Source organism: Leisingera sp. F5, from assembly GCF_001593695.1.
On record NZ_LUKH01000002.1, the window covers coordinates 1 to 56,721 of the forward strand.

Consider the following 56,721-nt stretch of genomic DNA (forward strand, 5'->3'; position numbering starts at 1 on the left):
ACATAGCTGAACAGCGACCCGCTCGCCTCGTCCGTCCCGCGCATCGCAACCTCCCGCCGCCGCTGCCGTGCTGAAGGTGAATCATGTTCTCGTAACCGCGTCGAGGGCCGACTTTTTCAGCAGCCTGCTAAGCCTGGGAGCGCAACTTCTCCCTCAAGCACGGAGTTACGCAAGATGGACCACTATCAAGATAATCCCTATGGCGCGGCGAGGTTTGCAACCTTTGAGGAGGTCTGTCACGCCGGGCTTTTGCGCCCCCACGGCGTTGAATTCGGCCTCGTGCGTGGCCGCCCGCTGTTCCACAACAACCGCGCCGGGGTCAAAGTGACAGGCGGCGCGGGCAGCGGGAAGACATCGCAGACGGCGATCCCGATGATCCTGGGCAGCCGTGGTGTGTTCGTGCTGCTGGATGTCAAAAACGGCGAGATTACCCGCGTGATTGAGCCCCACTGCGCCCTGTCCGGCATTCCGCTTTATACGCTTGATCCATACGGGGTGACGGGGTTCCCGCAGCTTCGCACTTCTTTGCTGTCCCACCTTAAATCCGGTTCGTCCACGCTGGTGCCGGACTCCCAGCGCTTCTGGCAGGCGATCCTGCCCGATAGCGGCGGTGACAGCCGTTTCTTCGATCAAGCCGGGCGGCGGTTTGGCGATGCCGTCACCCGCCATGATGTTGGCCTTAATGGCAGCACCTCGCTCCTGCGGCTCTTCGAGATTTTCTCGATGCTGCGGGCCGATTTCAGCGCATGGCGTGCCTGGGCTGATATTGCCAAAGATCACGGCACGCTCGATCTGATCGCCACCTTTGCTGAGATGGCCGAGATGTATGAGGCGTCCCCCAAGACCTTCGATTCCATCGTGGCCGGGGTGAGCAACGCTCTGGCTTTTATGACTGATCCTGCCATTCAGGCCACCTTCGTTGATGATACGGCGGCGGATTTTTCGCTGGAGGTGATTGCCGATCCAGGCACCGGGCCTGTCTTCGTTTCCCTGATCCTCCCGGAAGAGGTGCTTGAGCCGCTGGCACCGCTGGTACGGCAGTTCTTTTCCTCCGTGCGGACGATCAAGCAACGTCGGCCTGATGCGCCGCCTGTGAATCTGCTGATCGATGAAGCAGCCAGGCTCGGGCGCTTTGGCGAGCTGGCTGATTTCTTCGCCATCGGACGCGGCGCGGGGCTTACCCCCTGGGTTTTTTATCAGGATGACGGGCAGATTGTCCGTAATCTGGGGCCAACCGGAAAAGCCACTATCGAGGCCAATGCCGCGCTAATGCTCGATCTGGGCGGCGGCATCCGGGATTATGAGACCGCGCGCGCCCGCAGCAATGCGCTTGGCTACCAGACCATCACCGTTGATGATCCGCTGACGCAAATGCGCGGCCAAAGCGCAGCGCTGGAACTTAAGCGCAAGGTGCTGCTGGAAGGGGCTGATCCCTTCGAGGCCGCCTACAGGCTGCGCCAGCTTGATTACGAGGCGATGCACCGCACCAAAATGCGCAAGGCTCTGATGGAGCCGGAAGAGCTGCTGCGGCTGGATAGCGGGAAAATGCTTGTGCAGGCGCGCGGCTACCATCTGCGCCCCTTCATCGCGCAAAAACTGCCCTATTTCCGCCAGCGCCGCTTTGCTGGCCGTTACTTCCCCAATCCGAACGAGGAGCGGGATACGGGCTCCGTTGCCATCAAAACCTTCTGGGGCACGCGCCGCCGGAAGATCATTAAGGAGCCCGTGCCCTCCAGCCTGTCCCATCTGCCGCAATACGCAGGCGGACGCCCTCTGCGCTACGTCGCAGGCTTCAAACCAAAAACCTGATCCAGCAAACAAGGAGAACGCCATGAGCGATGATCAGAAGACCCGCCCCGTTGAAACCCTGCGTGACGGCAATATCAAGGCCTCCGTCTGGGAAAACACCCGCGACGGCAAGACCAGCCATAACGTGCAGTTCCGCCGTTCCTACCGGGGTGAGGACGGCCAATACCGCGACACGGACAGTTTTGCGGCAAACGACCTGCTGCGCCTGTCGCGGCTGGCGGAACACTCCTATGACGCGGTGAACCGCCTGCGCGAGCGCCAGCGCGAAAACCAGTCCCGTGACGGGCGGGAAAGCCGCCGCACGCGTAGCCGTGATCGTGACCGGGACCGGGATCGCTAGAATGGACAAGAAAAGCTTTAACCGCGCAGCGGGCGGTAGCGCCCGCCCGCAAGATCGGCGCAATGCGCAGCGCAAGGTGAACTCCGCGAGCATCCTCACCCGAAACCGCCTGGACAAACTGGCGCTGGCGGAGCTGAAGGAACCCGCACTGGAGCTGGATTTTGACATGGACGGCATCCGCGCCGCTTCCAACGCGCAGGCACGCGAAAAACACCGCGACATGATCGACAACTTGCGCTCACGGCTTCGCTCCAAATCCTCTGATGGACGGAAGGCGTTCCAGCGCTCAGCACGCTCTCAGCGCGGCGAACGCGAGAGGTAAACTTGCACAATGCAACCCATGGATGTTATTATGAAAATATACAAAAGGCGTACGTTCCGCGCTGAGCGATGGATAAACGCTAAGTGGCTCTCATCGGGGTCTGATCCGCCGATGTAAGAAGCCAGAGCGCGCGATCTCACCGGGGGTGAGGTGCGCTAGCAGATAAGCACCAGATCAAGACACGTCCTGGCCGCGCGGGTTCCCGCGTGAACCGATTGCTGCGGCCTGATGAAACGCTGAAAGGGAATTTCGATGGACGGAAACAGCGAGAATACCATCACCAAAGCCTTCAATGAGGCGATCTCGGCAAATGAAGGCAAGCGCAATGTCTTTATCGACTTGCACCAATTTGCGCATTGGCTGGACGACTCCGGCCTACCCGAGCCGCAAAAACACGTGGTTCTGGAGGAGTTCTGGAAGATCATTGTGGGCTTTGTCGACCTGGGGTTTGGCGTCCACCCGCTTCAAGAATGCTGTGGACAAGAGCCGGAAAACAACGCTGAGCCGGACAATCCGCCCAGCTAAGTGATACAGTGAGGCAAGAGGAAAGGAGCAGAATATGAAGGAGCCAATTCAAGAACCGATAAGTGCTACACACGCCGTCATTTATTGCCGCGTGTCTTCGACGCGGCAGAAAATCGAGGGGCATGGCCTTGAAAGCCAGGAGCACCGCTGCCGGAAATACGCCAAAGAAAGGGGCTACGAGGTAGAGGCTGTGTTCCCGGATGACATCACGGGCGGCGTGGACTTCATGAAACGTCCCGGCATGGTCGCGCTGCTGAGTTATCTCGAAGCCCAGCCCACCAAGAGCTATGTGGTAATTTTCGACGACCTTAAGAGGTTCGCCAGAAAAACCGCCTTTCACCTCAAACTCCGCGAAGAACTGGCGCGGCGTGGCGCGCGCGTTGAGTGCCTGAACTTCAAATTCGAAGACACGCCCGAAGGCCAGTTCATTGAAACCGTCATGGCAGCGCAGGGAGAATTGGAGCGGGAGCAAAATGCCCGTCAAACGCGCCAGAAGATGCAAGCGCGGCTGGAAAAGGGCTATTCCGTGTTCGCCGCTCCCATCGGCTACCGTTATGCCAAAGACAAGCTGCATGGCAAACTCCTTACCCGCAACGAACCCGTTGCCTCCATCGTTCAAGAAGCGCTGGAAGGTTTTGCTATGGGCAGGTTCCAAAGCCAGGCAGAGGTAAAGCGCTTTCTTGAATCCCAGCCCGCCTTTCCCAAGGATCTATCAGGCGGCCTTATCCGGCAATGGAAGGTCTCCAAAATGCTCCGGCGCGTAACCTATGCCGGGTATATCGAGGCACCGGATTGGGGTGTTTCGCTGCGCAAGGGCCACCATGAACCTCTGATCTCGTTCGAGACCTACACCCGTATTCAAGAACGGCTGAACGGCAGCACCAGGGCACCCGCCCGAAAAGACCTCAATGAAGATTTTCCCATGCGTGGATTTGTGCTGTGCAATGATTGCGGCGAGCCCATGACGGCGTGCTGGTCTAAGGGCAAGACCAAGAGATATCCCTACTACCTCTGCGATACGCGTGGGTGCGAGAGTTACCGCAAATCTGTCCGCCGGGCAGACATTGATGAGGGTTTTGAGGCATTCTTGAAGGCCTTGCAGCCCACCAAACAACTCTTTGGGCTCGTGCGCGATATGTTTATCGCAGCATGGGATATCCGCCTTGTAGAGGCGCAGAAGCAAAAATCCGAATTGGAAAAGCAACTGCGCGACATCACTAAGCAAACTGATGCGTTGCTGGATCGGATCGTCAACGCAGATAATTCCGCGCTGATTGAAGCTTACGAGCAGCGCCTCGACAAACTCGGGCGTGAACGGATTCTGCTGGAAGAAAAGGCCGGGAAAATCATCCCGCCCAAGGGACGCCTGGAAGAGTTTATCGAACTCTCGCTCGAATTCCTCTCAAACCCTTGGGATATATACAAAAATGGCTCATTGATCATCAAGAAGACGGTGCAAAGACTAGCCTTTGAGGAGCCTGTTCGATACTGCCGGAAACAAGGTTATCGAACACCAAAAAACACCTTGCCTTTCAAGGTGTTAGACGATTTCAACCATCAAAGATGTGATTTGGTGCGGGTGAAGGGACTCGAACCCCCACGCCTTGCGGCGCCAGAACCTAAATCTGGTGCGTCTACCAATTCCGCCACACCCGCACGCACACAAAGCACCGCTTTGCGTGCCGCGGTGATTATCAAAGGACGGCGGCGGATGCGAGCGGAAAACGCAGCCTCCGACACCCTGTGTAAAACAGCAACAATCCGTCCGCATAATTGCAACAATGAGCAGGCTTTCGCCGGAAAAGGCTGGGCCTGGAATCCGGTTCTGGCATAGATTCATAAAAAAGTCTGAGGCAGACAGAGCGAGTAACAACATGAAACCTTTTGGGAATGCGGCCTTGCGCGCGCAATTGGCGATGCGCGGCCAACTACAGCCCCGACGGCTGTATCAAGGCAACCAGAACATCAGCCTTTTGCGCGGCACCATCGTGCTGACCCGCGAGGGCGAGCGCGCAGCGGAAGAGGTCAAAGCAGGCGGCAGCCTGATTACCCGCACGCAAGGAATGGCCCAGGTGGAGGCCGTGCGCAGCCGCCGTGCAATGGTGCAAGCCGTGTGCATTTCAGCCGGCTCACTTGGTGACACCTGTGCAGACAGCGACCTGACCGTCCCCTGGGACCAGCGGATCCTGGTGCGCGACTGGCGCGCCAAGGCGATGTTCGGCCAGCCGCAGGCGGTGGTGCCGGCCTACGAGCTGGTGGATGGCGAATTCATCCGCGATCTGGGGGTGCAGATGATGGATCTGACGATCCTGGAGTTTTCCCGCCCGCATGTCATTTATGCAGGCGGTCTGGAACTGGCGGCCGCCGCCGCGCCGGAAGAAGACCTGCGCCCAGCGGCTTGAGCCGGGCTTTTACAGACCCAGCTTGCGGAACACTGCGGGGATCTGCTCCGGCAGGTCCTCGGCAATCAGGCCGGGGCCGAATTCCAGGGCGCATTCCACATGGATATAGGCAGCAGTTTCCGCCGCCTGCATCGGGGAGAACCCGCGCGCCATCAGACCGGTGATGAAGCCTGCCAGCACGTCACCCGACCCGGCGGTTGCCAGCCAAGGCGCGGAACGCTCGTAATGGGCGGAGTTCACAGAACAGCGCCCGTCTGGCGCGGCGATCACCGTATCCGGCCCTTTGAACAGCACGATACAGCCTGCGCGTTTGGCCGCTTCTCGGGTGGCATCGACCTTGGAATAGGCAGGCCCGGTGGCTGCGGGGGCGTTCAGTTTCTCCGCCAAGTCCGGAAACAGTCTGGCAAACTCGCCGCCATGCGGGGTGATCACACAGTTTTCGTGCAGGGCATCAAAGAGCGCCTCTGGTTTCAGCTCAAACCGGGTAAGTGCATCGGCATCCAGCACGGTGGGCCGCGTTTCCTTCAGCGCCGCAAACACCATCGTCTGGGTGTCCGCCCCGCGGCCCATGCCCGGGCCAAGGCAAATAGCGCTGAGCCGTTCGTCTTCCATCAGCTCAACCAGCCCATGCGCCCCGTCGATCTGCCGCAGCATGATGGCGGTGAGGTTGGCAGCATTTTCAAACATCGCCGAGCGCGGCGAGCCAACCGTGACCAGCCCCGCCCCGATCCGTAAAGCACCGCGGGCAGCAAGGCGGGCGGCGCCGGTTTTGCCTTGGCCGCCGGAGAGGATGAGGGCATGGCCGTTAGTGTATTTGTGGCCTGAATATTTCTTGTTCAGATTGCCTTTTCGACCGTCAAGCAACTCGACGCAGCCTTTGGGAAAAACTTGGGGCAAACCTAGCGGCACAACTTTAAGCTTCCCACAGCCCTTTGCCCCGCCGTAGCTTCCGCAATTCTGGCTCATATGGTGGCCAATTTTTGCACTGTGGAATGTAACGGTAAGATGGGTTGGGAGCGCGCCAAAATCTCGTCCGCTATCGCTGCAAATGCCGCTAGGAAAATCAATTGCAACGAAACGATCTTCGTCCGGTTCATGGCTATCCACAATCAGAGGGGTCGGCATAAAGCCATTCCAAGCTTCGTGCGTGTCATCAGGCATTTCCCGCGTCAGCCCCGTTCCGAACAAAGCGTCAATCACAAGAAACTGGCTTACTTCGTCTCCTTCGTATGCATCCCGTATACCTCGATCGTCCCATTCAGTGACGCTACCCAACTCCCGCCACCGGTCATAATTCACCTTCGCATCCGGCGGCAGCTTGTCCGGGTCTCCGTAGAGAAACACCTCCGCCTCCCAGCCGCGCTCCTTCAACAGCCGCGCCACCACAAACCCGTCGCCGCCGTTGTTGCCCGGCCCGCACAGAACCACTGCCCTTCGTTCTTCATCTTTTCCCAAATACTCCGGGGGTGCGGGGGCTGGCCCCCGCCTTTCAGCCAGCTCAGGCCACTCTTCAAAGATCGCTTCGACCACCCCCTGCCCGGCCCGCTCCATCAGCTCAAGCCCGGTCACTTCGCCGGATTCAATGGCGGCCTGTTCGATGGCCCGCATCTGGGCGGCAGTCAGCAGTTCGGTCATTTCGTCTTCTTTCCCGATTCAATTTTGCGCAATTTTTGGGCGCAGTGCTTAATTTTTAGGCGGCAGCAATCAAATCCTGGCCAGAATTGCCGCAGCTGCACAGCCGCGCATTGCTGCCTTCATTTAGAAGTGAAATGACACCCTCAACAAGCTTGCGAGGAGCCATTCCGATGAAAAAGATCGAAGCCATCATCAAGCCTTTTAAACTGGATGAGGTGAAGGAAGCGTTGCAGGACGTCGGCGTGCAGGGCCTTTCAGTGATTGAGGTCAAAGGCTTTGGCCGTCAGAAGGGCCACACCGAGCTGTACCGCGGTGCTGAATATGTGGTCGACTTCCTGCCCAAGGTGAAAGTCGAGGTTGTGCTGGACGACGATCAGGTCGACCAAGCGATCGAGGCCATCGTCGACGCCGCCAAGACCGACAAGATCGGCGACGGCAAAATCTTTGTCTCGCCCGTCGAGCAAGCCATTCGCATCCGCACCGGCGAGACCGGCCCGGACGCGTTGTAAGTCAACAGAAAATCTCAAAGACATCTCTAAAGAAGGACCAAGGGAATGAGCGTAGACGCAGTTCTCAAGACTCTCCGTGAAGACGACGTCGCCTATGTCGACATCCGTTTCACCGACGTGCGCGGCCGCCTGCAGCATGTGACCGTGGACGTGGACCTGGTTGACGAAGACTTCCTGGAAGAAGGCTTCATGTTCGACGGCTCCTCGATCGCCGGCTGGAAGTCGATTGAAAACTCCGACATGAAACTGATGGCTGACACCACGTCCGCCTATATTGATCCGTTTTATGCCGAGAAAACCCTCTGCCTCCATTGCTCGATTGTTGAGCCCGACACCGGCGAAGCCTATGAGCGCGACCCGCGCGGCACCGCCCAGAAGGCCGAAGCTTACCTGAAGTCCTCCGGCATCGGCGATGTGGCCTATATGGGTCCGGAAGCGGAATTTTTCCTGTTTGACGACGTGCGCTACTCCAACACCATCAACAAGGTGTCCTATGAAGTAGACGCAACCGACGGCTCCTGGAACACCGACGCCGAGTTTGAGATGGGCAACATGGGCCACCGCCCGGGCCTGAAGGGCGGCTATTTCCCGGTCAACCCGACCGACGAAGCGCAGGACCTGCGTTCGGAAATGCTGTCGACCATGAAGCGTCTGGGCATGAAGGTCGACAAGCACCACCACGAGGTGGCCTCTTGCCAGCACGAGCTGGGCCTGATCTTCGACTCGCTGACCAAACAGGCCGACGAGCTGCAGAAGTACAAATATGTGATCCACAACGTGGCACACGCCTACGGCAAATCGGCCACCTTCATGCCGAAACCGATCTATGGCGACAACGGCTCCGGCATGCACGTGAACATGTCGATCTGGAAAGACGGCAAGCCGCTGTTTGCAGGCGACAAATACGCTGACCTCAGCCAGGAAGCGCTGTATTTCATTGGCGGCATCCTGAAGCATTCCAAGACCCTGAATGCTTTCACCAACCCGTCCACCAACTCCTACAAGCGGCTGATCCCCGGCTTTGAAGCCCCGGTTCTGCGTGCCTATTCCGCCCGCAACCGGTCCGGCTGCGTGCGGATCCCGTGGACCGAAAGCCCGAAAGCCAAGCGCGTCGAGGCCCGTTTCCCCGATCCGGCGGCAAACCCCTACCTGTGCTTTGCCGCGCTGCTGATGGCCGGCCTGGACGGTATCCGCAACAAGATCGATCCCGGCGAAGCCATGGACAAGAACCTGTATGATCTGCCGGCCGAAGAGCTGGAAGGCATCCCGACCGTCTGCGGCTCTCTGCGTGAAGCGGTTGACGCGCTGGCCGCCGACCATGACTTCCTGCTGCAGGGCGACGTGTTCACCAAAGACCAGATCGACGGCTATATCGAGCTGAAGATGGAAGAGGTTCACAAGTACGAGCACACTCCGCATCCGGTCGAATTCGGCATGTACTACAGCTGCTAAGCTGCAGAGCCGTGAATTTGAAAGGGCGTCCCTTGGGGGCGCCCTTTTTTTCGTTCAAGGGGCGCCTTCGGCTGGCAGGTTTTCCTGTCTCCGGGTGCTTTTGGCGGCGATGCTGCTTTTTCTTGCTCTTGTTTTGCGGCTGCTGTATCCCGGCCCGCTCCCCGCCTGTGAAAGGAGCCTGTTCCATGACTGCCCCCAACACCCTTGGTATCGACTTTGGCACGTCCAATTCGGCGGCAGGGATTGCCGTGGCCGGTCGGCCCTGGCTGGTGGAAATGGAACCCGGCGAGCAGACTCTGCCCACTGCTGTGTTCTTTGACGAGGACAGCCGCAAAATGCGGATCGGCCATAGCGCCACGCGGGCGCTGATCAGCGGTGACGAAGGGCGTTTCATGCGCGCCTTGAAAAGCCTCCTGGGCACGCCGCTGCTGCATGAGGAACGGCGGCTGGGCGGCGAGCGGATCAGCTTTGGAACCCTCATCGCCCGCTTTCTGGCCGAGATGAAAAAGCGCGCCGAGACGGCAACGCACATGGAATTCACCCATGCGCTGTCCGGCCGGCCGGTTCGGTTTCATTCCAAGGATGAATCCCGCAATATCCAGGCTGAAAAAGATCTGCGCGCCTGTTACTTGCAGGCAGGCTTTCAGGATGTGCTGTTCATGTATGAGCCGGAAGCCGCCCTGCGGGCCGCCGCGCCGGCACCCGGCCGCGGGCTGATTGTCGATATCGGCGGCGGCACCTCGGACTTCACCGCCTTCGAACAGGACGTAAATGGCGCGACCCGCATTCTGGCCTCGCACGGGGTGCGGCTGGGCGGCACCGATTTTGACCGGCAGCTTAGCATCCATCACGTGATGCCGCTGCTGGGGCGCGGCAGCCAGATCCGCAACACTTTTGGCGGCGGCACCCTGCCCGCCCCTAACCGGCTGTTCAACGATCTGGCAACCTGGCAGATGATCCCGTTCCTCTACAGTCCGGAAAGCCGCCGGGCGGCAAAGGATCTGGCCGCCAATGCGGTTGAGCCGGACCGGCTGGCCCGGCTGGTTGACGTGCTGGAGGACGAACTGGGCCACGAGCTGGCCTTTGCCGTCGAGCGCGGCAAAATCCAGGCCAATACGGCTGGCGGCGCGGCAGCGATCGACCTGAAACTGCTGCAGCGAGGCCTGTCGGTGCCGCTGCCCGCCGCAGAGATGAACCGAACCCTGGCCGAGCAGACAGAAGCCATCGGCGCTTGCGCGGCTGAAACACTGGCCCAGGCCGGTCTTACCGCGGGTAATGTAGACAGAATCGTGCTGGTCGGCGGCTCTTCGCTGCTGGCGGCGGTTCAGGCGCGAATGCGGACGCTTTGCCCAAATGCCTGCGTTGAAACAGGAAATGCCATGACGGCGGTGGCGGACGGTCTTGCCTTGGCAGCCGGAACCGCCTTCACTTAGGTAGATGGGAACCATGCACGGCTTTTCCCGTTAGACACGGGCTGCCAGCACGTTAGGCTGAAGGCTACGAGTCACATTTTGAGAGTTCTTTCATGCGCCGCCTGCTGGCCTCTGCCCTGATTTCCGCCCTGTTTGCCTCCCCTGCCCTGGCCGCCACCTGCGGCAATACCTCTGCCGGGTTTGACGCATGGAAGCAGGACTTCCAGCACGAGGCCAAGCGCGCAGGCGTGCGTAAGGCGGGGCTGCAGGCGCTGGCCAATGCGCAGTATGCCCGCCGCACCATATCCGCCGATCGCAACCAGAAGAGCTTTAAGTACTCGCTGGAAAAATTCATGCAGGTCCGCGGTTCTGCCACCATCGTGGCGCAGGGCCGCAAGCGCAAGGCGCGCAACCCGGATTTCTATGCCGCGCTGGAGCGGAAATACGGCGTGCCCGCAGGTGTGCTGATCGCCATCCACGGGATGGAAACCGCGTTTGGCAATTACATGGGTGACAGCCAGGTGGTTTCGGCCATTGTGACGCTGACCTATGATTGCCGCCGTTCGGACTTCTTCCGTCCGCATGCGCTGGGGGCGCTGAAACTGGTGGATCAAGGCGCCATCACCCCGGCCACGCTGGGCGCCAAGCACGGCGAGCTGGGCCATACCCAGTTCCTGCCCGGCAATGCGCTGCAATACGGCGTGGACTGGGACAGCAACGGGCGGGTGGATTTCTACAACATGGGGGATGCGATGGCCTCCACTGCGAATTACCTGCGTCAAAAGGGCTGGAAACCCGGCAAGGGCTATCAGCAGGGCGAGCCGAACTACCGGGTTCTGAAGCAATGGAACGCGGCAACGGTCTATCAGCAATCTCTGGCGATTATGGGGCGCCAGATCGACCGCTGACCAGCGCCTTTTTCCAAAGTTCTGCTGATATCTGCGCCCGTTCCTGTGCGGGCTGCGAAAACCAGCAGCTGACCGCCCCAGGAACAGTGCAGGCGATTCCCGAATAATTGTAGGCTCTAGGGCATCAATGTGTCCGGCCTTCGCCACAGTTGAGCCGCATTCCAGCCAGCAGCGCTCACCTCTTTCGATAAAAATTGTTTAAAAGCAATATCTTCAACAACGCCGCATTTCCTGCACTTCTGTTCTGCGGTATTCATTCAGATCCTTAATTCCTGCCCCACTTTCAACTCCTTCAAATTTTAATCTTCTTCCATCGGCACCCTGAATGGAGGATCCGGACGATGGCAGAAAACATGCAGTATACAGGCAGGCTGGGCCTGGAGAGCCGCGGCACCGGAACTCTTTCGGCTGCGGTTGCCGCGGTTGTGGACACGCTTGAGGACTTCGGCCATCCAGCCGGGACGATCGCCGCCCGCGCCGAGAATACCGCCAGGCTGCAATGCGACCACTACCATGTGACAGTCCGGCTGCGCCGGGTGCCCTTGCGGCGCTCCAGCAAACTGACCAGCAGCATAATGCAGCCCTCGGCGCTTCTGGAATTGTCGCTGTCCCCGGTGTTCCCAGGCTATTGCGACCAGGAAATCTCGGAGTTGCTGCTGGCGGAAATGCTGCGGCGGCTGCTGCCGGCGGTTGATGCGACTTCTGTTGAATGGCTCGATACCGAAATCGCGCTGACTTGCGAACAGTTCCTTGGTGTTTTTGCCCCCGGTAACGGACAGCCGGAACACACGCATCTGCCTGTTGCTGCCACTGCAGAAGCCTCTGCAAACCTTTTTCAGCAAGCCGGGTCTGCCAAACCGCGCGGACGTGACCGTTTCACACCGGTTGAGCAAACCGCACCTCAGCTGGAAGCCCATTGCGACCGTGCTTTCCAAGCGGCCAATGCCGGCCTCAACAGCGAAACTGCCGCGGATACCGCCGGGCTGATCCACGCCCGCATCCGCAACCCGGCACCGGCACCGGCCGGCTTTGCGCGCATCAGCTGGGGCAGCCAGCTGCGGGCCACGGCCTTGGCCGCGGTCACTCTTGCCGGCACCCGCCGCCTGCGCTTCATCAGCCATCTGCTGCTGCTGACAGCCCTGTTCCTTTATCTGGAAAGCGCTGGCATGGTTCAGGCCGCGCGTCCGCTGCTGCCCTGACCTCAGGATTTGCCGCCGGGCGCTGCCGGCTGCTGAGGCATCACGTCCTTCCGTGCCCCAGGATAGTTGTAGATGGCGAACACAATCGCGCGGGTCTGCCACATGCCTGTTGCGCCTCTTTGTGTCACTGCCTTCGAAACCCGCACAGCTGAAACAGCACCGGATCCTGAAACCTAATCGCAAAGAAACGCCGCCATGGCCCCCGGCCTGCGCAACGGTATTCAGCTGCGGTGCTGCCGCATGGGTCAGAAACGACTGTAATACCCGTCGTTTTCTGCAGCGAATCCATCGGCAGACGGCGGCACATTGGACAGACCTGTGCAGCGACGGAGGCCACGCATGAACGAGCATTACCGCGACATCCGCAAGATCGACCCCACCCGCGGCGCCAATCTGGGCGACAACACACCGAACAACAACGACCGCGTCGAAATCGGCCCGACCCAGCTGGCTTTTGGTGAATGGGCCGAAGCCGGACTGCAGCTGCCCGATTTGCAGGCCATGCGCGAATTCCGCTGGGAGCGGCTGACCCGTTTCATCAACGACCGCGGCTATGCCGGTCTTCTGGTGTTTGACCCGCTGAACATCCGCTACGCCACTGATAGCACCAACATGCAGCTGTGGAACACGCACAACCCGTTCCGCGCGCTGCTGATCTGCGCTGACGGCTATATGGTGCTGTGGGACTACAAACAGTCGCCGTTCCTCAGCACCTTCAACCCGCTGGTGCGCGAGCAGCGTGCGGGCGCCGACCTGTTCTACTTCGACCGCGGCGACAAGGTGGATGTAGCGGCGGATGTGTTCTCCAACGAGGTGCGCAAACTGCTGGAGGAACACAGCGGCAGCAACAAGCGGCTGGCGGTGGACAAGATCATGCTGCACGGGCTGCGGGCGCTGGAAGCACAAGGCCTGGAGATCCTTCCTGGCGAAGAACTGACCGAGAAATGCCGCGCGGTGAAAGGACCGGACGAGATCCTGGCGATGCGCTGCGCCCATCACGCCTGCGAAACCGCTGTGGCGGAGATGGAAAAGTTTGCCCGCGAAAAAGTGCCCGGCGGCAATATCTCGGAAGACGACGTCTGGGCAGTGCTGCACGCGGAAAACATCCGCCGCGGCGGCGAGTGGATTGAAACCCGGCTGCTGGCCTCCGGCCCGCGCACCAACCCCTGGTTCCAGGAATGCGGCCCCCGCATCATCCAGAACAACGAGATGATCAGTTTCGACACCGATCTGGTCGGCTCCTACGGGATCTGCATCGATATCTCGCGCAGCTGGTGGATCGGCGATGAGAAACCGCGCGCCGACATGGTCTATGCTATGCAGCACGGGGTGGAACACATCCGCCGCAACATGGAGATGCTGAAGCCCGGCATGAACATTCAGGAGCTTTCCCGCGGCTGCCATGTGCTGGATCCGCAGTTCCAGAAACAGAAATACGGCTGCATGATGCATGGCGTCGGCCTCTGCGATGAATGGCCGCTGGTCGCCTATCCGGACCAGATGGTCGAGGGCGCCTTCGACTATGAGCTGGAGCCGGGCATGGTGCTCTGCGTCGAGGCGCTGGTTTCCCCCGAAGGCGGCGATTTCTCGATCAAGCTGGAAGACCAGGTGCTGATCACCGAGGACGGCTACGAGAACCTGACCAAATACCCGTTTGACAAGGCACTTATGGGCGAAGCCTGACGCGAACAGCCGGCCCCGCCTGTACAGGCGGGGCCGGGACACCCTGCGGCGCCGTCAGGCGCCTCCGCTTAAGAACAGCGCAAGCTTTTCATGCAGCACCAGCACACCGGGCGACTCCGTCACCTCCTCCAGCCGGCCCAGCGGCACCCAGGCCAGTGCATGGGATTCCCCGCTCACCGCTATATCCCCGGCCTCTGCCTGAAACAGATACCGCACGTCATAATGCAGATGCGCGCGGTCCTTCGCAGTTTGCGGGATTTCGTGAATATCCACATCAAACACCTGGCCGGACAACGGCTTAATCCGGGACAGCCCGCTTTCCTCATAAGCTTCTTTCAGCGCGACAAAAGGCACGTCGGCAATGCCGTCGCAATGGCCGCCCAACTGCAGCCAGCGGTCCAGCTTCCGGTGATGGGTAAGCAGAACGCATTTCATATCCGGTGACATCACAAACGCAGAAGCGGTCACATGGCCCGTTTCAGGATTGCGGCCGAAGGCCTGAGGCTCGCTTTCGCAAAACGCCCGCAAACGCCGCCACATATCCCGGTCACGGGCTGTCCGGGGTTTGTAACATCCAATGCCGTTCAGGCTCATTGCGCTCATCTGCCTTCACCTTCCCGTGACGTTGCGGGCTGCCGCCTTGTTCAGGGCCCATTGCGCGCTCAATCTATGCAGAACACCCAACAAAGGCCACGCCCATGCCCGCTGAACGCATCTCCTTTCCCGGCCATGCCGGAACACCCCTTGCCGCCCGCCTTGACCTGCCCGAGGGACCGGTGCTTGCAACGGCGCTGTTTGCCCATTGCTTTACCTGCTCCAAAGACATCCCGGCCGCGCGGCGGATTGCCGGACGGCTGGCGGCAATGGGGATCGCGGTGCTGCGGTTCGACTTTACCGGATTGGGGCATTCCGAGGGGGAGTTCGAAAACACCTCCTTCAGTTCCAATGTCGCGGATCTGATCATGGCGGCGCAATATTTGGCCTCGCGCGGCATGGCGCCCTCGTTGCTTATCGGCCATTCTCTGGGCGGCGCGGCGGTGCTGCGGGCGCGGGCAGGCATCCCGTCTGTCAAAGGCGTGGTGACACTGGGCGCGCCCTTCGATCCCGGCCATGTCTCGCACCATTTTGACGCGGCACTGCCGGAAATCGAGGCAAAGGGACGCGCTGAAGTCTGCCTGGGCGGACGGCCGTTTGTGATCGGCAAGGAGTTTGTCGATGATATCCATGCCGAAGCACTGGCGCCTGCAATTGCGGAACTGAAGGCGGCACTGCTGGTGCTGCACGCCCCGCGGGATGAAACAGTAAGCATCGAAAATGCCGCCTCAATCTTTACCGCAGCCAAACACCCCAAAAGCTTTATCACCCTGGATGATGCCGATCACCTGATCACCCGCGCAGCCGATGCGGAATATGCCGCCGAAGTGATTGCCGCCTGGGCCGGGCGCTATGTCAGAATGGCGCCGCCCGCGCCGCCGCCCGGAGCGCCCGAAGGCATCCTGCGGGTAACCGAGGCGGACCCGGAGGGTTTCTTGCAGGATGTGCAATCCGGCCCTTATCACCACACCTATGCAGATGAGCCGTTGGCCTATGGCGGCACCAACCGGGGCATGTCGCCTTACGGTTTCGTGGCGGCCGGGCTGGGCGCCTGCACATCGATGACGCTGCGCATGTATGCCCGCCGCAAGGGCTGGCCGTTGGAGGGGATCAGCGTCGATGTCAGCCATGACAAGGTGCACGCCCAGGACGCCCAGCCGACGGGACCTGCCAAAATCGACCAGTTCACCCGTGTGATCCACCTCTGCGGCCCTTTAAGCGGGGAACAGCGGGCCAAGCTGATGGAGATTGCAGACAGATGCCCAGTGCACCGGACATTGGAGAGCGGCGCCAAGGTGGTGACACATCTGGAGACCACACCCCAGGCGGCGACTGCGTAACGTTCACTAACCCGGGATCTCCCGCGCCCGGCCCTTGCAGGAAACCTGCAACGGCAGCGGCCTAGGGCCCGGCGCCGCGCCAAGGCGCGGCGCCGGGCCCAACTGCGGCAGGCCTTTGCCAGAAGGCCGCAGCGCAGGCGGGAGACCGCCATTGGAGTTAGTCAGAGTAACGGCCAATGGTGATGTCACCGCTTTCACCAACAAACCTAAAAGCCTCTCCATCGCTTTCCAGCACGAAGCAGGCCCATAGGTCCGACGGCGGCCATGTGGAGCAATATTTGCCGTCCCGCACACCCCAAGAGCCCCAGCTGTCATGACCGGCATTGTACAACGTCCGGCCTGATGCCCGGAACTCCTGCCAGGCACCGCTGCCGTAAGTCAGCTTGCGCCCCTCCAGCGCGGCCTGCACATCCTCTGCGTTCAACACCCGCCATTCTGCCGCCGATAGCGGCGAAACAGCCAATGATACCGCAATCATCAGGGCAATGTGCCTCATGTCCGTCTCCCAGCCTTGCCGTCTTGCCTTACCTGATCTAATAGGCCGGGCATCTGCTGCACAATCACATAAAGGTGCTTTCGCCCATGATCCCCCGCTATGCCCGCCCTGAAATGGTCGCCATCTGGTCGCCCGAGACCAAATTCAAGATCTGGTACGAAATCGAAGCCCACGCCTGCGAAGCCATGGCCAACCTGGGTGTGATCCCGCGCGAAAACGCTGACGCCGTTTGGAAAGCCAAAGACGTGGACTTCGACGTCGCCCGGATTGACGAGATTGAAGCCGTCACCAAACATGACGTCATCGCCTTCCTCACCCACCTGGCTGAGCATGTCGGCTCTGAAGAAGCCCGCTTTGTGCATCAGGGCATGACTTCGTCGGATGTGCTGGACACCTGCCTGAACGTGCAGCTGGTGCGTGCCGCCGACATTTTGCTGGACGGCATGGACAAGCTGCTGGCGGCGCTGAAGAAACGCGCGCTGGAACACAAGAACACCGTCCGCGTCGGCCGCAGCCACGGCATTCACGCCGAGCCCACCACTATGGGTCTGACCTTTGCCCGCTTCTATGCCGAGATGGACCGCAACAAGAACCGCCTGGAAAAGGCCCGCTGGGAAGTGGCGACCGGCGCGATCTCCGGCGCGGTCGGCACTTTTGCCAATGTCGACCCGGCGGTCGAGGACCACGTCTGCGAGCAGCTTGGCCTGCGGCCTGAGCCGATCTCCACCCAAGTGATCCCGCGCGACCGCCACGCGATGTTCTTTGCCACCCTCGGCGTTATCGCCTCGTCGATCGAAAACGTTGCCGTGGAAATCCGCCATATGCAGCGCACCGAGGTTCTGGAAGGTGCCGAATTCTTCTCGATGGGCCAGAAAGGCTCGTCGGCAATGCCGCATAAGAAGAACCCGGTTTTGACCGAAAACCTTACTGGTCTGGCGCGTCTGGTCCGCATGACCGTTGTGCCCGCGATGGAAAACGTGGCGCTGTGGCACGAGCGGGACATCTCGCATTCCTCCGTGGAACGCGGCATCGGCCCCGATGCGACGGTCACCCTGGACTTTGCCCTGCACCGTCTGGCGGGCGTCATCGACAAGATGCTGGTGTTCCCCGAGAACATGCTGGACAACATGAATAAATTCCCAGGGCTCGTGATGTCCCAACGGGTACTGCTGGCGCTGACCCAGGCCGGCGTCAACCGCGAAGACGCCTATGCCATGGTGCAGCGCAACGCGCTGAAGGTCTGGGAAGAGCGCGTTGACTTCCGCGAGCTGCTGCTGGCGGATGCAGACGTGGTTGCCGCCCTCGGCGAAGAGGCGATCAACGAGAAATTCGACATGGGCTATCACACCAAACATGTCGACACGATCTTCCGCCGGGTGTTCGGCGAGTAAGCCGGCCTGTTTTCCGGTGTTCAGCGCCCCGCCACCCGGCGGGGCGTTTTTTTGTTTGCAGTCCGTAAGTTTTCAAAAACGCATATTTGATATGAATAAATTGGCCGGCCCGCGGGTTGTAAGGGTACATTGATCACGAATTTATGCATCTGGAGATGACGACATGCGTTATTTTGCTCTCGCCGCTGCCTTGACCCTGCCAATGACGGCTTTTGCCGCAAGCGGCAACGACTGGAACCCGCCGAAACCCACCCAGACCACCAAGGAGTGCAAAGGCAAGCGGGTTTGGGACGACCAGAAGAAACGCTGCGTGCGGCCCAAGAAATCCTCGCTGAACCAGCAAGAGCTGCTGGGCGCCGTGCGCGAGCTGGCCTATGCCGGCCGTCAGGAGGACGCGCAGGCGGTGCTGGGTGCAATGGCGGACCAGCACGACTCGCTAGTGCTGACCTATTGGGGGTTCACCCACCGCAAACTGGGCAATTTGGACGTGGCGCAGGCCTATTATGATCAGGCATTGGCACGCGATCCGGATAACATCCTTGCCCGTTCGTATATGGGGCAAGGCCTTGTGGAACAGGGAAAATACGGCGCAGCCCTGGTACAGTGGAAAGAGATCAAGGCACGCGGCGGTGACGGCAGCTGGGCCGAAGCATCGCTGCGCAACGCCTTGGAAACAGGTGCATCCTACAGCTACTAGCTTCAGCCTTTCTTTACGGCTTGCGGCGTATCCTGGCCTCCATGATCAAGAAGAATCTTTGGTAGGGTGCGAGAATGCCTCAAGACAACATGCTGGCGCTTCCGATGGCTTCTGGCGGGCCGGATCTGGGCGGATTCGGTGCCCCGGCCCCTCTGGGCGCGGGGGGCGGCAGCGGGCTGAGCGGCAAAGCCAAGGCCGCCATCATCGTCCGGCTGCTGCTGAATGAAGGCGCGGAAATCCCGTTGGAGGAGCTGCCGGACGACCTGCAGCTGGAGCTGACCCAGCAGATGGGCAAGATGAGCATTGTCGATCGCGACACGCTGAACGCGGTCGCGGGCGAATTTGCCGATCTGCTGGACAATATCGGCCTGCATTTCCCCAATGGCCTGGCCGGTGCGCTGAATGCCATGCAAGGCAAGATCAGCCGCCACACCCACAGCCGCCTGCGCAAAGAAGCCGGTGTGCGCCAGTTCGGCGATCCCTGGGAGCGCTTGAAACAGCTGCCGCCCGAAGATCTGGCCGGGTTGGCCGAGGCGGAAAGCACCGAAGTGGCTGCGGTTCTGCTGTCCAAGCTGGACACCGCCAAGGCGGCGCAAATGCTGGTGCATCTGCCTGGCCCGATTGCCCGCCGCATCACCTATGCTGTCAGCCACACTGCCAATGTGACGCCCGACACCGTGGACCGGATCGGCCTGTCGCTTGCCGCCCAGGTCGAAGCCCGGCCCGATCTTGCCTTTGATGAGACCCCGGGCCAGCGTCTTGGCGGTATTCTGACCGAGGCGGCAGCGGCCAAACGCGACGAGGTGCTGACGGCGCTGGATGAAGAAGATGAGGATTTTGCCACCAAGGTGCGCAAGGCGATCTTCACCTATGCGCTGATCGGCGAACGGATGCAGGCAATCGACGTGCCCAAGCTGATGCGGGTACTGTCGCAGCCGGATCTGGTCACGGCAATGGCCTTTGCCACCGACGAGGAAGACGTTGCGACCAACGAATTCCTGCTCAAGAACATGTCCAGCCGGATGGCCGACAACATCCGCGAAGAAGTGGGCGAGCGCGGCAAGGTCAAGCGCAGCGATGGCGAGGCGGCGTTCAGCATGATCATCTCGGCCATGCGCGATTTGGTAGCAACAGGCGAGATCGATCTGAAATCCGACGAGGATGAGGAGGACGGCGGCTAAGATCCGCCGCGTATTCCGGTGCGGCAGGCGCGCAGACCATTCTGCCCGCGCCTGCGGGCGGCTTGTACCTGCCGGTCCGGCTGCGTATGATGCGGGCTTCCGGGCGCATTCCCGCGCCGCAGCCATCCAGACGCCATGCCCGTAGATCCTTCCGAGCTCTCCACCTGGAGCCATGTCAAATATTTTGGCAGCAACCTGTTTCTGCGCGGGCTGCTGGTCGGCACCCGGCTGATCCCCTATAGGCTAAGGGTGCCGATGATGGGGCGGCTGGTGACCGCCATGGGCCGGCTGGCAGGGTTCGACAAACGGGTGCGCAATAACCTGGATCTTGTCAGCCCCGAGCTGTCAGAAATTGATCCCGGCGCGCTTTACCGGGATGTCAGCGACAATGCGGGCCGGATGATAGCCGAAATCTATGCCGGCGCCCCTTTTCACGACCGCGCCAAGGCAGCACCCATTACCGGCCCCGGCCTGAAAGCGCTGGAAGAGGCCCGCGCGGCAAGACGCCCGGTCTTGCTGGCGACGGCGCATTTCGGCAACTACGACGCTGCCCGCGCGGCGCTGTTTGCCCGTGGTTTCGAGATGGGTGCGCTTTACCGCCGTATGGCCAACCCTTATTTCAACGACCATTACGTGGCGGCCATCAAGGGCAACGGCGAGCCCCTGTTCGAGCAGGGAAAGCGCGGCATGGTCGAGCTGGTCCGGCACCTGAAAAAGGGAGGCATCGCCGCCATCGTCACCGACCTGCACGCTCAGGGCGGCGAATTGATCGACTTCTTCGGCAAGCCTGCGGTCACCTCCACCGTGCCGGCCGAACTGGCACTGAAATTCGGCGCTGCTGTCATCCCTGTTTACGCGGTGCGCCAGGACAACGGTCTGGATTTCGAGATTGTGATGAGTGCGGAAATTCCGCATTCAGATCCGCTCACCATGACAAAAGCGTTGAGCGCAGATCTGGAAGTCATCGTGCGCAAGCACACCGGCCAATGGTTCTGGATCCACCGCCGCTGGAAACCCTATGTGCCGCTGCCCAAACCCGGCAAGAAGGCACAACCCGAGGCAGGCTGATTCAGGCAGCTATTCGGCACGGGCCGCAGCAATGATACGGCCGAATGGCGCCTCTTGCACCAGTATCGCCGCGGGCTGGTTTCCCGGCACCGGAACTGACAGTTCCAAATCCCCCGCCCCGTCCCATTCCGCAGCGATTTGCCAGTCTTCCACCACATTGGCATAACTCAAGGTCTTACCGGCCAGTTCACCGCGGGTGATTTTGACGGATCTCTCGGGCGTGTAGCGCACCAGCTGCACCAGCAGCCGCGCGTCCCCCATCTGCACCCGCGGCTGCAGCCGGATCACCAGATCCCCGCCGCTCCGCTCAACCGACAGCGTGACCGGGCGCGGCTGGGACTGATGTTTGCCGATGGCATCAGTCACTTTCATAGCATCGGCGCCGACCACATCATCCTGACCCATGATGATCATCTGCGGCGTATAGATCATCCTGCGGCCGCCCGCATGCGCATAGCCCTTTTGACGCTTGGTATGGGACGGTTTGGCGAATTGATCCTTCCAGCCGATGTAATCCCAGTAGTCCACGTGCAGTGCCAGCGGCAGCACATCCTCGCGCGCAGCCAGCTTATGCAGCAATGCGTCGGCCGGCGGGCAGGATGAACACCCTTGCGATGTATAAAGCTCTACCACCACAGGTTCCGCAGCGGATTGGCCGTAAACCGGCAGGGCCAGGCCCCAAGCTGCAATGATCGACGCCAGAAGTTTCATGAATCGCCCGCTTCGTTTGTTAGGCTTCTGGTCTAAAGATGTGCCTGCAAATACGCCAATCAATCATTTTTGAGCCGGGTTTGAACGAGGAGGCGGCGTCGGACCGCAAAAAATGTGTACTATTGCATACAAAAACGCCCCCTGCGGCGATTGGGCTATTGAATGCTTAATCTTCCTCATGCATTTAGCAGGCAGCGAATTCCCCGATTTCAAATCCTTGAGGGAGGCCAAACATGCCTATCACCGTCGGACAGGACAATGCCAAAGCGCGCAAAACGCTCAGCGTCAATGGCAAGTCGATCTCTTACTACTCCATTCCCGCAGCCACCGAAGCCGGTTTTGGCGATTTTTCCAAGCTGCCCGCCGCGCTGAAGGTGGTGCTGGAAAACATGCTGCGGTTTGAGGATGGCGGCTTTTCCGTCTCCACCGATGACATCAAGGCCTTTGCCGAATGGGGCGCCCAGGGCGGCAAAAACCCGCGCGAGATCGCCTATCGCCCGGCCCGTGTGCTGATGCAGGATTTCACCGGCGTTCCCGCCGTTGTGGATCTGGCCGCCATGCGCGACGGTATCGTCGGCCTGAAAGGTTCGGCTGCCAAAATCAACCCGCTGGTCCCTGTTGACCTGGTCATCGACCACTCTGTCATGATCGACGAATTCGGCAACCCGCGTGCGTTCCAGATGAACGTCGACCGCGAGTATGAGCGCAACATGGAACGCTACCAGTTCCTGAAGTGGGGCCAGAACGCCTTTGACAACTTCCGCGTTGTGCCGCCCGGCACCGGCATCTGCCACCAGGTGAACCTGGAATACCTGTCTCAGACCGTCTGGACCGACACCGACCAGAGCGGCGAGGAAGTCGCGTATCCGGATACCCTGGTCGGCACCGACTCCCACACCACCATGGTCAACGGCGCCGCGGTGCTGGGTTGGGGCGTTGGCGGCATCGAAGCCGAAGCCGCAATGCTGGGCCAGCCGATTTCGATGCTGATCCCCGAAGTCATCGGCTTTGAACTGACCGGCCAGATGGTCGAAGGCACCACCGGCACCGACCTGGTTCTGAAAGTGGTGGAAATGCTGCGCGCCAAGGGCGTGGTGGGCAAGTTCGTCGAATTCTACGGCACCGGCCTGGACCGGCTGCCGCTGGCAGACCGGGCAACCATCGCCAACATGGCGCCTGAGTACGGCGCCACCTGCGGTTTCTTCCCGATCGACAATGAGACCCTGCGTTACCTGAAAAACACCGGCCGTGACGAGGACCGCATCGCCCTGGTCGAAGCCTACGCCAAGGAAAACGGTTTCTGGCGCGGCGCAGATTATGCGCCGATCTACACCGACACCCTGAGCCTGGACATGGGTACTATCGTGCCTGCCATTTCCGGCCCGAAACGCCCGCAGGACTACACTCCGCTGGATCAGGCCTCCACAGCCTTTATGGATGTTGTCAGCGAATACCGCGGTATCGACACCGAGGCAGGCGCCGAAAAGATGGCCGCAGAAGGCCCGGCCCCCGTCGCTGCTGCCGATCCGCGCAAATCACAGCAAGTCGAGGGCGAAGATTATGCCCTGCGCGACGGCTCGGTTGTGATCGCGTCGATCACCTCCTGCACCAACACTTCGAACCCCTATGTGATGATCGGGGCTGGCCTGGTCGCGCGCAAAGCTGCGGCTCTGGGCCTCAACCGCAAGCCCTGGGTCAAGACCTCGCTGGCACCGGGTTCGCAGGTTGTGTCCGCCTATCTGGAGGCCGCCGGCCTGCAGGAGGACCTGGACAAGATCGGCTTCCACCTGGTTGGCTATGGCTGCACCACCTGTATCGGCAACTCCGGTCCCATCCAAACAGAGCTGTCCGACGCCATCGCCAAGGGCGATCTGGTGGCCACTTCTGTGCTGTCGGGCAACCGCAACTTTGAAGGCCGCATCAGCCCGGATGTGCGCGCCAACTACCTGGCCTCGCCGCCGCTGGTTGTGGCTTATGCGCTGGCAGGCGACATGAACATCGACCTGACCAACGACCCGCTGGGCCAGGACAACGACGGCAATGACGTCTACCTGAAAGACATCTGGCCTTCGACCCAGGAAGTTGCTGAGTTGGTTGAGCAGACCGTCACCCGCGAGGCGTTCCAGTCGAAATACGCCGACGTCTTCAAGGGCGACGAGAAATGGCAGGCGGTCGAGACCACCGATGCGGAAACCTATGACTGGCCGTCCGCGTCGACCTATATCCAGAACCCGCCCTACTTCCAGGGCATGGGTACCGAGCCGGGCACCATCTCGAACATCGAAGACGCCAAGGTTCTGGCGGTTCTGGGCGACATGGTCACCACCGACCACATCTCGCCCGCGGGTTCGTTCGCAACCACCACGCCCGCAGGCCAGTACCTGCTGGAGCGCCAGGTGCAGCCGCGCGAGTTCAACTCCTATGGTTCGCGCCGCGGCAACCACGAGATCATGATGCGCGGCACTTTCGCCAACATCCGCATCAAGAACGAGATGCTGGACGGTGTTGAGGGCGGTTACACCAAAGGCCCCGATGGCGAACAGACCTCGATCTTTGATGCCTCGATGGCGCATCAGGAAGCAGGCACCCCGCTGGTGGTGTTCGGCGGCGAACAGTACGGCGCGGGCTCCTCGCGCGACTGGGCGGCCAAAGGCACCGCGCTGTTGGGCGTCAAGGCTGTGATCGCTGAAAGCTTTGAGCGTATTCATCGCTCCAACCTGGTTGGCATGGGTGTGATCCCGTTTGAATTCACCGGTGGCGACAGCCGCAAATCGCTGGGCCTGACCGGCGAGGAAACCGTATCGATCAGCGGACTGGACACCATCCAGCCGCTGCAGGAAGTGCCCTGTGCGATCACCATGGCGGATGGTTCGGTGAAAGAGATCACTCTGAAGTGCCGCATCGATACAGCACCTGAGATCGAATACATCGAACATGGCGGCGTGCTGCACTATGTGCTGCGCAACCTGGCCAAGTCGTAAGACAGCTAAGAGAAGATGTTAAAGGGCGCCCTAGCGGGCGCCCTTCTTACGTCAGGGTTAAAGCAATGTGTCCGGGCTACCGGGCGAAGGTGGTGCTGTTCAGGATCTCTGCAATCGTGCCATCTGCCTGCAATTCGGAAATCGCCCGATTGAACACATCCAGATAAGCATCTGCACCAGAACTCCGCGAGAGGCCGAAATGCGAATAGGTGCTGGAAATCGGAGTGGCAACAGCCGCAATTCTGTCCTGCCAGCCGTTTTGCACGACGTGGTACCGTCCGACCACATCATCAATTGCGATAAGATCCAGTTGATCAAACAGCAGCATTTGCATCAGGCCTTCCACATCGCCGCCGCGAACGATCCGGTTGTTGTTTTCAAAGGCGCGTTCCATCTCCTGATCAATCACGCTGCCATTCACCATTCCCAGCCGCAGCCGGGAAATCCGCGAATATCCTTCGTCAAGTTCCAGCCCTTGCGGATAGCGCTCGCGGTTGTACCAGAATGTGTTGGTCTGCAGAAAGGTCGGCTCTGTGAAGGCCAGATAGGAAGCGCGCGCGGTGGATTTAAACAACGGAAGGATGCCGTCGGCCTCCCCGGATTCAGCCTGTGCTAGGCAGCGCTGCCAAGGCAGCAAAACAACCACAGCCCTTAGCCCGTCAATCCGGTCCGTCACGGCCTCCAGCAGCTTGACCTTCAGCCCGCCGCCGGGAATGCCGCCGGATCCCAGCGTATAAGGCGGATAGGGGTCGTAGCAGAAGGTCAGTACAGTGTCGGCACGCGCAGTGTCTGCCAGCCCGCAAAGGGCAGCAAAGCATGCCAGCAGCACTTTGATGAACCCGGTTGGCTTTTCCACTCTCCTGGCCTTCTCCATGCGGGCGGTATTCTGCTTAACGGCATTGCAAATTGCCGCTCCTGCTTGCCATAAGCTTCCAACCTATCCCACAGTTAAATGAAAGAACCTGTAATGGGATTTAGCGTTCTGCCGGCCCGGCGCGCACAACCACAGCGATATCCCCCTGACGCTAATACCTGCTATACCGCCCGGTTCAGTTGTGTGAACATCGATTTCGAATACATCTTTTATCCCTCGCGACATTTCTTCACTGGCCGGGTCTCAAAACATGAAAGAAGCTGTAATAGCAGTCATTTACCCGGATGCAGACACCTTTGACGAACACGTTGAGGCGGTTATGAACATGGTTCCGGAAACACGCCGTTTTCCTGGCTGCATTGAAGCCCATGTCGGCATTAGCCGCGCGCGTTTTGAAATCGCCATTTTCCACCTATGGGAGTCCAACGACCATTTGGAGCGATACTTGGTCTGGCGTGCCGACCGCGGCGATTTGGACGCCCGCAGCGCCACCATGCGGCGGGAGCAGGACTTCCGGACTTTTTCGGTGCCATAAGGCCCCGGCCTTTGTATTGAAAGCGCGGCATGGCGCCCGCGCCGCCGGGTTCTGCCTTTCATTGCACACTGGCTGTTCGCAATCTGCGGATTGCCTTGGACGGACACCCCGGAAAAAGTGGTGGCATGAAACACTCAGACAGCATCACAGGCTATCACGCCCACATCTACTTTGACGAAAGCACCGTTGCGCAGGCCCGCACTCTTTGCCAGCGCGCTGCCGGTCTCTTTGGAGCAGAGATGGGACGCATGCATGAAAAACCCGTCGGACCGCACCCTAGATGGTCCTGCCAGCTGGCGGCCAGCCCCGAGCAGTTTTTCAAGCTGCTGCCTTGGCTGGCATTGAACCGCGACGGCCTGATTGTCTTTGCCCATCCGGAAACCGGCGACGCCCTGGCGGATCATCGGGATCACGCGATCTGGCTGGGAACAGGTCTGACGCTGGATCTCAGCATTTTCGGTTGACGCTAGCGTAAATTTACCAGAAATTTCCTGATTCCCGTCAAGCTGGCCCTGCCCGCTGCAACATGGAGCGTTTCGTGACGGAAGCCGTGATCATTCAATTGCACCCGCTGCCCGGTAAATACACCGAGCTGGCAGTTCTTGTGAAACAGATGGTGGCGGCGGTCCGCGGCTTTCCGGGATGCTTGCAAGCCGAAACCCTGCTCGCCCCGGACCGGGACGAGATTTCGGTCTTTCAAAGATGGACCGACGCGGAGGCGTTCAGCGAGTATCTGATTTGGCGTTCAAAGCAGGAAGATCTGCAGCTTGCCTTTGCGCTGTCGGCGAAGGAACCGGATTTGCGCAACTTCACCCTGCATGACCCGGGCTAAGGTGCGGACGCCTGTCTACTGGCCCGCCGCCTTTTCCATTGCCGGGCGCAATGTGCTTTCGATCACCCGCTGGGTGATCGGGCCGGCGAACCGCAGCACGATCTTGCCGTTTCCATCCACCACATAGGTCTCCGGCACCCCATAAAGGCCCCAGTCAATAGCCATCCGGCCTTTCTCATCCCGGCCGATCGCAGCGTAGGGATCGCCCAGCTCATTCAGGAACCCCTCAGCATTGGCCAGCTGATCCTTGTAGTTAACGCCATAGACCGGGATCCCCTCTTTGGACAGTGCCTCCAGGTTCGGATGCTCGGCCCGGCAGGGCGCGCACCAGCTGGCCCAGTAGTTCACCAGCTTCACGCTGCCGTCGCGCAGGGTGGCATCGCTGAACATTTCCTTGCCGGGAAATTCGTCCAGAACCACCGGCGGCGCGGGCTGGCCTTCACGGGCGGACGGCAGGCTGTTGGGATCCTCGCGGAACATGCCCACCAGGGCAAGACCGACAAAACCCGCAAACACGATACCGGGGACCGCCATCAGCGGAGAGATCTTAGCCATTGCGCTTCATCCGGGTTTCCAAGGTTTCCATTTCCCGGCGCACTTTGCGGCCGCGCAGGATTGTCAGCACCACCAGCGCCAGCAGCAGCAGCAGCGAGGCACCATAGGCCGACAGCACCGTATCGGCGTATTTTCCAAGATCAGGCATCAGGCCTCCAGCCGTTCGCGCGCCATCAAGGCCTTGATGCGGCGGGCGCGGATTTCAGTTCCCGTGCGGTAGAACACCAGCGCAAGGAACAACAGAACAAAGCCTGCCATGCAGACATAAAGCGGGTTGGAAAACGCATCGGCCACGTTTTCCTTTTCGTCCAAGGACAGCGACGCCCCCTGATGCAGCCCCTGATTCCAGAAGTTCACCGCGTAGCGGCTGAGCACCGCAAAGACTGACCCGACCAGGCACAGGATCGAGGTGAGATCCGCGGCGGTGTCGGGATTGTCGATCGCCTCCCACAGGGCAATGTAGCCAAGGTAGAACAGGAACAGCACCAGGAACGACGTCAGCCGCGGATCCCAGGCCCACCAGGTGCCCCACATCGGCTGGCCCCAGATCGCGCCGGTGATCAGGGCAATCACCGTCATCACCACACCCACAGGTGCCGCGGCCCGGGCCGCCAGCGCGCTCACATGGTGGCGGCGGATCACCCAGACCAGCGAGGCCACCAGCATCATGAACCAGGCATTGATCGCCATCAACGCCGAGGGCACATGCAGGAAGATGATCTTGACAGTGGAGCCCTGGCGGTAATCGTCCGGCGTGAAGAAAAAGCCCCAGATCAGCCCCGCGCTGATCAGCACGGCAGAACTGATCCACAAGACCGGCATCACCTTTTCGGTGGTGGTCAGGAACTTCTTCGGATTGGCGTATTCCCAGATCGACATGTTGGCTATTTAGCTCTTGTTCTCGGGTTTCTCAATTCACGGCGTCGGCAAATGTCCTAGCGCAAATTGACGCGCAGGACAGCGGCGCTGGCAAAGGGCAGCAAGGCGATGGAGGCGGCGGAGATGCCGGCCAGCAGCAGCATCGGTGTTTGAACAGCCATGCCTTCGGCGCCACGGCGGGCAACTTCGGAGCCAAAGATCAGCGTCGGCACATACAGCGGCATCACCAAAAGCGACATCAGCAGACCGCCGCGTTTCAGCCCGACGGTCAGCGCGGCGCCGAAGGTGCCGATGACAGACAGTGCCGGCGTGCCCAACAACAAGGAGATGACCAGCCATTGAAATCCCTGCACCGGCAGGTTCAGCAGCACGCCAAGCACCGGCGCCGCCATCACCAGCGGCAGGCCGGTGGTAATCCAATGGGCCAGCGCCTTGATGGTGACGGTGCTTTCCAGCGGCAGCGGCGCGGTGGCCAGCAGGTCCAGCGAGCCGTCCTCCCAATCCAGCGCTAGCAGGCGATCAAGGGACAGAAGGCAGGCGAGCAAGGCGCCCAGCCACAAAACGCCGGGCGCGATCCGCGCCAGCAATTCGGACTGCGGGCCGACAGAAAACGGCACCATGACCGTTACGATCAGAAAGAACGCGAGGCCAAGGCCAAAGCCGCCGCCAGCCCGGAAGGCGAGCTTCAGGTCCCGCAGCAATAGAGCAATCACAGGAAGCCTCCGTCAAAGTCGTCCAGTGCCAGCGGCTTGGCCTTAAAGGGTCCGACATCCAGCACCGCGGCCTCAAGCCCCAGATCGATATGGGTGGCAATCAGCGCCGAGCCGCCCTGCCCCAGATGCGCCCGCACGGCGTCTGCGAACATCGCAACTGAAGTCTTGTCGAGGCTCACCGTCGGCTCATCCATGATCCAGATGGGACGGCCCGTGACCAGCATCCGGCTGAGGCCAAGACGGCGCTTCTGGCCCGCTGACAGCGCACCGGCCTGCCGGTCGCGCAGGGTTTGCAGATCAAACCCGTCCAACGCCTGTTCAATGCCATTGCGGCCAAAGACACTGGCCCAGAAAGTCAGATTTTCGGCAACAGTCAGTGTCGGCTTCAGCCCGTCGGAATGCGCCGCATAGGCGATCTGGTCCTCGGCGCCATCGACCCGGCCTTTCAGCGGCGGCTGCAGCCCGGCAACGGTGCGCAACAGGGTTGTCTTGCCGATGCCATTCGGCCCGCGCAGGATCAGCGCCTTGCCAGGATCCAGCGCAAAGCTCACCCCCTCCAGCACCGGGATGCCTCCGCGCGCCACGCTCAGATCCGTCACAGTCAATGTCATGAAGTTCGCTTATCCCGTTGTGCCCGCGCATCAAAAGACCATGCAGCCGCGCCCCGCTTTGCGGCAGGTCAAATACATCTTCAGAAAGTCAGACCGCCAGCGCCGCCATTGCAATCCGGCGCCCCTCGGACAGCAGCACATTGTAGGTGCGGCAGGCCGCGGGCGAGTTCATCACCTCAACCCCAAGCCCGGCCCCCTCCAGCGCCTTGCGCAGATCTGCCGGGATATGGGCGATTTCCGCGCCGGTTCCAATGAACAGGACGTCGATCTCCCCGGCCAAAGCCAGCAGCGGCGCGTCATCCGCATAACCGCCCCAAGGGGAGGTTCCCGCAGCCGAAGTCAGCACCGCCCCCTGATGCACCTGCCCGCCGATGCGGAAGAACCCGGCGCCATAACCGTCAATCGGCTGCGCGTCGGTAAAACTCACTTCATTCAGACGCATGGGTGGGTCCTTTCAATCGAATACCGGGAGGCTGGATAGCACGGCCAGCGCAATCACGGAATAGGAGGCAAAGCGGTAAAGCTTCTCCAGCTTGGGATCAAACAGCGCCTTGCCGGTCAGCGTGGTGACAACATAGGGGATACCCAGCAGCGCGGCCAGGATCACCGCCTGCAGGCTGGCCAGTCCGCCAAAGATCAGGTTGACCGCAATCACCACATCCAGTGCGGCGAGGAAGACAATTGTATTGGCCCGTACCCGCGCCACGTCACGCACATTGGCGAGATAGAAAACAATAATCACAGGTCCTGTCAGGCCGGTCATGCCGCCAACAACGCCGGCAGCGCCGCCAATGGCAAACCGGCCGGGCCAGCCCAGCCGCCCCTGCCAGCGCCAGCCGGAAACCACGGCGGCCAATGTCACCCCGATCACCCCGGCAGCAAGCCAGCGCAGGGTCAGCGGATCCAATTGCGACATGACCCACAAACCGGCGGGCACGGTGACAGCAGCGGCCATCGCCAGCGCGCCAACTTCAGCCTTGTCGGCCTTGCTCCAGGCCTGCGGGAACAGGGTGATGGTGGAGAACACCCCCATCAGCACCATCAGAAACACCACATCCGCAGATGGCAGGAATTGTGCGCCGACGGGCACAAAAATCATCGCGGTGCCAAAACCAGTGAAGCCGCGGACAAGACCCGCGGCTCCAATAGTCAGCAAAAGCCAGAACAGCCCCGGCGTTTGCAGGGCTGCCTGAAAAGCCTCAAGCATCAATGTTCGAGAACTGGTTGCCGGTGGTGTTTGCCTGTTTCGACCAGTCGCGCTTCACCCCCAGCTTCAGCAGGATGGTGGAGGCCACGAAGACCGACGAATAGGTCCCGACCAGCACCCCCCAGATCATCGCAAAGACAAAGCCGCGGATCACGTCGCCGCCCAGCACATAAAGCGAGATCAGCGCCAAGAGCGTGGTGACAGAGGTCATCACCGTCCGGCTGAGGGTCTCGTTGATCGAGATATTCAGAACCTCGGCCAGGTCCTTCTTCTTGTAGCGGCGCAGGTTCTCGCGCACCCGGTCGAACACAACCACCGTATCGTTCAGCGAGTAGCCGACGATGGTCAGCAGCGCCGCAATGATGGCAAGGTCGAACTTGATCTGCAGTTCAGAGAACACACCGATGGTCAGTACCACGTCATGCACCAGCGCCGCCACAGCGCCGAGGGCAAACTGCCATTCGAACCGCAGCCAGATGTAAACAAGCACCGCCGCAATCGCCAGCGCGACCGCAATCACCGCCGTGGTGATCAATTCTCCTGACACTTTGGGGCCAACAGATTCGACCGACACGAACTTGATGCCGGGCGCTGCTGCGTCCAGCGAAGTCTTGAGCGTTTCAATCATCTCGCCCGAGATCGCCTCGCCATCTTCCTGAGCCTGGATGCGGATCATGGCGACGTGCTGGTCTTCCTCGAACGTCGGGTCGAACACCTCGGTGATTGACACGTCTCCAAGGTCAAGCGGCGCAATGGCATCGCGGTAAGCCCCCACATCCACGGCCTCTGCCGCCTCGGTCCGGATGGTGGTGCCGCCGCGGAAGTCGATACCGAAGTTCAGCCCCTGCAGAAGGAAGGAGGCAAAGCCCACCACCATCATCAGGGCAGAGATGCCCAGCCACAGCTTGGCACGTTTGAAGAAATCGAAGGAGGTGCCTTCGGGAACAAGTTTCAACCGCATATCACACCTCAATCGTTTTCGGACGGCGCCGTTCAAACCACATGATAACGATCAGGCGGGTAACAAAGATCGCGGTGAATACCGAGGTCATGATACCCAGCCCCAGGGTGATCGCAAAGCCGCGCACCGGGCCGGAGCCCATGGCGAACAGGATCACCGCGGTGATGAATGTGGTGATGTTAGCGTCAAGAATGGCGCTCAGCGCCTTGGAGTAGCCTTCGTCAATCGCCTTGGCCGGACCGCGGCCCGCCTTCAGCTCTTCACGGATGCGTTCGAAGATCAGCACGTTGGCGTCCACCGCCATACCGACCGTCAGCACGATACCGGCGATGCCCGGCAGCGTCAGGGTACCGCCAATGAGGCTAAGCATGCCAAAGATCAGCGCGATGTTCAGGATCAGCGCCACATTGGCAAAGAGGCCGAACAGACCATAGCTGAGCCCCATGAACACCAGCACCGCGATAAAGGCCACGATGGTGGCGATCTTGCCGGCATCAATGCTGTCCTGGCCCAGTTCCGGGCCAATGGTGCGTTCTTCCAGGAACTCCAATCCGGCGGGCAGTGCGCCTGCGCGCAACAGAACAGCCAGGTTGGTGCTTTCCTCAATGGAGAAATTGCCGGTGATGATACCGGAGCCGCCCGGGATATGCGACTGGATCACCGGGGCCGAGACGACCTCGTCATCCAGCACGATGGCAAAGGGCGAACCGATGTTTTCCGCCGTGTAGTCGCCGAACCGGCGCGCCCCCGAAGTGTTGAAGCGGAAGGTCACCGCAGGCCGGCCGTTCTGATCGAACGAGGGCTGCGCATCCACAAGGTCCTCGCCAGTCACGACAGCGGCAGCTTCGATGGTATAGTAGATGCCGTCCTCATCCAGCGACGGGATGATCTTATTGCCAATCCCCGGTGCAGCATCTGCATCGCTGCCGCGGCCAACAACCGGGTTAAAGGTCAGCTGCGCTGTGGTGCCGATGATCGCCTTCAGTTCCGAGGCGGAGCCAATGCCCGGCACCTGGATCAGGATGCGGTCAGCGCCTTGGCGTTGGATGGTCGGCTCGCGGGTGCCGACCTCGTCGATCCGGCGGCGCACGATTTCCAGCGCCTGGCGCACGGTGCGGTCGTCCGAGGCGGTCTTCTCTGCCTCGCTCAAGCGCACCACCAGGATGCCGGCTTCGGCGGAAACTTCAATGTCGTTGGCGCCCACACCGGTCAATGTGGTAATCGGATTGGCCAGCTCGCGCACGACCTCCATCGCCCGGGCCATGCCTTCAGGCTTGGTGATTTTCACGCGAATCTGATCCGCCTGCCCCGGCTGGCGGCGGAAAGTGCCGACGGTGCCGCGCTCGGGCCGCAACGCATCACGCACCTCCGGCCACAGCGCATCCATCCGCGCCTCATAGACGTCGCTGACCTGCACTTCTGCCAGCAGATGCGCACCGCCGCGCAAATCGAGACCTAGGTTTACCAGCCCGGACGGCAGGAACGAGGGCCATTGGCCCGCCGCCTCCAGCCGCTCCGGTGTTTCACCCTTGGTTTCAATATCCGCCACGGCGTCATTGGCCTGTTCGACGCGGGTGTAAAATCCATTTGGCAGGGCAAGCATCAGACCTGCTGCGCATACCAGCCAGATCAGCACCCTCTTCCAGAGATCAATTTGCAGCATTGCCCTGCCTTTTCAGTTTGTTATCGGTCCAAGCTTACGACACAGGGTCGGTTTTGCTCAGCACCTGGGCAATGGTCGCCTTGACGACGCGCACTTTCACACCATCGGCGATTTCCACTTCAATCTCGCCGTCTTCCTTGACCTTGGAGACCTTGCCGATCAGACCGCCCTGGGTCACTACTTGGTCACGCACGCGCAGCTGGTCGACCATCTTCTGATGCTCTTTCATCTTCTTCTGCTGCGGACGGATCAGCAGGAAGTACATGATCGCGAAGATCAGAATAAGCGGGAGAAATTGGGCGATTGCGCCACTGTCCATGGGATATTCCTTCTGTCAAAGCGGCCTGAGGTTTCACGCCGGAATTTTGCAGCGGAACCTATGCGCTGGGAGGATGGGTTGCAAGGCTGGCGCAGAGCAAAAGCGCTGCCGGGAAAGGCCGTTGCAGGATTGCCTGGATGCCACGCCGGGAATGGCCGTCCAATCCGCTGGCCCAGTGCCTGGAATCCCCAAGTTGCACATAGACCGCGCGCGCCTCTTCCCCTTTGTTCACCCTTGCGTCATAGGATGGACCTACTGATTCAAATCACAATTCAACGCTAGGAGAGACTCTCATGCATGACATCCGCGCTATCCGCGAAAACCCTGCCGCATTTGACGCCGCTATGGCGCGGCGCGGGGATGCGGGCGTGTCATCCGAGATCCTGGCACTGGACGAGGCGCGCCGCGCCAAGATCCAGGCTGCAGAAGCCGCACAGGCCCAGCAGAACAAGGCCTCCAAGGAAGTCGGCGCCGCCAAAGGCCGCGGCGATGACGCCGAGTTTGAACGCCTGCGCGCACTGGTGGCCGAGAAGAAAGCCGAAGTGGCGGCGATGAATGCCGAGGCCAAGGAACTGGACCAACGGCTGACCGACATGCTTGGCACCATTCCCAACCTGGCGCACGACGATGTGCCGCTGGGCGAGGATGAGGACGACAACGTCGAAATCCGTCGCTGGGGCGAACCCAAAACGCTCGATTTCGAAGCCAAGGAGCATTTCGAGATCGAAGGCGTTAAGCCCGGAATGGATTTCGAGACCGCGGCCAAGCTCTCGGGCAGCCGCTTTGTGGTGCTGTCCGGTGCGGTTGCCCGGATCCACCGCGCGCTGGCACAGTTCATGATCAACACCCATGTGGACGAGAACGGCCTGACCGAGGCCTGGACGCCGGTGCTGGTGCGCGAAGAGATGATGTATGGCACCGGCCAGCTGCCCAAGTTCGGCGAGGACAGCTATAAGACGACCAACGGCTGGTGGCTGGTTCCGACCGCCGAGGTGACACTGACCAACATCGTCAATGGTATGACGGTTGAGGAAAGCTATCTGCCCCGCCGCTATGTGGCGCACACCCAGTGCTTCCGCTCCGAGGCCGGTTCAGCCGGCAAGGACACCTCCGGCATGCTGCGCCAGCACCAGTTCGAGAAGGTGGAGATGGTCTCGGTCACACATCCGGACAAAAGCGGTGAAGAGCATGAGCGCATGACCCGCTGCGCCGAGGATATACTGGAGCGCCTGGGCCTGCCCTACCGTACCATTGTGCTGTGCACCGGCGACATGGGCTTTGGCGCCCGCAAGACCCACGACATCGAGGTCTGGGTGCCTGGCCAGAAGACGTACCGCGAGATTTCTTCGGTTTCGGTCTGCGGTGATTTCCAGGCCCGCCGGATGAATGCCCGGTTCAAGCCTGAGGGTGGCGGCAAGCCGCAATTCCTGCACACGCTGAACGGCTCCGGCCTGGCGGTTGGCCGTTGCTTGATCGCAGTGCTGGAAAACGGCCAGCAGGCGGACGGTTCGGTCAAACTGCCAGAGGTTCTGGCACCTTATCTGGGCGGCAAGCTGACCCTGACCGCCGATGGCGCGCTGGCCTGACCCACTGGCCTGACCCACTGGCCTGAACCACTGGCCTGACCCAAACGCCAAAGCAAAACAGAAACCGGCGCCCAATGGTGCCGGTTTTTTCATTTCATTCAAGGCTTTGAGGTTACTTCTTCGCCTTCTTCCTGCTGGCACCTTTGGCTGCAAGAATAGCCTGGGCCTTTGCCTTTTCTTTCTCGATGGCTTTTTTCGCTTTCGCTTTGACCTTCTTGGCCTTCTGCTTGGCTTTAATTCTTGCCGCTGCAAATTCCACCGCCAGCTGCGCCGTTTTGCGCTTGGCTTTACGGGCTTTGGCCTGCGCCTTGGCCGCTTTGTCCTCCGCTGCCCGGCGCGCGGCCTCGGCGGCTTCCAGCTTGGCGTTCAGCTCCCCCTTCAGCCCATCAGATGCCTTATCTGCAGGTGGTTTGGCCGTTTTCTTCTCTGGCGCCTTTCCGTTCACAGGCCGGATCTCCTTCTAATTGAGTGCGCACGGCCCGGCAGTCGCAGCCGTCTGAGCTTTGGCATACTCCAGCAGTACCACCGCAAGCCTGGCTCCGGTACCCGCGATTGTGTGCAGCAGCGGTTTCCCCGAAGCGGCCAGATCAGACGTGCCTGGACGATTAGTGCTGGCTGCGACCCCTTGCAACAGAGGCCCCTATCAGCCCGGAAAGGGCACCAGGCATTTCTTATCCTCATCCCACAGCTTCAGTGTCAGCGCCCGCACTGCTTCGCCAAATTTAATCCGGCGCAGCCCCAGTTCCGGTGGCAGGCTGTAGTGGCACTGGCGCAGACGGTAGGACGGGATACGGGCGTTGTAGTGGTGAATGTCATGCAGGGTGATATTGGCTACCGCCATGTCGAAGACCCAGCCGAAATCCAGGCAAGAGGATCCCTGCAGCGCCGCCACCTGCGGGTTCAGGTCCGGGCGGCGGTCCCAATAGGTGTCCTCAAAATTATGCTGCAGGTAGACCAGGAACACTCCGATCATGCCGCCCAGGAATGAAAACGCCAGCCAGACCAAGATGCCGGTCATCCCCGCCGCCCGGTAGAGCAGCACCAGCAATGCGGCAATCACCAGATTGTGCAGGACCACTCCCAGCGCACCAAAACGCACGGTGTTCTTGGGCCAGCGGTAGCGGATGAAATATGTAAACGCCGCACCCAATGGAACCAGTACAAACGGATTGCGGTACAGGCGGTAACCCAGCCGGTCCCAGACTCCGGCCTTGGCCCACTCCCGCACCGTCATGGTGTGGATCTCACCCGTCTCCCGGTGTTCCAGGTTGCCGATGTTGGAGTGGTGCAGATTGTGGTTCTGTTTCATCACCTCAAACGGCGCAAAGGTGAAAGGCGACAGCACATGGCCCGCAATCTCGTTCTGGGTCCGGGTTTCAAACAGAGAATGGTGCCCGGTGTCATGCTGCAGCACATACAGCCGCACTGCGGCAAAGGCAAAAACAACCCCTGCCGGCAGCATCACATACCAGCGGTCCGCATAGGTTACAGCCACGGCAAGCGCCGCAAAATAGACCGCAAATGTGCCGAAATAGCTGAGCGACGCCAACCGGTTATCCGGTTGCGTGAATTGACGCGTATGTGCCCTCAGATCCATGAACCCGTCCCTAAAGCCGATGCGTGACAGCCGTGCAAACCGCGCACCCCGTCCAAAGTAAATGTCCAGATAACGCCGCCTTAGACAAAAACAAGGCTGCCACCGGACAAACCATTCAACTTGAAGGGTATCAATCTGCAGCAGGGAAGGAAACACAGGGAGGCGATACCCGGGAATTGGCAGGCAAAAGGCCGCTCACCTCTGTGAAACGCAAAAACGCCGCCCGTCAGGGCGGCGCCGGGCCCAACGGGCCAAGGTATTCTGTGAATGCCGCGGGCCGGGCGGGAGCGCCCAGCCCTAGCTGGATCCGCCGCCGCGCTTATTCAAATGCTTGGCCAAAGCGCCGGCATTCTTGGCGCGCTTGCCCTTATAAGGGTTCTTGTCGCCCTGGCCGCGCATATACAGGCGGATCGGCGTGCCGGGCATATCGAAATCCTCGCGCAAGCCGTTGACCAGATAACGGGTGTAGCTTTCCGGCAGCTTGTCGGGATGCGAACACATCACCACAAACCCGGGCGGGCGGCTCTTGGCCTGGGTCATGTAACGCAGCTTGATCCGCTTGCCCTGCGGCGCCGGCGGCGGGTGCTGCTCCAGCATGCCGACCAGCCAGCGGTTCAGCGCCGCGGTCGGCACCCGGCGGTTCCACACGGTATAGGCCCGCATGATCGCGTCTTGCAGCCGGTCCAGCCCCTTGCCTGTTTTGGCCGAAACCGTCACCAAAGGCGCGCCCCGCAGCTGCGGCAGCAGGCGGCCAAAGGCCTCTTTCAGATCGCGCAGCTTTTCCTGCTTGTTGTCTTCGATGTCCCATTTGTTGACGGCCACAACAACCGACCGGCCCTCGCGCTCGGCCAGGTCGGCAATCCGCAGGTCCTGCTGCTCAAACGGGATATCCGCATCCAGCAGCACCACCACAACCTCGGCGAATTTCACCGCGCGCAGGCCGTCGGAAACGGACAGCTTTTCCAGCTTTTCCTGCACCTTGGCCTTCTTGCGCATGCCGGCCGTATCAAACACCCGCATCGGCACGCCGTTCCAATTCATCCGCAGCGAGATCGCATCACGGGTGATGCCCGCCTCGGGTCCGGTCAGCAGCCGGTCCTCGCCCAGGATCTTGTTGATCAGCGTCGACTTGCCCGCGTTGGGGCGGCCCACAACGGCAACCTGCAGCGGCTTGGCATCGGTCGGCTCGGGGATGCTTTCAATGTCGTCCTCACCGATTTCCTCGTCCAGCACCACATCGGTGACCGGCGAATGATCCACCGCCTCGGATTCAAACTTCTCTGCCAGCGGCATCAGGACCGAATAAAGATCCGGCATCCCTTCGCCATGCTCGCCGGACAAGCGCAGGGGCTCGCCCAAGCCCAGGCTATAGGCCTCCAGAACACCGGCTTCTGCGGCGTTGCCTTCGGCCTTGTTGGCAACCAGGATCACATGGGCGGATTTGCGGCGCAGGATGTCGGCAAACAGCTCATCGGTCGGTGTCACGCCGGTGCGCGCATCGATCATGAACATACAGATATCGGCCATATCCACCGCCCGCTCGGTCAGGCGGCGCATGCGGCCTTCCAGCGAGTTGTCGGTGGCATCTTCCAGACCCGCGGTATCAATCACCGTGAACCGCAAATCGCCCAGCCGCGCTTCTCCCTCGCGCAAATCGCGCGTGACACCCGGCTGGTCGTCGACCAGGGCCAGCTTTTTGCCCACAAGGCGGTTGAACAGGGTGGACTTTCCCACATTGGGACGGCCCACGATGGCGAGGGTAAAGGACATCAGACCAGCTTTCTGCGATTCAGACGCGGCTCATAACGCATCCGGGCGGCATCCGCCACCCGGAAACACTGCTCAGCGGTATGCCAGCAATTCACCCATGGAGGAAACCACGTAAAGCGTGCGCCCTGCAACAACCGGTGCGGTGGTGGCGCCGCCCGGCACCTCGGCGGTGCGGATCAGGCTGCCGTCCTGCGGGTTGAAGAACCGCAGCAGGCCGTCGTTGGAGGCGACGATGATCTGCCCGCCCGCCAGAACGGGGCCGTAATGCACATGGATCCGGCCGCGCTTGCCCGGCTTGTCTTTCACATATCCTGGCAGATCCACCGCCCAGACCACCTCGCCGGTGCTGCCGTCCAGACGCAGCAGCTGATTGATGTCGCTCACCTGAAACAGGCTGCCGCCTGCGGGCCATGCGGTTCCAGAGGCGCCTTCGCGCGCGGTCCACAGCCGGTCGCCGGTTTCCAGATCGATCGCCACGGTGCGGCCCGAGTTGTTGCCTGCGTAAAGGCGCTTGCCAGCGACCACCGGCGCACCGGTCACATCGCTGATCCGCGACAGGGTCCGGCCGGTGCGCTGGCCGGAGACCGAGGCGCTCCAGCGCCGCAGGCCGCCGCGGCGGAACGTGGCAATCAGATCGCCGGACCCAAAGGCAAAGACCGTCAGATCATTGGTCACCACAGGCGCAGGCGCGCCAAGGATATTCGACGCCGAGGGCGAAGCTTCGATTTGCCAGGCAATGCGGCCGTCCTTGGCCTTGACGGCCCAGCCGGTATCATCCCCCGCGACCAGATAGACCAGCCCGCCGCTGACCCGCGGCTGGCCGGATCCGGTGGCATCCAGTTCCTGACGCCAGATCAGGCTGCCATCGGCAGCATCCAGCGCTGTCAGCACGCCATAGCCGGAAGAGATGTAAAGAACACCGTCATCATATGCCAATCCGCCGCCGGTGGCCTGGCCCTCGTCATCTTCTGCCGGGATCAGCGTGCTGCGCCACAAGACCTGGCCCTGCGGCGACACCGCCGAGACCTGTGCTGCACTGTCCAGCGCGTAAATGCGCCCGCCGCCGACAACCGGTGTTGCCGTGATGCGCTGACGCCGGCCGTCGCCGTCACCGATGGACGCGGACCAGATCCGCTGCGGCGCCGCCGACAGCGCCGGATGCGATGTGCGGCCGGCCTCGGCGCCATGGCCCTGGGCCCAGCTTGCATTCGGCACTTGCTTGGGCAAGGAAATCGCGCGGGATTGGTTGACCGCTTCAATGGCGGCCTCCGGACGGATGTCCTCGCGTTCACCGCGCAGGATGATCTCCTCTTCCGCACAGGCGGCCAGAATTGCCGCCGCCGCGGTGCCGCACAAAAAAGCCCGTGCCCGGGAGAAAGTTTTGTTTTTTGTCATTGCCCTGCCCTGTCTGCCGTTCGTGTTCCGCAAGTTCCCATCCGCGGAGCGCCTTACCCCTCAGGCGCAGAGGCATCCTCAAGGGAGCCGCCAAGCGCCACAATCACCTGAGTTGCACGTTCTTTCAAGTCTGCACTCACAGCCGCATCCGCCGCAATCCCGCGGAGCCGTGTGATTGCGGCCTCGTTGTTGCCCTCTTCAATATCCAAAAGCGCCAGCTGTTCGGATGCCAGCAGTGACAGCGGTGCGCCAGGCTGGGCCAGCGCCTCATATTGCAGACGCCGGTCGGCTGCACTCAGGGTTCCGGACTGCAAGGCCAGCGCCTTGAAGCTGGCGATATGGCGGTAAATCAGCGGCAGCTCGCCATTGACCGCCACGGCTTCCAGCCGCGCCACCGCCTCAGCAGTCTTGCCCGCGTCCGCCAGCGCACCGGCTTCAAGCATCTTCAGAATAGCCGCGCCGCCTGCGCTTTCGGCCGAAACCGCTGCCAGCGCTTCAGACCGGCTGCCGCTGCCGTCAATCTCCAGCGCCGCGGTGATCGCATCCCCCAACGCTTCGGCCGCGGCCTGGTCCTGTGCCTTGCTGTACTCACGGAAGGCAGCGCCGCCAACGATCAGCGCCACCGCAGCGCCGCCGATCCAGCCATAGCGTTTCAGCATCAGGAAAAGCCGGTCGCGGCGGACCTCTTCGGTCACCTCATCGATAAAGCTGTCGGTATCGCTCATGAAAAGCCCCTGGTATGCGCGGCCCGGACGTTCCGCCCAAACCGGTATTGAATGCGTTGCGCCCCTCTTAACCCGGCTCAAAGCCCAAGCCAAGTGGCCCGTTTGCACCAGAAACGCCGGCAATTACGCCAGAAAAGCAAGAAATGTGAACTAAACCACTTAGTTTAGAATGGACATCTCCTATATCAGGCTTATCACATACGCGCGACTCCCGTTGTGAGCAGGCCCCGCCGTATTCTGGCTATGGCTCATTTTGCACCCGGGACCAGACAAGAAACAGGAAGACCCGACATGCGTATCATTCCGATGCTGACTGCAGTGGCTGTGACGGCTGGCCTCTATCTGGTGGTGATTGAGCGCGACGACCTGATGGCCTTTGCCCGTGGCGAGAATGCCCCCGAGGCAGCCGAGGCCGAAGCCGGCACTGATGACGGCCAGGCGCTGACCCAGGCCGCAGACACGCGCGTTGGCGTGGTGGCCCTGCAAAGCAAAGCGCGCACCATTGGCAGTGCGGTCATCCTGCGCGGCCAGACCCAGGCGATCCGCCAGGTCGAGGTTCGCGCCGAGATCACATCGACCGTGATTTCCGAACCTCTGCGCAAAGGGTCGCATGTTAAAAAGGGCGACCTGCTGTGCGAGCTGGACCCCGGAACGCGCCCGGCCATGCTGCTGCAGGCGCAGGCCCAGCTGAAAGAAGCCCGGATCAATCTGACCGCCTCCGCTAAACTGTCCCAGGGCGGTTACGCCTCGGAAACCCGGCTGGCTTCATCCGAGGCCCTAGAACGGACGGCGTTGGCCGCTGTGGCCACTGCTGAAAAAGAACTCAGCCATCTGACCATCACCGCGCCGTTTGACGGTCTGCTGGAGAGCGACACCGCCGAGCTGGGCAGCCTGCTGCAGCCCGGCAGCCTGTGCGGCACGGTGATCCAGCTCGACACCATCAAGCTGGTTGGCTACGTGCCCGAGGCCGAGGTGAACAAGGTGACCCTGGGCGCCACGGCCGGCGCCGAACTGGCAACCGGCCAGCACGTGCAAGGGGAAGTCACATTCCTCAGCCGCTCTGCCGACCCGAACACCCGCACGTTTGAGGTGGAAATCACCGTGCCCAACCCGGATCTCAGCATCCGTGACGGCCAGACCGCGGATATTGCGATTTCTTCAGCCGGCCGGCTTGCGCATAAGCTGCCGCAATCGGCGCTGACGCTGAACAACGAAGGCAAGCTGGGCGTGCGTGTTGTCGGTTCCGACAGCACCGTGGTATTCTACCCTGTGCAACTGCTCAGGGATGAGGCCGACGGCGTCTGGCTCGGCGGCCTGCCTGAAACTGCGGATGTGATCGTGGTGGGGCAGGACTTTGTGACCGAAGGCGTCGCCGTGGCGGCCACCTACCGGGAGACTGAACAGTGATTGGCATTGTCGATTGGGCTGCCGGCCGTGCCCGGATGGTCCTTGCCTTTATAGCAATCTCGCTGCTTGTCGGCGGCGTCGCCTATTCGATGCTGCCCAAAGAGGGCGAGCCGGACATCGAAATCCCCGCCCTGTTCATCTCGGTCCCCTTCCCCGGTATTTCCGCCGAGGATTCCGAATCCCTGATGGTCAAGGTGATGGAGACCGAGCTGGCCGATCTTGACGGGCTCGACAAGATGACCTCCACCGCCGCAGAAGGCTATGCCGGTGTGGCGCTGGAATTCGATTTCGGCTGGGACAAGACCGCGATCATGGCCGACGTGCGCGACGCCATGGACAAGGCCGAGGCAGAGTTTCCCGAGGGCGCCGAGAAATACTCAATCACCGAGATCAACTTCTCGGAATTCCCGATTGTCATTGTGAACCTGACCGGCGCAGTGCCGGAACGCACGATGGCGCGTATTGCCAAGGACTTGCAGGACGATCTTGAAGCCCTGGACGCAGTGCTGGAAGCCGGGATCGCCGGCAACCGCGACGAGATGGTCGAGGTGCTGATCGACCCGCTGCGGCTGGAGGCCTATAACGTCACAGCACTTGAGCTGATCAATGTTGTGCAGAACAACAACCAGCTGATTGCGGCAGGTGAAGTGGAAACCGCGCAGGGCACCTTTGCGGTCAAGATCCCCTCCTCGTTCGACGAAGTGAAGGATATCTATCAGCTGCCGGTCAAAACCAACGGCGACCGTGTGGTCACCCTGGGGGAACTGGCGCAAATCAACTTCACCTTCGAGGACCGGGTCGGCACTGCCCGGTTTAACGGCGGCGACACCGTGGCGCTGCAGGTGGTCAAGCGCAAGGGCTACAACGTTATCGACACCGTCAACATGGTGAAAGAGACGCTGGAAGCCTCCAAATCCAAATGGCCGCCGGAACTGCAGGCCGCGGTTGAAGTCGGCACCTCCAACGACCAAAGCCGCGTGGTCGGTTCCATGGTCAGCCAGCTGGAAGGCTCGGTCCTGACCGCCGTGGCGCTGGTGATGATCGTTGTTTTGTCCGCGCTTGGCAGCCGCGCTGCGCTGCTTGTCGGCTTTGCGATCCCGACCTCGTTCCTCTTGTGCTTTGCCTTCCTGGCGCTGATGGGCGTAACCATTTCAAATATGGTGATGTTCGGCCTGATCCTTGCCGTGGGCATGCTGGTGGATGGCGCCATTGTGATTGTCGAATACGCCGACAAGCGCATTAAGGAGGGCACCGGCCCGATGCACGCCTATGTCGAGGCTGCACAGCGGATGTTCTGGCCGGTGGTCTCTTCCACCGCGACCACGCTCTGCGCCTTTTTGCCCCTGCTGTTCTGGCCCGGCGTGCCCGGAGAATTCATGGGCATGCTGCCGGTCACCATGATCTTCGTGCTGTCGGCCTCGCTGGTGGTCGCGCTGATCTACCTGCCTGTCATGGGCGGTGTCACCGGCCGTATCAGCCGCACGTTTGAGGGCGCCTCCCGCGCCTTGCGCATGGTTGCACCCTGGTGGCTGCGCGCCGCTTTGGTGCCGGTGGCCATGTGGGGCATGTTTGCAGGCGCCATGCAGATGCTGAACCCGTCGTACCTGCTGGGCGGCGGGGCCGGCGGATTGGGCGGCGTGCTGTTTGGCGGGCTGGTCTTCACACTTGCCTCCTTTGCCGCTTCCATCACCCTGAGTGCGGTCAAGATCGAGCGCGAGCAGAAAGAGGTTACCCCCGGTTACCACCACACACCTTTTGGCCATGTGATCAAGTTCATCGCCGGCAACCCGGTAATGCCCATCGTGACCATCGCCGTGGTGGCATTCTCCATCATGACAGTGTTCAAAACCTTTGGCGAAAACAACCTGGGCGTTGAATTCTTCGTGGATTCGGAACCGGAACAGGCCACCGCCTATGTCCGCGCGCGCGGCAACATCTCGCTGCAAGAAAAGGACGAAATGGTCCGCGCAGCCGAAGACATCATCCTGCAGCACCACGCGGTGATCAACGTCTTCTCCTTTGCCGGCGACGGCGGCCTGAACACCGACAGCTCCGGTGCGCAGCTGCCGCCCGACACCATCGGCCAGGTCCAGTTCGAGATCATCCCTTGGGAAGACCGCCCCACCGACAGCGAGCCGTTGGACGGCTGGTTCGGCGGGTTGCTGAGCAAGTATCTGGGCTTTGAAAAAGAACTCATTGCCGAGGAATACGACGGCAACACGGTTCTGGAGGAGCTGAACGCCGAAATGGTCAAGCTGCCCGGGTTCGAAGTTGAGGTCCGCGCCTTGGCGCAAGGTCCTGCCTCGGGCAAACCAGTGCACCTGCGCCTGCGCGGCGACGGCTGGGAAGACCTGACCTCTGCCACCGTGACCGCGCGGGAGCATTTTGAAAACACCCCTGGCCTGATCCTGATCGAGGACAGCCTGCCGCTCCCCGGCATCGACTGGCAGATCAACGTGGACGTCGAAAAAGCCGGCCGTTTCGGCGCCGATGTGGCGACCGTGGGCGCGATGGTTCAGCTGGTCACCCGCGGCATCCTTCTGGACACTATGCGGGTCGACAGCTCGGACGAGGAGATCGACATCCGCGTCCGCCTGCCGGAACAGGACCGGGTGCTGTCGACGCTCGACACCCTCAAGGTCCGCACATCCGACGGGCTGGTGCCGCTGTCCAACTTCGTCACCCGCCAGCCGGTGCCGAAACTGGCCCAGATCAACCGCATCGGCCAGGAACGGTTCTATGACGTCAAAGCCGATGTGGATGCAGGTCTGAGCAAGGCCGTGACCGAAGATCCGGAAACCGGCGAAATGACCCGTTTGGCGCTGCTGAAGGACGTGCCCGAAGGCACACCAGCGACCGGAGAAACCATCGTCGCGCCCAATGGCAAGACCCTGCAGCTGGTGCAACTGACGGGTGCCGAAAGCCTTGAGGCGCTGAAGGCAGCACTTGAGGATGGTGCCAGGATCAGCCCGGTGAACCCGAACGAGCGGATCGCCGTCATTACCGAGTGGCTGGAAAGCGACCCCCTGCCCCGCGGCATCGGCTGGGAATGGACTGGCGATCAGGAGGAGCAAGAGGAATCCGGCGCCTTCCTGTCCAAGGCGTTCGCCGGCGCGCTGGCGCTGATGTTCGTGATCCTGCTGGCCCAGTTCAACAGCTTCTACAACGCCGCACTGGTGCTGCTGGCAGTGGTGCTGTCCACCACTGGCGTGCTGATCGGCATGATGGTGATGCAGCAGCCGTTCTCGATCATCATGACCGGCACCGGCATCGTGGCGCTGGCGGGGATTGTGGTGAACAACAATATCGTGCTGATCGACACCTATCAGGAGTTCGCCCAGCAGATGCCCCGGATCGAGGCGATCATCCGCACCGCCGAGGCGCGTATCCGCCCGGTGCTGCTGACCACCATTACCACGATGGCGGGCCTGACGCCGATGATGTTCGGCGTCAGCCTCGATTTCATCAATGGCGGCTATTCGATCGACAGCCCCACTGCGCTGTGGTGGAAACAGCTGGCAACCGCGGTGGTCTTCGGCCTGGGCATCGCTACCGTGCTGACCTTGGTCGTCACCCCCTCGCTGCTGGCAATCCGGGTATGGTTCTCCACCTACATGCGTGCCTTGGGCCGGGCGCTGTCGCGGATCACCCGCGGCCGCTCCAGCCGCATTGCCCAGGACTCGCGGCTGTTCAAAAAGGCGCGCCAGCTGCCGACGACGGAGATCCAGTGGGTTGAAAGCGAGGCCCCTGAAACGGCTGAAGATCCAGCCGATGAGGGACAACCCGAACCGCCCGCGCCACAGGGCCGCCTGCGCGCAGCCGAATAGTCCGGCCACCAAAAAAGCCCCGCTCCGGCGGGGCTTTTCCTTTGCAGCAGCCGGGGAACGCCCCGCCCTTGGCTGGATCAGTCGGTAAAAGTGTATTCGCCCAGATCACACAGATCGAGACCAAAGTCTTCTGCCTCGGACCCATCGTCAAAGCTGCCGCGGATGTCGTAAACGCAGGTGGTTGCACCGTCGGCAATCACAACGCCGATCTCATACCCAGGCGCCAGATAGCCGCCATCCATCAGGTTTTCTTCCCAGTTGCTGGAAGACGCCGGGGATACGTTGAATTCAACCAGGTCAGCACTGCTGTCATTGATCAGCAGGAATTCCAGGTCTTCAGCAAAGGCCGGGGCCTGAAAGGCCAGGAGGGCAGCTGCGGCGGCGGCAGGCAGAAGGGTCTTCATCTATGTGTCCTTTCAATCAGGTCAGCCGGCGCCTGTGCCGCTGATCCCGGAATGACAGCACTTTAGTTTCGCCACCTTGCCGGTCAATGGGGAAAGCAATTGCCGCGTTCCCTTACGTAAGCGTCTACATGGAACAGTCCTGGTTCCGTTCACTGTTCCGCAGGGAAGTTTTGCATATTCTGGCTGCAAAAGAGACTGAGCCGGGAAAGGCAGCACATGGCGCGACACCTTACTATGCGGAAAGGATTTGCCGGGGCCGCGGCGCTGTTGCTTCTGGCTGCCGGCACTTATCTCGGCCAACCGGGTGCGCGCGGGCTTCAGCCATCCGCTGTCATAACTCCGGACGGCAAGGAGGCCCGCTCAACAGCGCTGATCATCACCGGCGCCGAAGGCTGGACCAGGGAACTGGCGGACCGGGCGCAGCGCCTGTCGGACATGCACACCCTGGTCGTGGGCGTTGACGGGCGGGCGCTGCTGGCGCAGGCGGGCGGGGATTGCGCTGCCGCCGCGCCGCTTTTGTCCGGCCTGGCCCGCCGCACGCAGCAGCAGCAGGGCGCGCTCGCCCGCACTCCGGTATTGTCCGGCTATGGCGCGGGCGCGGCCATCGCCTTCCACGCCGCCGCCGCCGCGCCCAGCAGCTTCAAGGGGCTCGTCACCGTGCACTTTGATGCATCCCCTGTGCCCTGCGCAGGCAACGCCCTGAAAGATGCGCAGGCTGGCAAGGCCCCGGTGCGATGGCTGGACATCGCGCAGCCGGGAACCGTCTCGGCCGCCAGCGGCATCGCGGGCGCCGCCGTGGTCGCGCCGGAACCTGATCCGCGCCGCGCGTTTTATCAAAGCTACCTGCGTCTGGCGGGCACCGATCACGCCTTTGACACGCAGACCGCCGCCGCAGGCTCCGGCCTGGACAGCCTGCCTCTTACCATTCACCAGCAGGCGGATGCGCCAGCCAGCGATACCTACGCCATCTTTCTGTCCGGCGATGGCGGCTGGGCCAATTTTGACGAGCAGGTTTCCGACCGGCTGGCCGCACGGGGCATCCCGGTGGCCGGTATCTCCAGCTTGCGCTACATGTGGCAGGAGAAACGCCCGGAGCAGATCGCCGCGGATCTTGTCCGCATCGACTCTCATTTCCGCCGCGTGTTCAGGCGGGACAAGGTTCTGCTGCTGGGGTTCTCGCTTGGCGCCAGCACCCTGCCCTTCGCCGCCGCAGAGGTGCCAGAGGATTTTCGGGCTCGGCTGGCGGGGGTCGGCCTGATCGCGCCTGAGACCCATACCGGATTTGAAATCGTTGTTGGCGGGTGGCTGGGCCGGCAGACCGGCTCGGTTGCGGTGGCCCCGGCGATTGACGTTTTGGCCGCCAGCCTTCCACCCAAACGGATCCTGTGTCTGTATGGCCGCAAGGAAACTGTCAGCGCCTGCCCAGCTGTGCAGCAACCTGGCGCTCAAAGATTGGAATTCGACGGCGGGCACCATCTGGGCAAAGATTACAGCCGCATTGCCGATGCCCTCGCAACGTTAGTGTCTTCAGGTCCTTAGCCCCGGAACCCCGACCGCGTGACACGAGATTTCCGGCTGCACGGCCTGAAGACAATGAGCTGCCGGAAGGACTGTGTCCCGGTCGGGCTCGCCGCCCATCCTCCTCCGCCACCGCCGGGATGCAAGCCTGTTGCAGCAACGCCGCCAGCTCCAGAAACCGGGGTGCCAAACTGAGTGTCTCCGGCAAATTCTGAACCAGGCCGCTGCCCGTTGGACGCTAAAGTTTTAAACACTCTGCTGTAAAGAGCACCCAGCCAGCTCCAAGGGCCCAAAACACTCGTAAGAAACTGTAAAAAAACACTTTTCTCAAACACCAGCACTCCCAAACAAAACAATCCGGCCTTTGCAACTTATCAATGCAGCGTTTTGCGTCAGAAACTGCCGGAATCTGTCGCACATTAAGGCAATCTCAATATGTCTCACGCATGTTAGACACCGTATCAATTGCAACATTCACTATATGTTATATCTCCCCCTTTATGTGGGTTTGCACAGAAGTACGCTTCTGTTTTGCGTGTATTCTTGTTTGGGGAAAAAATGTCACTTCGATCGCAAATCCTGACACTGATCGCTGTCCCGTTCATCGCGCTGGCTGGTATCGGCGGGTTCAAAGCTTTGGCGGACTGGAACCGTTTCCAAAGTGCACAGGTCTCGCAGGAACAGACCCGCGAATCCGTGGCACTGATGAAAGTAGTCCACTTCCTGCAGGTTGAGCGCGGCTTATCAGCAATTTATCTGTCCTCGGCCGGGCAAGCCGGCACGGCTGATCTGACCGGCATCAGGACCGAAGTGGACGCTGCCGTGCAAAATGTTCCGCAATCGGCGGTCGGCATCGTAGAACATTTGGATCAGCTTGCGGCATTGCGCGGCTCTGTTACCGCGCAAGAGCTGAAGCCTGGCCGGATGGGGGTCCGCTATTCCGCAATGATCGCCAGCATCTTACAAGACACAGGCAACCAGCTTTTGCATCAGAAAAATGCAGAATTGGCACAGCTCAGCGCCGGTCTCGTCAGCCTCGCCTACGCCAAGGAAGCTGCAGGCCAGCAGCGGGCTGCCGGTGCAGCGGGCTTTGGCCAAGGCAGTTTCAACTTGGATATCTACCGTTGGTTCAGCAGAACAAATGCCGTGGAGAAACAGCTTCTTGATATCGCGGGCCTTGCATTTGGCCGGATGCTGCCTGAACTGAACATCCGCCAGGGCCTGGAACCAACCGGACTGCCTGGCATCCGCACCGAAGTTCTGGAGGCGGGCCCAGGCAACCCGGCACCCGGCTACGCCTCAAAGAACTGGTTTGACCGGGCAACCCGCTGGGTCGGTTCTCTTAGAGATGTGGAAAACTCTGTCACCGGTGCAATGCTTGCCCTTACAGCCGAGGAAGCAAGCAATGCCCGCCAGGCACTGATCCTGACCCTGGCTGCTGTCGCCGTGTCGCTGACTGTCAGCACAGCCATCGGCCTGCGCCTGATCATGGCATTCACCAAGCAGTTCGGCGCCCTGCAGGCGGACCTCGACAGGCTCGCCAGTAAGGAATTTGATTTCGAACCGGCATATCTGCAGTCCAAGACCGAAGTCGGAAAGCTCAGCCGCGCGATGGAGAAAACCCGTGCCGCCCTTGCAGAGGCCGAAGACAAGCTCGCTTCCATCGAGGCCAGCCGCATCGCCGACCGCGGCGCCGTTGTGGGCAAGCTTGAAGAAAATCTCGCCCGCCTCTCCAACCGCGATCTCGAATGCACCATCAACGAGGCATTTCCGGAAGAATACGATCAGCTGCGCCAAAGCTTCAACACCACAGTGGCTACACTGAAAGAGACCATCGAACAGGTGATCACGGCCACTGGCAGTATTCATAGCGGCGCGACCGAAATCAGCACCGCCTCGGACGATTTGTCGAACCGTACCGAAAGCCAGGCCGCCACGCTGGAAGAAACCGCCGCCGCGCTGGAGCAGCTGACGTCCTCGGTGAAATCCGCGGCCGAGGGGGCCCGCGACGTGGAGCACACGATGCAGGAAGCCCGCCTGGAAGCCGAAGGGAGCAGCGAAGTGGTGCGGAACGCGGTTGCCGCAATGAATGAGATCGAACAATCCTCGGCCAAGATCTCGCAGATTATCTCGGTAATCGACGATATCGCTTTCCAGACAAATCTTCTGGCCCTGAATGCAGGTGTCGAGGCAGCCCGTGCAGGCGAGGCCGGCAAAGGGTTTGCCGTTGTCGCCTCCGAGGTCCGGGCTCTGGCGCAGCGCTCGGCTGATGCAGCAACCGAGATCAAGACGCTGATCGGCGACAGCTCCAAACATGTGAAGCAAGGAGTTGATTTGGTTGGCGAAACCGGCGAAGCGCTGACCAGCATAGTGGGCCGCGTCAATACTGTCTCAGAACTGATTTCCAACATTGCCGAGGGAGCGGCGGAGCAGTCGACCGGCCTGGGTGAGATCAACACCGGCGTCAGCCAGCTGGACCAGGTGACCCAGCAGAACGCCGCCATGGTGGAAGAAGCCACTGCTGCCGGCCATATGCTGCACACCGATGCAGGCAAGCTGGCGGAGCTGATGGCACAGTTCAAGATTGCCGGACTTGCCGCCCCGCTGGCCCGCAGCACGCCTGCAGACACGGCACCGGCAGGCCCCAGCGCACATGGCGGAGAAATCGAGTTCGGTTCGGCCGTTCCAATGCCAGCCAAGGCGGCCAACGCCGGCTGGGACGATTTTTAAACCCGCTCCTGAGTGCAGGAACCAGGAAAGGCCGGTTGCAAAGCCGGCCTTCTGCGTCGGAGGCCTGTGTCATCAGACCGCTTTGCAGCCTGCTGTTATGCGGCGTCCTGGTCCGCCTGCTGGCGCTGCCACAGCCGGGCATAACGGCCGCCCCGTGCCAGCAGTTCGTCATGGGTGCCTGTTTCGGCAATTTCCCCCTGCTCCAGCACCACGATCCGGTCGGCTTCGGCAATGGTTGACAGGCGGTGCGCGATGGTGATCACCGTGCGCCCCCGCCCCGCCCGCGCCAATGCCTCCTTGATCTCCTGCTCCGTGTCGCTATCCAGCGCCGAGGTTGCCTCGTCCAGCAGCAGCACCGGCGGGTTCTTAAGCAAAGTTCGGGCGATGCCGACCCGCTGTTTCTCGCCGCCCGACAGTTTCAAACCGCGCTCACCGACCTGGGTGTCATAGCCCGCAGGCAGGGCCGCGATAAAGTCATGTATCTGCGCGTCGCGCGCCGCTTGCTCCACATCATCCTGAGTGGCCCCGTCGCGGCCATAGGCGATGTTGTAGCGGATCGTATCGTTGAACAGCACGGTATCCTGCGGCACGACGCCAATTGCCTGGTGCAGGCTTTTCTGACTCACGTCGCGCACGTCTTGCCCGTCAATCTTCAACGCGCCTCCGGTGACATCGTAAAAGCGGAACAACAGCCGTCCGATGGTCGATTTGCCCGACCCGGTGGAGCCGACAATAGCCACGGTCTGGCCCGGCTCTGCCTCCAGCGAGACACCTTTCAGGATTTCCCGCCCGGCATCATAGGAAAACCGCACATCCTCCAGCGTGATCCGGCCGCCATTGACCTGCAACTCGCCAGCCCCCGGGCGGTCGCTGACATCGGCGGGCTGTTCCAAAAGGTCAAACATCTCCCCCATGTCCACCAGGCTCTGGCGGATTTCGCGGTAAACGGTGCCAAGGAAGTTCAACGGCACGGTGATCTGGATCATATAGGCGTTGACCATGACAAAATCGCCGACCGTCATCGCGCCCTGCTGCACCCCGATCGCAGCCATCACCATCACCCCGATCAGGCCCGCGGTGATGATCATACTCTGGCCGAAGTTCAGCGCTGCCAGGGAATAAGCGGTTTTCAGTGCCGCCTGCGCATAGCCCCGCATCGCCCCGTCATAACGGGCCGCCTCGCGCTCCTCGGCAACGAAATACTTGACCGTCTCGTAGTTCAGCAGGCTGTCGATGGCCTTTTGGTTGGCATCGGTGTCCTGTTTGTTCATCTCGCGGCGCAGCTTCACCCGCCATTCGGTCACCGCAAAGGTGAACCAGACATACAGAGCGATGGTGCCGGCCACGACCGCCAGATACCAGGCGTCAAACAGCACCGTCAGGATCACCGCCACCAGCGTCAGCTCCAGGATCAGCGGTCCGATGGAAAACAGCATGAACCGCAGCAGGAATTCGACGCCCTTTACACCGCGCTCGATGATCCGGCTGAGGCCCCCGGTCTTGCGGGTGATGTGATAGCGCATCGACAGGCGGTGGATATGGGTAAAGGTCTCCAGCGCCAACCGCCGCAGGGCGCGCTGCCCGACCGGGGCAAAGACCGCATCGCGCAGTTGTTGAAAGCCAGTGGTCAGGACACGCGACACACCATAGGCCACCGTCAGTCCGACGGCGCCCAGGGCCAGCGGAGGCACGCCTTCTCCAGCCAGGCTGTCGACCGCGCCCTTGTACAGCATCGGTGTATAAACCGCGATCAGCTTGGCCAGGACCAGCACCGCCAGTGCCAGCACAACCCGGACCTTCACGGCGCGGTTATCCTTGGGCCACAGATACGGTCCCACCTTGCGCAAGGTGCGCAGGCCTGAGCGGCGTTCGTCTTCGGCGGTATCGGTTTGCAGCGGCGCGGCGGCCTGGTCAGTCTGGGTCATGGCGGTTCCTGGCTTGACCCCTTCAGATATTCACCTGTTCACGGATTTGCGAGGGGCGGACAGGAAAAACGCGCCGCAGGGGCGCGGTTCTTTGGCGTCACTCCGGAACAGTAAAGACTTGCCCCGGGTAAATCAGGTCCGGATCACGGATCGCACCGCGGTTGGCCTCAAAAACCCGGACATACAAAAAACCGCTGCCGTATTTCTGCTGCGAAATCGCCCAGAGCGTATCGCCTTTCTGCACTGTTACCGCCTGAACCAATGGCACCGGCTGATCCGGCGTTGCGTCGCCGCCCGGTTGCGGCAGCGTTTCAGGCGCTTCGCGTTTGAACGGGGTTTCCAGACGGCTGACCACAGCGCCGGTTGCCGGTTCGACCTCATCCAGGCGCAGGGTGTAAATGCCTGGCGCCACATCCTCCAGCCGGCCGCTCCAGCGCCCGTCTGCCGCGGCGCCCAGTTCCGCCACCGGCCGGTTGTCCACATAGACCCGCACCTGTGATTGCGGCTGCGCCCGTCCCGACAGCTCGACCCCGCCGCTGCCATTGTAGCTGATTGAATCCAATGCCACTTCATCACTCAGCCCTGGATCGGCAGGAGTTGCAGGCTGCACCACTTCAATGCCCTCGGAATCAGCCCTCAGTACGGCCACAGCCTGTCCCTGCGGTTGCGGCGTTCCGGGTTCGACGGCAGATGCCGGGTCTGCTGCAGCCGGCGCCTCGGCTGCGGCATTGGCTGTTGCCTGCCCGGCGCTGGCAACATCAATGTCTGTGTCCGCCGGTCCTGCAACTGAGCCTGCGGCTTGATCCAGAGATGCCGCTGATGCTTCAGCCCCGGATTGTTCCGCGCCTGCATCCTCTGCAGGGTTCAGGGCGGCAACTTGTTCCTGCGCAGGCGCTGTGACGTCTTGTTCCGCCCCCGTTGCCTGCGAAGCCCCGGTTGCCGCAGCCTGCGCCGATTGGGCCGCCTCGCCCGCCGCAGCGACCGCGACCGGGCTGACCGGCGCCAGAATAAAGGACGCCCCGGAGGCATTTTCCTGCCCTTCATGTTCGGCCAGAAGCGACACCACCCGTGCATCGGCGCTTGGCGCAATCGTGGTCAGAGAGACGAATTCACCGCCCGCTGGCACTTCCAGCTGCTCCAGCACTTCGCCGTCCAGCAAGACTGAAATGCGCACCCCCGCCTGCGCGCGCCCTGCAATCACCGCAGCGCCCTCGTTGTCGACACGCACCAGGTCCAGCTCGGGGGCTTCCAGAACAAAGACGTCTTCCTTGGCGTCTGGCGCTTGCGGTGCTGCTTGACCGGCGTCCTGCACTTCTCCACCAGGTTCGGCCAAGGCGACTTCTTCCGGCTGCGCCTCCGCCCCGGCCGCTTGTTCCGAGGAAACTTCTGTTTTAGATTCAATAGTTACCGGCCGATCTTCAGACACTTCTGTGTCAGCAGGCTCCTCTGCCGCAGCCGCCTCCGGCACTGGTTCCGGATCTGCCTCCGGATCCGCAACCGTCAAGGCCGCTGCCGGCGCACCTGTTTCAGCCTCAGCTCCGCCGGTGTCTGGAATAACAGCCGCAGATTCAGGGACAGCAGTTTCAGCTTCGGATCGTGCCCGGTTCTGCAGCGGCTGGCCGGATTCATCGCCATCCCCTGAAAACGCACTGCTCCCGTTTGCCGCCTGGCCGTCCGTCTGCCCGTCCAGCGCCCCGCTGCCTGGCTGGCCGCTGCCGAACACCCCAAGCTGGAACAGCGCCACGCCGCCCAGCACCGCGGCCACGCCGGCAATACCGCCAATTGTGAGGGCCCCCAGGCCCCCGCTTCCAGATGCTTCCGCCATTTCGATCCCTTCGGCATTTGCGGAATGTTGCCTTCCGCTTAGTTGAGCAAACTTACCAATCCCGCTATCACGGGTCAAAACACCAATTGCGTTTCACCTTGAAATTCCACGGAAAGGCTGGCCGATGAGCATCAAATCCATCTGTGTCTATTGCGGTTCGCGCGCCGGAGCACTGCCCGATTATACCCAAGCCGCACAGGATCTTGGCACTGCACTTGCTGAAAACGGGATGCGGCTGGTCTATGGCGCCGGCGATGTCGGGCTGATGGGAGAGGTCGCCCGTGCCGCCCAGGCAGCAGGCGGCGAAACCTTTGGCGTGATCCCCGGCCACCTGGAACAGCGGGAAGTCGGCAAATCCGATCTCAACACCTATGTTGTGACCGAAACCATGCATGAACGCAAAAAGGTCATGCTGTGGAACGCTGATGCGGTAGTGGTTCTGCCTGGCGGCGCCGGATCGCTGGATGAGCTGTTCGAGGCCCTCACCTGGCGCCAGCTGGGTCTGCACAGCAAGCCCATCGTGATCCTGAACGCAGCAGGTTATTGGGACAAGCTGCGCGACCTGCTGGACCATATCGTCCGCCAGGGCTTTGCCGGTCAGGACACCGCGGATTATCTGATCTGGGCCGACACCCCGGTGGCCGCAATCGCCGCCCTGCGCGACGCCCGCTCCTGACGCAAAGCCGAGAACGAGAACACCGCAACTGCGCTCCAGATCAGCGCAAAAGCCGCGCCGTGCCAAGGAGTGAATGGCTCGGCAAAGACCAGCACCGCCACCAGGAATTGCAACGTCGGGTTCAGGTACTGCAACACACCCACCGTCCCCAGCCGCACCCGTTTGGCGGCATAGCTGAACAGGATCAGCGGCAGCCCGGTCAGAATGCCGGAAAACGCCAGCATCACGGCGGTCGTGGTGCTGTCCAGAAAGCCCGCGCCGCCGGTCAGCCAGATCACCGCCAGCGCCACGGGCAGGATCAGCAGCACCTCGGCGGTGACGGAGACCACCGGACCCAATGGAATCTGTTTCTTTGCAACACCATAAAGGGCAAAGCTAATCGCTAGCACCAGCGGAATCAAAGGGGCTGCCCCCAGCCCGAAGGACAGCACCGCAACTGCCAGTGCCGCCAGCCCCACTGCCGCGACCTGCGCCCGGGTCAGCTGTTCACCGAAGACCAGCCGCCCCAGCAGCACGCTCAGCAGCGGAAAGATATAGTATCCCAGGCTCGCTTCGGTCGCATAACCGGTCTGCACTGACGAGATGAACACAAACCAGTTGAGCGAGATCATCGCCGTTGCCAGAACCAGAAACATTATGTTCCGCCTGCCGCTGAAAGCGGCCCCTAAGGCGCCGATCCGGCCTTGAAAAAGCAACACGCCGGCAAAGAACAGGAACGACCACAATGCCCGGTGCGACAGGACTTGTTCGGGCGGCACATGCGACAATGCATTGTAATAGATCCCCGACAGCCCCCAGACCACGCAAGCCGAAACCATTGCCAATATGCCTTTGGCTGCCTCTGTCATCGCCGTTCCCCTGCTCCGGCCCATCGTGCGCAATACGCGCCTGCCGCCGGTCCAAACAAGAAACGCCCGGTCAAAAAAGACCGGGCGTTCCAGAATTCATGCCGCTCAGGACTTACATCCGCGAGGCGACGTTCTCCCAGTTCACCAGATTGTCCAGGAAGTTGGTCAAATACGCCGGACGCTTGTTACGGAAATCGATGTAGTAGGAGTGCTCCCACACATCGCAGCCCAGCAGCGCGGTCTGGTTGAAGCACAGCGGGTTAACGCCGTTTTCGGTCTTGGTCACCGCCAGCGAGCCATCGGCGTTCTTAACCAGCCAGGCCCAACCGGAACCGAACTGGCCGGCGCCTGCAGCCGAGAACTGCGACTTGAACTCGTCAACCGAGCCAAACGACTCAACCAGCGCTTTTTCCAGCTCGCCCGGCATTGCGCTTTCGCCCGGACCCATCATTTCCCAAAACTGGTTGTGGTTCCACAGCTGCGAAATGTTGTTGAAGATACCGTTCTGGGCAACCGAACCGGCATCATAGGTGCCTTTGATGATCTCTTCCAGCGGCTTGCCGTCCCACTCGGTGCCGGCAATCAGCTTGTTGCCGTTATCGACATAGGCCTTGTGGTGCAGGTCGTGGTGGTACTCCAGGGTCTCGGCCGACATGCCTTTGGCGGCCAGGGCGTCGTGTGCAT

General features: G+C 61.2%; 51 protein-coding genes, 1 tRNA gene and 1 pseudogene (1 of these 53 only partly in view). 26 read left to right on the forward strand and 27 right to left on the reverse strand.

Translation table 11 applies throughout. From position 1 onward, the window contains the following. The first annotated feature begins 174 nt into the window (after nt 1–174). From A2I95_RS01290 to A2I95_RS01300, 3 genes are read left to right on the forward strand one after another with little or no spacing between them, the layout of a single operon-like run. Entirely contained in the window at nt 175–1,809 is a 1,635-nt protein-coding gene (locus A2I95_RS01290; RefSeq protein WP_291726975.1) for a type IV secretory system conjugative DNA transfer family protein, read from the forward strand. Nucleotides 1,810–1,831: 22 nt separating this feature from the next. After that, nucleotides 1,832–2,149, forward strand: coding sequence for a hypothetical protein (locus A2I95_RS01295; RefSeq protein WP_291726977.1), 318 nt, complete (start codon nt 1,832–1,834; stop codon nt 2,147–2,149). Nucleotide 2,150: 1 nt separating this feature from the next. Continuing rightward, the gene (locus tag A2I95_RS01300; RefSeq protein WP_291726980.1) at nt 2,151–2,471 is read left to right on the forward strand and encodes a hypothetical protein; all 321 of its coding nucleotides are present in this window, start codon (nt 2,151–2,153) and stop codon (nt 2,469–2,471) included. Between the two features lie 174 nt (nt 2,472–2,645). Here the strand turns inward: A2I95_RS01300 and A2I95_RS01305 are convergent, their stop codons facing one another. Next, complete coding sequence (locus A2I95_RS01305; protein WP_291726982.1) at nt 2,646–2,828, reverse strand: hypothetical protein; 183 nt, start codon at nt 2,826–2,828, stop codon at nt 2,646–2,648. A 202-nt stretch (nt 2,829–3,030) separates the two neighbouring features. On the opposite strand from A2I95_RS01305, the pseudogene A2I95_RS01310 reads away from it, so the two are divergent. Continuing rightward, nucleotides 3,031–4,074, forward strand: a pseudogene (locus tag A2I95_RS01310) (recombinase family protein); the annotation flags it as partial. 493 nt (nt 4,075–4,567) lie between these two features. Here A2I95_RS01310 and A2I95_RS01315 read toward each other — a convergent pair. Continuing rightward, nucleotides 4,568–4,652, reverse strand: a tRNA-Leu gene (locus tag A2I95_RS01315). A gap of 218 nt (nt 4,653–4,870) precedes the next feature. Here A2I95_RS01315 and A2I95_RS01320 point away from each other — a divergent pair. Next, complete coding sequence (locus A2I95_RS01320) at nt 4,871–5,398, forward strand: Hint domain-containing protein (RefSeq protein ID WP_291726985.1); 528 nt, start codon at nt 4,871–4,873, stop codon at nt 5,396–5,398. Nucleotides 5,399–5,407: 9 nt separating this feature from the next. On the opposite strand, the gene A2I95_RS01325 is transcribed toward A2I95_RS01320, so the two are convergent. Then, complete coding sequence (locus A2I95_RS01325) at nt 5,408–7,033, reverse strand: NAD(P)H-hydrate dehydratase (protein ID WP_291726987.1); 1,626 nt, start codon at nt 7,031–7,033, stop codon at nt 5,408–5,410. Between the two features lie 170 nt (nt 7,034–7,203). On the opposite strand from A2I95_RS01325, the gene A2I95_RS01330 reads away from it, so the two are divergent. The 6 genes from A2I95_RS01330 (at nt 7,204) to dddP (ending at nt 14,196) form a co-directional block, all read left to right on the forward strand. Continuing rightward, complete coding sequence (locus A2I95_RS01330) at nt 7,204–7,542, forward strand: P-II family nitrogen regulator (RefSeq protein ID WP_008554830.1); 339 nt, start codon at nt 7,204–7,206, stop codon at nt 7,540–7,542. A 45-nt stretch (nt 7,543–7,587) separates the two neighbouring features. Further along, nucleotides 7,588–8,994: a type I glutamate--ammonia ligase gene (gene glnA, locus A2I95_RS01335; protein ID WP_291727014.1), complete on the forward strand. Its 1,407-nt coding sequence runs from the start codon at nt 7,588–7,590 to the stop codon at nt 8,992–8,994. Between the two features lie 185 nt (nt 8,995–9,179). Further along, nucleotides 9,180–10,427, forward strand: a complete 1,248-nt coding sequence (locus A2I95_RS01340; RefSeq protein WP_291727016.1) for an Hsp70 family protein — start codon at nt 9,180–9,182, stop codon at nt 10,425–10,427. A gap of 92 nt (nt 10,428–10,519) precedes the next feature. Continuing rightward, nucleotides 10,520–11,314: a lytic transglycosylase domain-containing protein gene (locus tag A2I95_RS01345; RefSeq protein WP_291727018.1), complete on the forward strand. Its 795-nt coding sequence runs from the start codon at nt 10,520–10,522 to the stop codon at nt 11,312–11,314. Nucleotides 11,315–11,655: 341 nt separating this feature from the next. Next, on the forward strand, nt 11,656–12,513 hold the full coding sequence (locus tag A2I95_RS01350) for a hypothetical protein (RefSeq protein WP_291727020.1): 858 nt from the start codon (nt 11,656–11,658) through the stop codon (nt 12,511–12,513). Between the two features lie 339 nt (nt 12,514–12,852). Then, nucleotides 12,853–14,196 carry a dimethylsulfonioproprionate lyase DddP gene (dddP, locus tag A2I95_RS01355; RefSeq protein ID WP_291727022.1) on the forward strand — a complete coding sequence of 448 codons (1,344 nt, stop codon included), beginning with the start codon at nt 12,853–12,855 and terminating at the stop codon, nt 14,194–14,196. Between the two features lie 54 nt (nt 14,197–14,250). Here the strand turns inward: dddP and A2I95_RS01360 are convergent, their stop codons facing one another. Continuing rightward, a complete protein-coding gene (locus A2I95_RS01360) occupies nt 14,251–14,799 on the reverse strand; it encodes an NUDIX hydrolase (RefSeq protein ID WP_291727024.1) in 549 nt (182 codons plus the stop codon). Nucleotides 14,800–14,894: 95 nt separating this feature from the next. On the opposite strand from A2I95_RS01360, the gene A2I95_RS01365 reads away from it, so the two are divergent. Continuing rightward, a complete protein-coding gene (locus A2I95_RS01365) occupies nt 14,895–16,130 on the forward strand; it encodes a bifunctional alpha/beta hydrolase/OsmC family protein (protein WP_291727026.1) in 1,236 nt (411 codons plus the stop codon). Nucleotides 16,131–16,287: 157 nt separating this feature from the next. Here the strand turns inward: A2I95_RS01365 and A2I95_RS01370 are convergent, their stop codons facing one another. After that, nucleotides 16,288–16,626, reverse strand: a complete 339-nt coding sequence (locus A2I95_RS01370; protein ID WP_291727028.1) for a hypothetical protein — start codon at nt 16,624–16,626, stop codon at nt 16,288–16,290. 86 nt (nt 16,627–16,712) lie between these two features. Here A2I95_RS01370 and purB point away from each other — a divergent pair, with 86 nt between their 5' ends. The 4 genes from purB (at nt 16,713) to A2I95_RS01390 (ending at nt 20,963) form a co-directional block, all read left to right on the forward strand. Next, nucleotides 16,713–18,017, forward strand: a complete 1,305-nt coding sequence (gene purB, locus A2I95_RS01375; protein WP_291727030.1) for an adenylosuccinate lyase — start codon at nt 16,713–16,715, stop codon at nt 18,015–18,017. 163 nt (nt 18,018–18,180) lie between these two features. Beyond that, nucleotides 18,181–18,714 (forward strand): tetratricopeptide repeat protein, encoded by a 534-nt coding sequence (locus A2I95_RS01380; RefSeq protein ID WP_291727032.1) that lies wholly within the window; start codon nt 18,181–18,183, stop codon nt 18,712–18,714. Between the two features lie 74 nt (nt 18,715–18,788). Next, complete coding sequence (locus A2I95_RS01385) at nt 18,789–19,895, forward strand: FliG C-terminal domain-containing protein (RefSeq protein WP_291727035.1); 1,107 nt, start codon at nt 18,789–18,791, stop codon at nt 19,893–19,895. Nucleotides 19,896–20,030: 135 nt separating this feature from the next. Beyond that, complete coding sequence (locus A2I95_RS01390) at nt 20,031–20,963, forward strand: lysophospholipid acyltransferase family protein (protein WP_291727037.1); 933 nt, start codon at nt 20,031–20,033, stop codon at nt 20,961–20,963. A 9-nt stretch (nt 20,964–20,972) separates the two neighbouring features. Here the strand turns inward: A2I95_RS01390 and A2I95_RS01395 are convergent, their stop codons facing one another. Then, nucleotides 20,973–21,674, reverse strand: coding sequence for a thioredoxin family protein (locus tag A2I95_RS01395; protein WP_291727039.1), 702 nt, complete (start codon nt 21,672–21,674; stop codon nt 20,973–20,975). A 233-nt stretch (nt 21,675–21,907) separates the two neighbouring features. Between A2I95_RS01395 and acnA the strand changes: the two genes are divergently transcribed. Beyond that, complete coding sequence (acnA, locus tag A2I95_RS01400; protein WP_291727041.1) at nt 21,908–24,655, forward strand: aconitate hydratase AcnA; 2,748 nt, start codon at nt 21,908–21,910, stop codon at nt 24,653–24,655. A 76-nt stretch (nt 24,656–24,731) separates the two neighbouring features. On the opposite strand, the gene A2I95_RS01405 is transcribed toward acnA, so the two are convergent. After that, on the reverse strand, nt 24,732–25,511 hold the full coding sequence (locus tag A2I95_RS01405; RefSeq protein ID WP_291727043.1) for an ABC transporter substrate-binding protein: 780 nt from the start codon (nt 25,509–25,511) through the stop codon (nt 24,732–24,734). Between the two features lie 268 nt (nt 25,512–25,779). Between A2I95_RS01405 and A2I95_RS01410 the strand changes: the two genes are divergently transcribed. The 3 genes from A2I95_RS01410 to A2I95_RS01420 all read left to right on the forward strand — a co-directional run bounded on the left by A2I95_RS01410 (nt 25,780) and on the right by A2I95_RS01420 (nt 26,896). Further along, complete coding sequence (locus tag A2I95_RS01410) at nt 25,780–26,064, forward strand: antibiotic biosynthesis monooxygenase (protein WP_291727045.1); 285 nt, start codon at nt 25,780–25,782, stop codon at nt 26,062–26,064. 125 nt (nt 26,065–26,189) lie between these two features. Further along, nucleotides 26,190–26,528 carry a DOPA 4,5-dioxygenase family protein gene (locus tag A2I95_RS01415; protein WP_291727047.1) on the forward strand — a complete coding sequence of 113 codons (339 nt, stop codon included), beginning with the start codon at nt 26,190–26,192 and terminating at the stop codon, nt 26,526–26,528. 74 nt (nt 26,529–26,602) lie between these two features. Then, nucleotides 26,603–26,896, forward strand: coding sequence for a putative quinol monooxygenase (locus tag A2I95_RS01420; protein ID WP_291727050.1), 294 nt, complete (start codon nt 26,603–26,605; stop codon nt 26,894–26,896). Nucleotides 26,897–26,911: 15 nt separating this feature from the next. Here the strand turns inward: A2I95_RS01420 and A2I95_RS01425 are convergent, their stop codons facing one another. From A2I95_RS01425 to yajC, 10 genes are all read right to left on the reverse strand, one after another. Further along, nucleotides 26,912–27,451, reverse strand: coding sequence for a DsbE family thiol:disulfide interchange protein (locus A2I95_RS01425; protein WP_291727053.1), 540 nt, complete (start codon nt 27,449–27,451; stop codon nt 26,912–26,914). Beyond that, the gene (ccmD, locus tag A2I95_RS01430) at nt 27,444–27,599 is read right to left on the reverse strand and encodes a heme exporter protein CcmD (RefSeq protein ID WP_035920135.1); all 156 of its coding nucleotides are present in this window, start codon (nt 27,597–27,599) and stop codon (nt 27,444–27,446) included. Before ccmD ends, A2I95_RS01425 begins: the two co-directional genes overlap by 8 nt. Beyond that, nucleotides 27,599–28,330 carry a heme ABC transporter permease gene (locus A2I95_RS01435; RefSeq protein ID WP_291727059.1) on the reverse strand — a complete coding sequence of 244 codons (732 nt, stop codon included), beginning with the start codon at nt 28,328–28,330 and terminating at the stop codon, nt 27,599–27,601. Before A2I95_RS01435 ends, ccmD begins: the two co-directional genes overlap by 1 nt. Nucleotides 28,331–28,386: 56 nt before the next feature. Then, the gene (gene ccmB, locus A2I95_RS01440; RefSeq protein ID WP_291727061.1) at nt 28,387–29,043 is read right to left on the reverse strand and encodes a heme exporter protein CcmB; all 657 of its coding nucleotides are present in this window, start codon (nt 29,041–29,043) and stop codon (nt 28,387–28,389) included. Further along, entirely contained in the window at nt 29,040–29,654 is a 615-nt protein-coding gene (gene ccmA, locus A2I95_RS01445; protein WP_291727063.1) for a heme ABC exporter ATP-binding protein CcmA, read from the reverse strand. The genes ccmB and ccmA overlap by 4 nt, the downstream gene beginning before the upstream one ends. Nucleotides 29,655–29,742: 88 nt before the next feature. Beyond that, nucleotides 29,743–30,096, reverse strand: coding sequence for an Mth938-like domain-containing protein (locus A2I95_RS01450; RefSeq protein WP_291727065.1), 354 nt, complete (start codon nt 30,094–30,096; stop codon nt 29,743–29,745). Nucleotides 30,097–30,108: 12 nt separating this feature from the next. Beyond that, a complete protein-coding gene (locus A2I95_RS01455; RefSeq protein ID WP_027259179.1) occupies nt 30,109–30,861 on the reverse strand; it encodes a TSUP family transporter in 753 nt (250 codons plus the stop codon). Further along, on the reverse strand, nt 30,854–31,822 hold the full coding sequence (secF, locus tag A2I95_RS01460) for a protein translocase subunit SecF (protein WP_291727072.1): 969 nt from the start codon (nt 31,820–31,822) through the stop codon (nt 30,854–30,856). Before secF ends, A2I95_RS01455 begins: the two co-directional genes overlap by 8 nt. Nucleotide 31,823: 1 nt before the next feature. After that, complete coding sequence (secD, locus tag A2I95_RS01465; protein ID WP_291727076.1) at nt 31,824–33,485, reverse strand: protein translocase subunit SecD; 1,662 nt, start codon at nt 33,483–33,485, stop codon at nt 31,824–31,826. A 34-nt stretch (nt 33,486–33,519) separates the two neighbouring features. Further along, the gene (gene yajC, locus A2I95_RS01470; protein WP_027259182.1) at nt 33,520–33,804 is read right to left on the reverse strand and encodes a preprotein translocase subunit YajC; all 285 of its coding nucleotides are present in this window, start codon (nt 33,802–33,804) and stop codon (nt 33,520–33,522) included. A gap of 293 nt (nt 33,805–34,097) precedes the next feature. Between yajC and serS the strand changes: the two genes are divergently transcribed. After that, nucleotides 34,098–35,390: a serine--tRNA ligase gene (gene serS / locus A2I95_RS01475; RefSeq protein ID WP_291727079.1), complete on the forward strand. Its 1,293-nt coding sequence runs from the start codon at nt 34,098–34,100 to the stop codon at nt 35,388–35,390. A 112-nt stretch (nt 35,391–35,502) separates the two neighbouring features. Here serS and A2I95_RS01480 read toward each other — a convergent pair whose 3' ends face one another. From A2I95_RS01480 to A2I95_RS01500, 5 genes are all read right to left on the reverse strand, one after another. Next, entirely contained in the window at nt 35,503–35,835 is a 333-nt protein-coding gene (locus A2I95_RS01480; protein WP_291727081.1) for a hypothetical protein, read from the reverse strand. Nucleotides 35,836–36,033: 198 nt separating this feature from the next. After that, nucleotides 36,034–36,987, reverse strand: a complete 954-nt coding sequence (locus A2I95_RS01485) for a fatty acid desaturase (protein ID WP_291727083.1) — start codon at nt 36,985–36,987, stop codon at nt 36,034–36,036. A gap of 297 nt (nt 36,988–37,284) precedes the next feature. After that, nucleotides 37,285–38,757 carry a ribosome biogenesis GTPase Der gene (gene der / locus A2I95_RS01490; RefSeq protein ID WP_291727086.1) on the reverse strand — a complete coding sequence of 491 codons (1,473 nt, stop codon included), beginning with the start codon at nt 38,755–38,757 and terminating at the stop codon, nt 37,285–37,287. A gap of 72 nt (nt 38,758–38,829) precedes the next feature. After that, nucleotides 38,830–40,152 carry a PQQ-like beta-propeller repeat protein gene (locus tag A2I95_RS01495; RefSeq protein WP_291727087.1) on the reverse strand — a complete coding sequence of 441 codons (1,323 nt, stop codon included), beginning with the start codon at nt 40,150–40,152 and terminating at the stop codon, nt 38,830–38,832. A 53-nt stretch (nt 40,153–40,205) separates the two neighbouring features. Beyond that, a complete protein-coding gene (locus A2I95_RS01500; protein ID WP_291727089.1) occupies nt 40,206–40,877 on the reverse strand; it encodes a hypothetical protein in 672 nt (223 codons plus the stop codon). A gap of 291 nt (nt 40,878–41,168) precedes the next feature. On the opposite strand from A2I95_RS01500, the gene A2I95_RS01505 reads away from it, so the two are divergent. Both A2I95_RS01505 and A2I95_RS01510 read left to right on the forward strand, forming a co-directional pair. Next, the gene (locus A2I95_RS01505; RefSeq protein WP_291727091.1) at nt 41,169–42,284 is read left to right on the forward strand and encodes an efflux RND transporter periplasmic adaptor subunit; all 1,116 of its coding nucleotides are present in this window, start codon (nt 41,169–41,171) and stop codon (nt 42,282–42,284) included. Next, nucleotides 42,281–46,111 carry an efflux RND transporter permease subunit gene (locus A2I95_RS01510; protein ID WP_291727093.1) on the forward strand — a complete coding sequence of 1,277 codons (3,831 nt, stop codon included), beginning with the start codon at nt 42,281–42,283 and terminating at the stop codon, nt 46,109–46,111. Before A2I95_RS01505 ends, A2I95_RS01510 begins: the two co-directional genes overlap by 4 nt. 77 nt (nt 46,112–46,188) lie before the next feature. On the opposite strand, the gene A2I95_RS01515 is transcribed toward A2I95_RS01510, so the two are convergent. After that, on the reverse strand, nt 46,189–46,515 hold the full coding sequence (locus tag A2I95_RS01515) for a hypothetical protein (protein WP_291727095.1): 327 nt from the start codon (nt 46,513–46,515) through the stop codon (nt 46,189–46,191). A gap of 216 nt (nt 46,516–46,731) precedes the next feature. Here A2I95_RS01515 and A2I95_RS01520 point away from each other — a divergent pair, with 216 nt between their 5' ends. Further along, nucleotides 46,732–48,054 (forward strand): AcvB/VirJ family lysyl-phosphatidylglycerol hydrolase, encoded by a 1,323-nt coding sequence (locus A2I95_RS01520; RefSeq protein WP_291727097.1) that lies wholly within the window; start codon nt 46,732–46,734, stop codon nt 48,052–48,054. 537 nt (nt 48,055–48,591) lie between these two features. After that, nucleotides 48,592–50,763: a methyl-accepting chemotaxis protein gene (locus A2I95_RS01525; protein WP_291727099.1), complete on the forward strand. Its 2,172-nt coding sequence runs from the start codon at nt 48,592–48,594 to the stop codon at nt 50,761–50,763. 95 nt (nt 50,764–50,858) lie between these two features. On the opposite strand, the gene A2I95_RS01530 is transcribed toward A2I95_RS01525, so the two are convergent. Next, entirely contained in the window at nt 50,859–52,688 is a 1,830-nt protein-coding gene (locus A2I95_RS01530; RefSeq protein WP_291727101.1) for an ABC transporter ATP-binding protein/permease, read from the reverse strand. A 97-nt stretch (nt 52,689–52,785) separates the two neighbouring features. After that, complete coding sequence (locus A2I95_RS01535) at nt 52,786–54,513, reverse strand: LysM peptidoglycan-binding domain-containing protein (protein WP_291727103.1); 1,728 nt, start codon at nt 54,511–54,513, stop codon at nt 52,786–52,788. Nucleotides 54,514–54,637: 124 nt separating this feature from the next. Here A2I95_RS01535 and A2I95_RS01540 point away from each other — a divergent pair, with 124 nt between their 5' ends. Continuing rightward, nucleotides 54,638–55,189, forward strand: a complete 552-nt coding sequence (locus tag A2I95_RS01540; protein ID WP_291727105.1) for a TIGR00730 family Rossman fold protein — start codon at nt 54,638–54,640, stop codon at nt 55,187–55,189. On the opposite strand, the gene rarD is transcribed toward A2I95_RS01540, so the two are convergent. Both rarD and A2I95_RS01550 read right to left on the reverse strand, forming a co-directional pair. Beyond that, a complete protein-coding gene (rarD, locus tag A2I95_RS01545) occupies nt 55,126–56,037 on the reverse strand; it encodes an EamA family transporter RarD (RefSeq protein WP_291727107.1) in 912 nt (303 codons plus the stop codon). The genes A2I95_RS01540 and rarD overlap by 64 nt on opposite strands. Nucleotides 56,038–56,149: 112 nt before the next feature. Next, nucleotides 56,150–56,721: the 3' portion of a superoxide dismutase gene (locus A2I95_RS01550; protein ID WP_291727109.1), read on the reverse strand. It continues 28 nt past the right edge of the window; only the last 572 of its 600 coding nucleotides appear in the window; the start codon falls outside the window, past its right edge; it ends in the stop codon at nt 56,150–56,152.

Bases quoted from the DNA above. Each gene is read 5' to 3' on its own strand.
- A2I95_RS01360 (WP_291727024.1), bottom strand. From the start codon at position 14,799: ATGAGCGCAATGAGCCTGAACGGCATTGGATGTTACAAACCCCGGACA.
- dddP (WP_291727022.1), top strand. From the start codon at position 12,853: ATGAACGAGCATTACCGCGACATCCGCAAGATCGACCCCACCCGCGGC.
- A2I95_RS01455 (WP_027259179.1), bottom strand. From the start codon at position 30,861: ATGCTTGAGGCTTTTCAGGCAGCCCTGCAAACGCCGGGGCTGTTCTGG.
- A2I95_RS01370 (WP_291727028.1), bottom strand. From the start codon at position 16,626: ATGAGGCACATTGCCCTGATGATTGCGGTATCATTGGCTGTTTCGCCG.
- purB (WP_291727030.1), top strand. From the start codon at position 16,713: ATGATCCCCCGCTATGCCCGCCCTGAAATGGTCGCCATCTGGTCGCCC.
- A2I95_RS01505 (WP_291727091.1), top strand. From the start codon at position 41,169: ATGCGTATCATTCCGATGCTGACTGCAGTGGCTGTGACGGCTGGCCTC.
- A2I95_RS01515 (WP_291727095.1), bottom strand. From the start codon at position 46,515: ATGAAGACCCTTCTGCCTGCCGCCGCCGCAGCTGCCCTCCTGGCCTTT.
- A2I95_RS01435 (WP_291727059.1), bottom strand. From the start codon at position 28,330: ATGTCGATCTGGGAATACGCCAATCCGAAGAAGTTCCTGACCACCACC.
- A2I95_RS01530 (WP_291727101.1), bottom strand. From the start codon at position 52,688: ATGACCCAGACTGACCAGGCCGCCGCGCCGCTGCAAACCGATACCGCC.
- A2I95_RS01290 (WP_291726975.1), top strand. From the start codon at position 175: ATGGACCACTATCAAGATAATCCCTATGGCGCGGCGAGGTTTGCAACC.
- A2I95_RS01385 (WP_291727035.1), top strand. From the start codon at position 18,789: ATGCCTCAAGACAACATGCTGGCGCTTCCGATGGCTTCTGGCGGGCCG.
- der (WP_291727086.1), bottom strand. From the start codon at position 38,757: ATGTCCTTTACCCTCGCCATCGTGGGCCGTCCCAATGTGGGAAAGTCC.
- A2I95_RS01295 (WP_291726977.1), top strand. From the start codon at position 1,832: ATGAGCGATGATCAGAAGACCCGCCCCGTTGAAACCCTGCGTGACGGC.
- ccmD (WP_035920135.1), bottom strand. From the start codon at position 27,599: ATGCCTGATCTTGGAAAATACGCCGATACGGTGCTGTCGGCCTATGGT.
- ccmA (WP_291727063.1), bottom strand. From the start codon at position 29,654: ATGACATTGACTGTGACGGATCTGAGCGTGGCGCGCGGAGGCATCCCG.
- A2I95_RS01485 (WP_291727083.1), bottom strand. From the start codon at position 36,987: ATGGATCTGAGGGCACATACGCGTCAATTCACGCAACCGGATAACCGG.
- A2I95_RS01500 (WP_291727089.1), bottom strand. From the start codon at position 40,877: ATGAGCGATACCGACAGCTTTATCGATGAGGTGACCGAAGAGGTCCGC.
- A2I95_RS01330 (WP_008554830.1), top strand. From the start codon at position 7,204: ATGAAAAAGATCGAAGCCATCATCAAGCCTTTTAAACTGGATGAGGTG.
- A2I95_RS01365 (WP_291727026.1), top strand. From the start codon at position 14,895: ATGCCCGCTGAACGCATCTCCTTTCCCGGCCATGCCGGAACACCCCTT.
- A2I95_RS01535 (WP_291727103.1), bottom strand. From the start codon at position 54,513: ATGGCGGAAGCATCTGGAAGCGGGGGCCTGGGGGCCCTCACAATTGGC.
- A2I95_RS01320 (WP_291726985.1), top strand. From the start codon at position 4,871: ATGAAACCTTTTGGGAATGCGGCCTTGCGCGCGCAATTGGCGATGCGC.
- yajC (WP_027259182.1), bottom strand. From the start codon at position 33,804: ATGGACAGTGGCGCAATCGCCCAATTTCTCCCGCTTATTCTGATCTTC.
- rarD (WP_291727107.1), bottom strand. From the start codon at position 56,037: ATGACAGAGGCAGCCAAAGGCATATTGGCAATGGTTTCGGCTTGCGTG.
- acnA (WP_291727041.1), top strand. From the start codon at position 21,908: ATGCCTATCACCGTCGGACAGGACAATGCCAAAGCGCGCAAAACGCTC.
- A2I95_RS01520 (WP_291727097.1), top strand. From the start codon at position 46,732: ATGGCGCGACACCTTACTATGCGGAAAGGATTTGCCGGGGCCGCGGCG.
- serS (WP_291727079.1), top strand. From the start codon at position 34,098: ATGCATGACATCCGCGCTATCCGCGAAAACCCTGCCGCATTTGACGCC.
- A2I95_RS01525 (WP_291727099.1), top strand. From the start codon at position 48,592: ATGTCACTTCGATCGCAAATCCTGACACTGATCGCTGTCCCGTTCATC.
- A2I95_RS01345 (WP_291727018.1), top strand. From the start codon at position 10,520: ATGCGCCGCCTGCTGGCCTCTGCCCTGATTTCCGCCCTGTTTGCCTCC.
- secD (WP_291727076.1), bottom strand. From the start codon at position 33,485: ATGCTGCAAATTGATCTCTGGAAGAGGGTGCTGATCTGGCTGGTATGC.
- A2I95_RS01415 (WP_291727047.1), top strand. From the start codon at position 26,190: ATGAAACACTCAGACAGCATCACAGGCTATCACGCCCACATCTACTTT.
- A2I95_RS01305 (WP_291726982.1), bottom strand. From the start codon at position 2,828: ATGCGCAAATTGGTGCAAGTCGATAAAGACATTGCGCTTGCCTTCATT.
- A2I95_RS01495 (WP_291727087.1), bottom strand. From the start codon at position 40,152: ATGACAAAAAACAAAACTTTCTCCCGGGCACGGGCTTTTTTGTGCGGC.
- A2I95_RS01300 (WP_291726980.1), top strand. From the start codon at position 2,151: ATGGACAAGAAAAGCTTTAACCGCGCAGCGGGCGGTAGCGCCCGCCCG.
- A2I95_RS01325 (WP_291726987.1), bottom strand. From the start codon at position 7,033: ATGACCGAACTGCTGACTGCCGCCCAGATGCGGGCCATCGAACAGGCC.
- A2I95_RS01395 (WP_291727039.1), bottom strand. From the start codon at position 21,674: ATGAAACTTCTGGCGTCGATCATTGCAGCTTGGGGCCTGGCCCTGCCG.
- A2I95_RS01425 (WP_291727053.1), bottom strand. From the start codon at position 27,451: ATGGCTAAGATCTCTCCGCTGATGGCGGTCCCCGGTATCGTGTTTGCG.
- A2I95_RS01390 (WP_291727037.1), top strand. From the start codon at position 20,031: ATGCCCGTAGATCCTTCCGAGCTCTCCACCTGGAGCCATGTCAAATAT.
- A2I95_RS01350 (WP_291727020.1), top strand. From the start codon at position 11,656: ATGGCAGAAAACATGCAGTATACAGGCAGGCTGGGCCTGGAGAGCCGC.
- A2I95_RS01340 (WP_291727016.1), top strand. From the start codon at position 9,180: ATGACTGCCCCCAACACCCTTGGTATCGACTTTGGCACGTCCAATTCG.
- A2I95_RS01540 (WP_291727105.1), top strand. From the start codon at position 54,638: ATGAGCATCAAATCCATCTGTGTCTATTGCGGTTCGCGCGCCGGAGCA.
- A2I95_RS01450 (WP_291727065.1), bottom strand. From the start codon at position 30,096: ATGCGTCTGAATGAAGTGAGTTTTACCGACGCGCAGCCGATTGACGGT.
- A2I95_RS01380 (WP_291727032.1), top strand. From the start codon at position 18,181: ATGCGTTATTTTGCTCTCGCCGCTGCCTTGACCCTGCCAATGACGGCT.
- glnA (WP_291727014.1), top strand. From the start codon at position 7,588: ATGAGCGTAGACGCAGTTCTCAAGACTCTCCGTGAAGACGACGTCGCC.
- A2I95_RS01410 (WP_291727045.1), top strand. From the start codon at position 25,780: ATGAAAGAAGCTGTAATAGCAGTCATTTACCCGGATGCAGACACCTTT.
- secF (WP_291727072.1), bottom strand. From the start codon at position 31,822: ATGCGGTTGAAACTTGTTCCCGAAGGCACCTCCTTCGATTTCTTCAAA.